The sequence below is a fragment of the Mycobacterium sp. MMS18-G62 genome (assembly GCF_053877835.1).
On record NZ_CM132662.1, the window covers coordinates 4,990,981 to 5,047,416 of the forward strand.

The window sequence follows — 56,436 nt, forward strand, 5'->3', positions numbered from 1 at the left end:
GCGGACCCGGGAGTGCGCGCGACGATCCTGTCCGAGTCCGATCTGCCGCCGGACCCGGCGGTGCTGTTCGACGCGATGTACGGCCTGATCCAGCACAGCGCCGACAAGATCTACGCGATCGGCGATCCGCCCGACTACGAACCGACCAGCGAGCGCACCGTCGCCGCCATCGCCGAGGGCCGCGGCGAGGACCCGCTGGCCACCATGTACGACCTGATGCTCGAATCCGACGCCTCAGCGCTGTTGATGCTGCCGTTCTACAACTACGCGGCGGGCAACCACGATGCCATCCGCGAGATGTTGACACACCCCGCCGCCGTGTCGGGGCTGTCCGACGGCGGTGCCCACTGCGGGCTGATCTGCGATGCCTCCTACCCGACGTTCCTGCTGACCCACTGGGCCCGCGACCGGCATCGAGGCCCGAAGCTCTCGCTGGAGTATGTCGTGCGCAAGCAGACCCTGGACACCGCAACGCTTTTCGGCCTTTCCGATCGCGGGGTCATCCAGGTCGGCAAGAAGGCCGATCTCAACGTCATCGATATGGACTCCCTCACCCTCGAGTTGCCGAAGATGGTCTATGACTTACCCGCCGGCGGCCGCAGGCTGATCCAGGGCGCCAGGGGCTACGACGCCACCGTGGTCAGCGGAGCGGTGACCCGCCGCCACGGGGTGGACACCGGCGCCAGGCCGGGGCGGCTGGTGCGCGGGGTGCGCTAGTCAGCCCAGCCGGTAGACGCGGCGTGCGTTCTCGTTGGCGATGAGGTCGACCACTCGGACCGCATCGCGCTCGCTCCACTCACCGGCACCGACGAAATCCTCGAGGGTCTCGCGAATACCGTTACGCCACAACCGTGCTCCGAGATAGTGCAGTTCCGGCGGTCCGAACGCGTCAGACGAATACACGATCTTGCGGAACGGCGCCATCTCCAGCAGGCGGCCGATGAAGTCCGCCGAGCGGGCACCGAGGTAGTTGACCGCCAGGCCGCCGTCGAGGTAGACGTTGTTGAACGCTTGGGCCAGATAACCGGCCTCGCGCTCATACGGATAGCAGTGCAGCAGCATGATCGGCGTCTGCCCGCTAGCGCGCAAGAAGTCCAGCAGAAACATCGGGTTGGTCGTGTGCAAGTCACAATCGCGATCGCCGAATCCAACGTGAAACTGCAGCGGCTTGCCCAGCCGCAGCGCCTGATACAGCCCGAACCGTACCAACACGCGGTCGGTCAATCTCGCGCCGCCGCCGTCGCGCCACCTGCTCGCCGCGTCGGCGACTTCCGCAGGCGTCGGCTCGGAGAGATCGCCTGCGAAACCGCCCCGGTACGCCAGGATCGATTTGGTCGCGACGGCCGACTTGGTGCGCTCGTTCAGGATCGCTTCGAATGCCGCCGCGTAATCCCCTGGTGCTCTTGCCGCTTCCTCGGCCACCGACTCGAGACGGACGATCTCATGGACCCGGCCGACCGTGAGACCGGCCAAACCGTCGAGATCAGTTACCCCACTGTCGAATCCGGTGTCGACCAGCCAGTCCGACACGTTCGCCGGCGACAGAAACAGCTTGGCGAGTTCCTCTCCGGCGAACTCGCTGCGCCGGGCCCAGTACGTATCCGGGTCGGCGTGACGGGGCAGCCCGAGAAGCGGCGCACAATGCGCGCGCACCGCGAACCCGAGTTGTGTATCCCATGCCGAATCGAAGTCTGCGAGCGGCTCGACATTGGCCTCGTTGAGGCCGTTCTCGAACCGCGTGCGGTCAACCGGTCGCACCCAGCAGCCGTGCACATGATGGTCGATCAGGTTCACTGCCTCGACGTGCTCGCCCAACGCGGACAAGCTCATACGCTCCAGGCCAGGCGGAACTTGTCAGCCAGCTCGTCGGGGCTCAGCACGCCGTAGTTCTCCTGCTCGTATCGGCGCACCCCGACCACTGCGTCGACCGCCTCATCACCGAGAATTCCTCGCAGCAACGAAGATTGGTCCAGCGCGTCGATGGCTGCGGTCTGCTGTGTGGGCAACAAGACGATTCCCGCTTCGTCGCGCTGACTGTCTGTCAGAGTGTCGGGATCGACAGTAGTCTCAGAAGCCAGTGGCAGTTTTCGCTCGATACCGTCGAGCGCCAGCCCGAGAATGGCCGCGGTCGCGAAATATGGATTCGCAGACGGGTCGACGATCTTCACCTCGACATTCCCGCCGTGCGGATTGCTCGGGCCGCCGGTCAGGAATCGCACTGCGGCCTCTCGGTTTTCGGTGCCCCAACACACATACGCGCCAGACCAGTGACCCGGCTGCGTGCGCAGACCAGACAGCACGGAGCCGGACAGCACACCTTGCGCCTGGGACAGACCCGCCAGAAGCCCCGCCACCGCTGACTCGCCCTCCGGCGTCATGCCGCCTGCGCCGGTTCCGTTGGCGAACAACGGACTCTTGGCACGCGTCAACGAGAAGTGTTGATGCGCACCGGACCCGACGCTTCCCGCGAACGGCACGGGAGACATGCTCACGCGCAGACCATGCCGGCGGGCCGCCCTGCCGACGATGATTCGCATCAGCACCAATTGGTCGGCCGCAGCGACGGGCGGCTGCGGCGAAAGGGAGATCTCGAACTGATTCTGGCCGTACTCCGGGTGGAACTGTTCGATCGCGACGCCCGAACTGCTTGCCGCGTTGACGACATCGCGCACAAAGCCTTCGAACTCCAGCACACCGGCCAGGCCGTACTGGGCCCACAGGTGTGACGGCAATCGGGATCCGTCGGGGCCAACAAGGATGAACTCCATCTCGTGACCCACCATCGCGGCCAGGCCGGCCTCTGACAGACGCTCTGCCACTCGACGCAGCACGCCGCGACTGCAGTATGGGTCCGGTGAGCCGTCCTGGTTGAAGAATGCCCCTGGCGCCCAGGCTAATCCGTCACCAAGTATGCGAAGTGCGCTCAGGTCGATGCGGATCCGCTGATCCCCCACCGGCCCAATCGCCCCGCCTGTGACGATGCCCGTCTGATCGATCGTGAAACCATGCCAGACCGGGCTTGCGCCGAGGCCCGGATCGGCGAACGCGCCCATCCGTCGCAACGGCACGGTCTTGGCGTGTATGAGTCCGGCAGGGTTGACGACGGTGCCGATCAGCGTGGCGACCCCGTCGGCCTCCAGTTGGGCGATCGCCGCTGCGGCTAGAGGTTTGGCTGCCCGCGATGTCACAGCAGCCATTGTCCAACGTTAGAGCGTGATCTTGCAGGTTTGGCCGATGTCGAGCGTGCGCAATACGCGACCCATGCCAACCCACAGCGCACACGAGAGCGCGAGGTCGGTGATCAGTTCGTCGCTGAAGTACTCGCCGGCGCGTTGCCAGAAGTCGTCGTCGTCGCGTAGCGCGGTGTGGTCGGTGGCGAACCGGTATGCGAACTCCATCGCGATGCGCTCAGCGTCGCTGTAGCCCTGCCACGTGCGCCACTCGGGCGCGTGGTCGTAGAACTCCTCGTCGATGCCCGCCGCGGCGCCGTCGGAGTCGCGGGTGTTCTGGCACACCACACACTCGTTGGCGTGGGCGATCACGATCCGGGCGGCCTCGCGGACCCGCAGTGGCAACCGGCCCTTGGTGTAGACGGCATGGCTGAAGTTCGCGAGCGCGGTGCCGAGGTCGGGCGATTTGACCGCGAACGCGGTGACATCGTCATCGGCAAAAGCTCCAATTCGGCTCATGGCCGAATCGTACGCCGCAGCCGGTAAAAGTGGAACACGTTCTAAAAAGGCCACCGAATCAGCTGGCTGCGGCCAGTTGCGCCCGCTCTTCGTCCCAGTCCCGCTGCACCAGCACGCGATGGGCGATCCGCTCCAAAGCCGCCTCCACCTGGACGCGATCCGGTCGTCCTTCGAAGGATGGCGACGAGGCCAGCTTCTCGACGATCCGGTTGATCAACGCCGACGAAACGGCGTCGACCTCTCGGGCGCCCGCCTGCGTGAGCCACAGCTGATCGCCGGTGCGCAGGGCGTAGCCGGTCTCGACCGCCCGGTCGAAGGTGGGCTCGAGCACTTCGCACGGCACCCGCAGGCGATCGGCGATCTCGGTGAGCCGCGCTGTACCGAATACTTGCTTGTTTCGATAGATCTGAATCAATGCCCACAGCCGCGCAACGTCGAGGTTGCAGCCCGGCCTTTCGCAGATGTTGCGCAGGCGGATCTCCGGCGACTGCCGCATCATCCGGCCGATCGCGATCTCCAGCACCTTCTGGGCAGAGTCGCTACTCGGCATGCCGAATCCCTCGCCGAGATCGACGGCATTGACGGCGTCCATCTCACGCAGCGGTACCTCTTTGAGCGTCAACGCCACGAGGAAACCGACGAACGCCACGGGGGCCGCACACAGGAAAACGAGGCCGAGAGAATCGGCGTAGGCGTTGACGATCGGCGCGGCGACCTCATGCGGCAACCGGTGCAACACCTGCGGGGACTGCGCGGCGGCGGGCGGTGCGCCGCCGGCAGCCAGTGCCGGGCCGATCCTGTCAGCGAGGAAGTTCGTGAACAGCGACCCGAAAATCGCTGCGCCGAAAGAACTTCCGATCGTCCGGAAGAATGTGACGCCTGACGTCGCGACGCCGAGGTCTTCGAAGCTCGACGTGTTCTGCACGATCAGGATCAGAACCTGCATGCACATGCCGATGCCCGTGCCCAGGACGAACAGGTACAGCGACTGCACGAGCATCGGTGTCGACGCGTCCATCCGGGACAGGAGCACGAAGCCGAGGACCATCACCGCGGTGCCGACGACCGGGAAGATCTTGTACCTGCCGGTGCGGCTCACGAGAACGCCGCTGCCCATGGATGTCAGCAGCAGGCCGGCCACCATCGGCAGGGTCCGCAGACCCGACACGGTGGCCGAAACCCCGTCGACGAACTGCATGAACGTGGGCAGGAACGTCAGGGCGCCCAGCATCGCGAAGCCGACGATGAACGACAGCACGCAGCACACCGTGAACACGGGGCTGCGGAATAACCGAATGGGCAGAATTGGTTCTGCCGCACGGCTTTCCACCCACACGAAGACGGCTAGCGCCAACGCGGAGCCGACGAACAGACCGATGATCACCGGCGAGGTCCATGCGTATTCGCCACCGCCCCAGCTGGTGGCCAGTGTGAGGCCCGACGCGCCGAGGCCGACCAATACGATGCCGGCGTAGTCGATGGCGGGACGGCGGGTCTTGCCGAGGGCCGGGATGGCCGCGGCGGCCACGAAAAGCACCACCACGGCCACGGGCACATTGATCCAGAAGGCCCAGCGCCAGCTCAGATGGTCGGTGAAGAATCCGCCGAGCAGCGGGCCGATCACCGTGGTGACGCCGAAGACGGCGCCGAGCGCGCCCTGGTAGCGCCCGCGGTCTCTCAGCGGGATGACCTCGCCGATCAGCGCGGTGGCCGTCACCATGATGGCGCCGCCGCCGATGCCCTGCAGCGCCCGCGACGCGACCAACATCGTCATCGACCCTGCGAGCCCGCACAGCACCGAGCCGACAAGGAAGAACAGCACAGCGACGCCGAACACAACCTTGCGGCCGAACAGGTCGCCCAGCTTGCCCACGACCGCGGTGACGATGGTGGAGGCCAGCAGATAGCTTGTCACGACCCAGGATTGGTGCCCTGCGCCGCCGAGGTCGGCAACCACCGTCGGTAGCGCGGTGGCGACGATCGTCTGGTCGAGCGCGGCCAAGAGCATGCCGAGCAGCACCGCAACGAAGACGAAGTTGCGGCGCTGTGGGCTGATCAGCGCACTGCCGGATTCGGGATCCGTGGCAGTGGCCACTGCCGGACTTGTCATACCTGCCTTCCCTGGGCGAGCGACTCTAAAGCCATATCGTTAGACAGGCTAGAAAAGTTACCGCCGACGAAAGGGTTGCCGATCCGGCGCGGGTAGAAACGGTGCGTTGGCTTACAGCGACGTGGGTGGACGCGACACGCACTGGGCGAGATAGAGCTGCTCGCCGAGCTTGTCCATCAGCTGCAGCTGGGTCTCGAGATAGTCGATGTGGTCCTCTTCGTCGGCGAGGATCTTCTCGAACAGGTTCGCGGTGGTGGCGTCTTCCTTTTCGCGGCACATGACGATTCCCGGCTTCAGCCGCGCCATCACCTCGTATTCGATGGCCAGGTCGGCCTCGAACTGTTCACGCAACGTCTGACCGACACGCAGTGAAAAAAGGCGCTGATAATTAGGCAGCCCGTCCAAAATGAGGATGCGGTTGGTGATTTCCTCCGCGTGCTGCATTTCCTCGAACGATTCTTTACGCGTATGTTCGGCGATCTCGGTGAAGCCCCAGTTCGCCTGCATCTTGGAATGCAGGAAATACTGGTTGATAGCGGTTAGTTCGCTCGTCAATTGCTCATTGAGCAATTTCAGAACGTCCGGATCACCTTGCATCGTCGCTCCTAAGCACCCTTGAGGGCTGGTCAAGTGTCGCTGTCTGCCGTGCGAGTCCAATCTAGTGCAGGACACCCACCCGAGCGTGCCTTTGCGGTTGAGGCACGCGTGTTTTCGACCGCTACCCGGCGGCCATGGTCCTGGAAGCGCGCAGATGAACCAACCGGCCTGGACTGCCTACGCAAAGTAAGGTTAGACTGCACTAACACCAGCAACCGGTGCGGACAGACAGGGAAAGTGATGGGTGGGAACGAGCTGCACTCGCTCATTCTCGCCTGTGATTTTCGTGTCGACGATGTCGATCGCATGTGGAAATGGCTGAAAAAGCACCGCGACGGCCTGGCATCGATCGGTGCGCATCACGTTGTGTTGTACACGTCGATCTGGGAGCCGCGGCGAGTATTGGTGACAATCGGTATTCGACAGGCCGGCCCTGTTCGCGAAGTATTGCGTTCGCCCGCGATATTCGAATGGTTCAATATTTCCGGCGTCGACGATATTCCGCCCGTATTCGGCGGGGAGGTGGTCGAGAAAATCGACCTCTATGCGCCTTCGCCAGACAACCACGTCGGCCGGGTCATCGTCGGCGTGATGTCCTCCGTCGACGATGTGCCCTCCCTGATGGACAAGGTCCACGACGGGCTGGAGCGATTCAAACGTGGTGGCGTCCGAAAGATCTGGGTGTATCGGGCGCTCGACGACGGACGGGAAGTGATGATCCTGCAGGAGGTCGCCGACGAGGTCGCCGCGAGGCAGTGGATCGATCATCCGGACGCTGCAGCGGAGTGGATGTCCACCGCCGGGTTCGGCGCCTACCCCACCCAGTTCGTCGGAACGTTCGCCCATCTGATGACCATCGACGGACAGGGCTGAAGATGTTCGTCTGCCTGTGCACCGGGACCACCAGCCACGTCGTCAACGATGTCGTGGCCAACGGCGCCAAGACCTCGAAACAGATCGCCGAGGCCTGCGGCGCCGGTAGCGATTGCGGTCGATGTCGGCGCACCCTGCGCGCGATCATCGAGGCCCACTATCAAGTCAATGGCTGTGCGACGGAGGCCGTGAGCCGTTAGTCGATCAGCTGGCGGATTCGTTCGACGCAGAACCCGATCAAGTCCATGTCGTCGGTGAGTAGGCCATCGGTGCGCAGCCGAGTCTCCAGCCGCAATATCGGGATGCCCAGCTCGACCGCCGCGAGCACTTCGTTGTAGCGGAGATTGCGGACCTGGCGGCCGGACATGTCCTCGTAGCGTTCGATCGTTTCCTCTCGGCTCGGCGTCCCGTCGAGCCGCTGCACACCTTGGTATTCCGAACACGCCCAATCCAAGAACAGCAACCAGGCCAGGTCGGCCTCGTGGTCGCCGATGTAGGCGAGCTCCCAGTCGAGCACCGCGACGACCTCGAACTGCGCGCCGTACAGGATGTTCGACAAGCGGCTGTCGCCCCAGCACAGCACGAGGTGCTCGGGTTCATAGATGTTGTCCCGCAGCCACTTCGTGGCGGCGACAAGCTCGTCGCGGGGGTTACCGTCCGATGCCCACCCGAGCAGTTCCGAGCAGAAGTTCACGACCTGCTCGAGCGGGCGGGCGCCAAGCCTCGGCATGAGCAGGTGGTCCAGCCGCAGCCGAGTCCAGTCCAACGCGTGAATGTCGGCGATGGCCTGAACGCAGCCCCACCACATGGTGGCCCGCTCGTCGGGTGCGGCGTCGAAGTAGAGGCCGTCGGTGTGATACGAAGGCCAGTCGCCCGGGCTGCCGATGGTCGGCAGCTGTTCCATTACGAAATACGGCGTGCCGAGCTGGCGGTCATCGCGGTCGAGCCAGTGCACATTCGGCACGGTGATCGGCGTGTCCTGCAGGCGATTCATCACCAGGACCTGACGCAGCAGATCGTAGGTCGGATACAGGCTGACCGCAGGTGGACGACGAAAGACCAGCTGCTGCAACGTAATTAGGCCATCGGGCCCGTCGGTTTGCAGGTCGAAGAGAAACGTCTCCGTGGACAGCCCGCGTTCTGCTGTTCTCCAATTGGCGATGCGGGCGTCGTTCGCGCCTGGGATTCTCTCTCGCACGATCGGCTCGAGCAGCGCAGCGATCTCGTCCGGCGCTGGGCGACGGGTTGGCGTTGCCGACGCGGACGACGTACCCATGTCAGTTAGGCGTTCGCTTTTCGGCGAATGCCGCAAGCGCTTCGGCGTTGGCCGCGGCACCCATTAGTTCGGCGAAGTGCTGGACCTCGCGGGCGGTGGCCGCTTTGATCTCGGCGCGGGTCGGATCCACGATCGTCTGCTTCACCGCCATCAGGCTCGGAATCGGCCGAGACGCAAGGATTTCGGCATGGCGACGGGCTTCGGGCAATAGGTGCTCTGGTTCACACACCTTCCACGCCAGGCCCATGCGGTGCGCCTCGTCGGCATCGACCCACTCCGAGGACATCAGCAGCCAAGCCGCGTTCTGCCTGCCGATCAGTCGCGGCAACAGATACGAGGACGCCGCCTCGGGCGCCACGCCGAGGCTGGTGAACGGCGTCTTCAACCGGGCGGCCGTCGACATGAACACCAGATCCGCGTAACCGAGAATCGTTGTGCCGATGCCCACTCCGACTCCATTGACCGCACAGATCAGCGGCTTGGGCAGGTCGGTAAGCGCGTCGATCAACGTCGTGAAGTGGCTGCCCTGCTCGTTGAACGTGGGATCGGTGATGCGCCTCTGCATCTCGTTGAGGTCGTTTCCCGCGCTGAAAGCCCGCCCCGCGCCGGTGAGCAGGACCACCGCCACCTCCGGGTCGGTCGCCGCATCGAGCAGCGCGACCGCGGTCGCGTGGTACAGCTCCTCGTTGAACGCGTTGAGTACATCGGGGCGGTTCAGCGTGAGCGTGCGAACCCGGTTGTCATCGGTGATCTGGAGAGTCACGGCAGCAGCGTAAGCGTTAAGCGTTGCTATCCACCCGGGTGGGTGCGAATGGCGTCCGAAAGACATAGCGACTCGTCGGCACCGTGTCGATGTCGCGGTTGGCGCCGAACGCGGTGGTACTGGCCACCATGCGCTCCATCCGGTCGCGTAGATCGTCATCGTCGGCGGCACCGAAGAATGCGTGCAGATCGGATGTCGCCTCGATCGGGAAGAGTTCCTCGACGATCGCGTCGACGACCGGTGCCCCTGGTGTCAGCGCACGCACGACCGCATTCTGCGTGTACCCGAACGTCGACTGGGTTTCGATGGCCACCGGGGTGTGGTCGATATGCCAGCGTGTCAGCCACGTCGCTTCATCGAGGTCGTCCGGCCGGCGCAGCAGCGCGATATTCGCCAGCCCCTCGGTGCGCTCGCCCGGGGCGGTGTCGGGCGGCGGCAGTGGCACCGATTCGGTGACGAGGTACGCCGCGACGTCGTCGCATTCCTTTTCCAGCCGGGCGATTGCCGCGCGCACTTGATCGCCATAGGACTGGTGTGTCCATAGCGTCACGAACCCGACGACCGGCGGATCCAGCGTCGTCAGGGTCATCAGCGACTCACGCACGGGGTCGTCACGGACATTGACCGCGAGCCCGGCAACACCAGTGTCGAGAATCTCAGCCGCGACGTCGTCACGCAGGCGGCGGCACCATGTTTCGTCGACGTTGGCACCCCGCAGGGTGATGATGACCTTTTCCACGACGTTGAATCTAGGCTTCGAGCCTTTCGCGGATGTGCCTTAGCCGTTGTTTGAGTTCGGCCTCGTCGATGATTCCGCGAGACAGGAGGGAATGTGCCAGTGAAACAAGCTGGTTCTCCGGGTAGGGCAAGCTCGCGTAAACGGTTGCCGACAGGGCATCTTCTTCGTCGCGTCGCTCTTTGAAGTCGGGGAGGTTCTCGTCGCATGCGGCGTGGTCGAGGGCGTCGCACAGCCCGTCGAGGCTGGTCTTCCACGGCGGCACGGGGTTCTCGACGCCGTACTTGGCGGCCATCACCGGCCAGACTTGATTACGCTCGACGATCTCCTCGAGGGCTTCGATTCGCTCGCTCATCCGGCGGTCCCCGGGTGGACAGCCGGACGCGTATCGGTAATCACATTGGTCGAGACGCCGGGCTTCGGCAACGCGACACCGATCAGACAGTCGCGCGTGATGATCTCCATCAGCTGGTCCTCACTCCAGCCGTCGGTGCCCTCCGGACGCATGGGCATCACCATGAACCGGTGTTTCTGATTGGAATCCTGTACATGGATGGAGATTTCGTCGGGCAGGTACAGCCCGAATTCGGCAAGCACCTGGCGTGGCCATCGGACCATGCGCCTGCGGTAATTGGGCGTGCGATACCACTCGGGTGAATTGCCGAGGATCGGCCGTGGGTAGCAGGAGCACAACGCGCAGACGATCACGTTGTGCACCGTTGGCGTGTCCTCGAGTATTTGGAACGCGGTGAAGTCGCTTGGCGTGCCAAACCCGGTGGGTTCCATCCAGTCCACGCCGACCTCTTTACTCGCCGTCATCGGCTCGGTGAGGGCAAGCGTCTTGAACTCCGGATCCAGCCACGCCTTGGCCACCAACCGTGCCGCGGGGGTGGGGCCGATCTGCTCGGCGAACTCAGTGAAGAGGCGGTGCTCCTCCGCGGTGAAGATGCCTTTCTCGATGCACAACTCGCGCAGCGCGATCTCCAGGACTTCGAAGTCGGTGATTTCGTCGACCATCGGGGCGACAGTGCGCTCATGGTCATGGTCATGATCGTGACCGTGATCAGTCATGCAAAACCTTTCTCGTGCAGCTTATTTGACGGCTTCCAGCCAGTGCTCGGGGATCTCGGTTTGGACGACGTCATCGGCGGTTCCGGTGTAGCCGTACCAAAGCTCAGACATGTCGAACCGGACCACGTAGAACCATTCGGGTGTCGCCGGTCGGTCCCAGGTCTCGTCCTCAGCGGCCGGGCTTTCATAGGCCACCGCCGCGATCTCCCCTCTCGCGCCGCGCACATACTCCGGCGTGCGGGTGTAGAAGATCACCGGAAGCTCGCGCACGACCACCGCGTCGCCGACCTTGAACTTCGGCTGGCCGGCCTGTCCGGCGTACACCTGGGGATCGCCCTTGCCCACTGCGCGCTTGTGGTGCTCGTTGCGCTTGACTTGCGACCCGTCGCCTTCAGACTTCGGCTTGGCTTCGAGCGTCTTGCCGGCCAGACCGCCCTCGTAGCGCGCCTTGACCTCGGCCATCCGTTCGCTCAGCTCGGTCAGGCCGATGTGGTGTTTCTCGACGAGGACACGGGCGACCGCAAGCAGCCACCGGCCGTAGTACGGCAGCCCCAGATACTCGGCCCTGCCGACGTCGACGTTCCCGATCCGACGACGTTCCTCGGACAACCAGATCCCACGCCACGCGAGGACCTCGCAGATGACATAGGTCATGTGCTCCCAGAGTTCGTACTGCTTGTTCTCGTACTTCATCGGGGCATCCGGCTCACCACCGACGTCGTGCACCGGCTTCAGATACGCGGTGATGCGCGCGTGGTCCAGCATGTCGGGAGTAGGCGCGTCGGGAAGCTCCGGAAAGGCCGACTTGAGTCGGGCGACGAGATCCAGTTGGGTTGAACGCTCTGCGGCCGTACTCATGAGAGCTCCCTTCGTTTGCCGGATGGGCTGCGCAGACCTTCGCAAAATGCAGAGAGGGACCCACGACGTGAGGTCCAAGGAATCTGGAACATCCGGTAGAAGCCAGCAACGCCGTCGGCGGCGACGGCGTCGTCGGGCATCGGCACCTCCGGCTGCTCTTCGGATCGGTTAGCTGACGGTACCTGGAACACCCCGGCTCATGTGGTCGAATCGATTACGGAATGCCAACGGGTATGCAATGTGCCGCAAAGCATTTGACGGGGGTGTTCTTTTCTAACAATGTGCTATCGAGACGGGATTTGCCGCGTGTGCTCCAGCATGCGGCGACCTTAGTGGAGTCAAAATAGGCAGGTGACCACGCCAAGGGGGGCGATCGACGCCCTTCGGCTGACCACGCCGGACATTGGCGCGGTGTCACGCAGCGTGCTCGGTGTACTGGCGATCGCAGCGGTGGCGTTGGCGTGGGGTTCAGGCAGCGCGGCGGTGTGGGCAGCCGCCGCGGCCGCGATCGCCGGGGGCATCGCCTTGCAGGACAGCCCGGGTGGGCGCGTCCCGCTCGTGATCGTGATCTCGATACAGATGGGCGCAGCCGTATTTCTCGGCGCCTTGACCGCGTCGTACAACGTGGTGTTCATCGTCGTGGTCAGCCTGTGGTGTCTTGCGGCCGGCATGCAGTGGGCACTCGGCTCCAACCCCGGTCTGGTTGGAGCCGCCACCGCTTCCCTACTCGTCATCGCGCCGCCAACCGCGCCGTCGGTCAAATGGGTGGTTGCGTCGACGCTGTTGACCGTCGCCGCCGGTTGTGTGCAGGCGGCGTTGATTGCCGTGTGGCCGCCGCAGCGCTGGCGCGAGCAGCGCGATGCGTTGGCGCGGACCTACCGATCGCTGGCCGCCGACGCGCGCACGGTCGCGGCGCACTCCGACGCGGAGGTGGGCGCGGCTCCGCTGACGTCGCTGCGGGAAGTGTTCGCCGACAGTCAGGCTGCGCGACGACCAGAGGCCTACCAGGGCGGGTACCGGCTGCCGGAGAGAATCACCGCGACGCTGGACTCACTGCGCGGGGGCGGTGAGGACGTTTCGGAAGTGCTGAGGGCCGCCGCGGTGTTCCTCGACGCTATTGCGGACCACAGCCATGCTGCGCGACGGGAGGCCGAATATGCGCTGGCCCGCGTGGACGCAGCGGTTGCCGCAGTCACTGGTCCTGAATCGGCTATGGCACAACGCTTTTCACAACTGCTGCACGAGGCGTCCGCTTCAAGGTTTGGCGAACTGCGACGCCCCGATCTGATCGCGTCACTGGGCGCTGCGGCGACCCAGGTGCGCGCCCAATTGACGCGGACCTCGCCCGTACTTCGGCATGCCGTGCGGTTGTCGGCGGCCACGGCGCTCGGCGTCGCGGCAGATCGTTTTGGCGCGATCAGCCACGGTTACTGGATCGCACTGACCGTCCTTGTCGTGCTGCGGCCCGAAACGGCGCATACCTACACGCGCTGCGTCGGACGTGCCGCAGGTATCGCAGCGGGAATCGCTGTCGCGTCGGCGATCACGATGATGTGGCAGCCGACGGGTGCCTCAGCCGCCGTCGCGGCGGTGGTTTTTCTGTTCGTCACGCATGAAGTGACACGATTCGGGTACCTCGCGTCGAGCGCGGCATTGGCGGCGACGATCGTGTTCCTTCTCGACATCGACGCTTCGGCGGCCGGCGCCACGATCGAAGAACTGTTGTTCGCGGTGGTTATCGGCGGCGGCCTGGCGGTGCTGGCCCACGTCATGCTGCCCGATCACGCCCTGATTCGCCTTCATCAGCGTGCGGGGGAACTACTGAAGACCGAGATCGATTATGCCGCAACGGTGGTCAAGGCGTTCGTGCACGAACTCGACCACCCGTCCGAGGCGGTGTCCGCGGCGTGGCAGCGCGCATACCGCGCCCGCGCTGCGTTCGAAGCCGCGTCCGGCGCAACCCGGGCCGACGCGGCCGAGCTTCGCCGATGGCTGCGGACCTACCGCACCGCGCTGAACGCCGTCACGAGCGCGTGCACGTCTTTGGAGAGCAGCCTGCCCGCCCAACCGTCGACGGTGTTGAGCCGCGAATTCGTCGCGGCCGTCGACGATTACGTGGAGGCGCTGCGCGGTGCTCCGCCGAGCCCCGCTCGGCCCTGGACTGTAGACATCGCCGAACTGACGGCAGCCGATCAGAAGGTCCGCGAGGAAGCGTTGCGGCTGGCGCCAGGCAGCGGGGCGCCGCGAGTGCTGGTGGCCGAGCTCGCCACGATCACCCGCAGCCTCGCGGGCATCGCTGCTACGCGCGATCCGAGGTCGTCCTGATTGGCTCCGGCGGCTAGCACGGAGCACTGGCATCTTGTTGGGTTCGGTGGCGGGTTAGTCCCGCGCCCACCGGGGCTGGATGAACACGCCTTCGGCTTCCACGGTGACGCCTTCTTCGTCGGCGAGATGACCGACGGCATAGGTCTTCACGCCTTCCGTTCGAGCGATTCTGGCTTCCACATGCAGGTTGCCTAGGCGGGTGGTGCGCACGTAGCGCAGCGTGATCGTTCCCGTGAAGCGCGGCTTCTCCGGAGTGGCCGCCGCAGCACCGAGCACGTGGTCAAGAATCATCGCCGCGACTCCCCCGTGCACATGGCCCGGTGGGCCCTCAAAGGCCGCGCCCAGGTAGAAGTCGGCGGACACGCTGCCGTCCGGACTGGTCTTCACGTCCAGCGGCGGTGCGACCGGATTGCGCAGCCCGATCACGACGTTGCCCCACGGCATCTGATCGCCGCCGGACGTGAACCGGATGCCGTACGCCCCGTCGAGCTGCTTGCGCCGCAGTCGCGCCGTTGCCGAGTCGATCTCGGCCTTGGCGGCAGCAACCGCGTCGGCATCGACTTCCGTGCGGATGGTCGCGTCGATCAACTCCCGCACCGACTGGGTGAGCGGCTCATAGATGGCACGCAGCCGCTCGACCTCGTCGGCCGTCAGGTTCTCGAGTGTCCAATCCAGCACAGTTGCACTAGAACATGTTCTAGCTTCGGTGTCGAGCAGCCTTCACTCGACCAGGCTGTTGAGCGCCGCGCGGGCCGCCGGGCTTTCGTGGCCGAGTTCGAGTTCGATCAGGGCACATTCGGCGGTCGCCGCGATCCACAGCCGGGCCACTTCGCGCGGATGCGGCGAGCCGAGGGCCTCGAAATCGGCCACCAGCACGTCAACGTTCATCCGGTTGCGACGCGTGACCTCCTCAGCGATCGGCAGATGCCCGCGGGCCTCGAGCAGTAGCGCCTTGACGCCGCGGTCACGCAAACAGCCGTCGAGATACGCGGTCGCGGCGGCAGCGAGGCGGTCCTTTCCCGGCGCCGTCTCGCTGATGACCGACATCACCTCGTCGAACAGCACGTCGTGGAAGCGGCGGTGCAGCGCGACCAGATAGGACACCCGGTCCGGGAAGTGGTGAAAAAACGTGCCCTTCGACACGCCTGCGGCTGCGACGACCGCGTTGACGCTCAGGCCTTCGAGGCCGAGATTCTCTGCCAGCACCAACCCGGTCTCGATCAGGTTCGCACGGGTCTGCTGGGCGGCAGCCAGTCTCTTGTTCACCACTTCCATGTGCGTTAGTGTAATTGACCGACCGACCGGTCAATGAAAGGCACGCTGATGGTGACGATGCAAACTTCCGTCGCAACCGTTTCCTACACCGACGAGGGCAGCGGACCGCCGGTGCTGTTGCTTCACGCCGCTTTGCACGACCGCACCGACTTCGCACCCGTCGCGGCTGCGCTGGCCAACGGCAGACGCGTCATCGCCGTCGACTGGCCCGGTCATGGCACCTCTCCCCTACCAGCCAGGCCGCTTCGCGCCGTCGAATTCGGGGACCTGATCATCGAATTCGCCGACCGCCTCGATCTGCGCAACCTCGTGGTCGTCGGCAACTCCGTCGGCGGCTATGCCGCGTGCCGACTGGCATTGGAGCGGCCGGAAAGAGTCGCAGGAGTCGTGCTGATCAACACCGGCGGCTTCACCCCGCACAGCGTGTTCACCCGTATCGCGTGTGCGGTCATGGGGAGGCCCCGCGTGGTGAAGGCGGTGTTCCCCGCGTTCGTGCGCGCCTACATGCATGCCGCAAATGAAACCGACAAGGCCATCGTCGGGCGCGTGGTCGCACGCGCCAAGACCGATGACGGCGCGCGAACCGCCGCCGCACTGTGGAAGAGCTTCACCGAACCGGGGCACGACCTGCGAACCCGTGCGGCGAAGATAACCGCGCCGGTGCTCATCACTTGGGGCGCAAAGGATCCCAGCGCTCCTATCCGCTGGGGCAGGGCCGTGCAGACCGCTATACCAGGCTCAAAGTTCGAGGCCCTGCCGACGGGTCACGTGGTGTTCTCGTCGGAGCCGGTGGCCTGGCTGGAAACGGTACTGCCGTTCGTCGAAGCGGCGCACGGCGTCTGCAACGGCCTACGCGCCTAATGCAGTTCGCCCGGTCACTGACTCTCGTCGCGCGTTATCAATTCACGCGGGCCGGTCGGTAACTGCCAGTGAAACGCCAGCGCCGCAAGCCGTAACAGCGTCGCCACCGCGCTGCCGACCGCAATGCCTACCCACTGCGGCCCGAAGTAGTCGATCGCGACGTATGTCGCGGCGCCGAGCAACGCCGGAATCGCGTACAGATCGTCCGGGCCCATGACGTACGGAATTTCGCGGGCGATGACATCACGCAGCATCCCGCCGGCGATGGCCGTGACCATGCCGATGATGCCCGCGGCGAACCAGCTCGCGCCTGCGTCGACCGCGATCGCCGCGCCGGAGGTGGCGAAGAACCCCATCCCGATCGCGTCAAGAACGAGGACCGCAGTGTTCATCCGAATCACAAGATGAGCGAGCGGAGTAGCGACGGCGACGGCGATGAGCGCGACGGTGATATTGGGCCAGTGCTGGATTGAGTAGGGAGCCCTGTCGAGCAGCAGATCGCGTAGCACCCCTCCGCCAACGCCGGTAAGTACTCCCAGCGTCGCGATGCCGAACAAGTCGAAGCCTTTACGGACCCCGACCGTCGCTGCCGACGAGGCGAACACCGCGATGCCGGCGTAGTTGAGAATTATTTGCAGCACGCCTGAACGCTAATTCCCGACACCCTCTCGGCGGGATGCTTCTACCCTGCTCCTTGATGGACACCGCCACCGTAATCGTCACGCTGCTACTCGCAGCGCTGTTCACATTCGCCGCGAGCATCAAACTGCTCGGGGTTCAGCGGTCCCTGGCAATCCGCGACCACTTGGGCGTCAAGCCGATGCAGTGGCGCGCCATCGGAGCGCTTGAGCTTGCCGGCGTCGCCGGGGTGCTCGTCGGCCTGCTGTGGGCACCGATCGGCATCGCCGCGGCGATCGGCCTGGCGCTGTTGTCGATTGGTGCGGTCGCCTTCCATCTACGGGCATCCGACGGCGCCGCCGACATGGCGCCCGCCGTGATCGGGCTCGCACTCGCGGCCGCCACTGCCGTGCTGCACACGCTCTGACGTAGCGGCCGTCACACCTGCGCCACAACTTGTCTTAGATTACCTAAATTTTCGTAGTCATCTGTCTACGAAGTGCCTTACGCTGCCTGTATGGCAGCACGAGCCCATAGCGTCGATCCCCGCGCCGAGCGCGTCCGCGCCCGGTTGCGGGAGGCGGCATTCGCCCTGGCCCACGAGCGCCCGGTCGATCAAATGACGGTCGGCGACATCGTCACCCGGGCCCAGGTCAGCCGTCAGGCGTTCTATCAACACTTCCGCGACCGCGACGACGCCGTCGCGACCGCCTTTTCTGTGGCGTTCGCCGCCGCCACCACTGAGCCCGGCGGCGGCCAGCCACGCGCACGCATCCTGCGACTGTTCGACTTCGCCGCCGAACACCGCTCGATGTACCGCAACGTCGTGCCGAGCGCGGTGACGCAGCGAGTGGTCAATGCGTTTCGCGCCGAACTCGCGCCGGCCTGCCAGGAGATCGCCACCCAGGCGATGCCGGTGGTCTCCCCGATCGCCGGCCTCACACCGGAATCGGTGTCCCGCTTCCTCGTCGGCGGGTTCATGGAGGTGCTGCGGTCGTGGATGGAAGATCCCGACACCACCGACCTCAACGGCCGCGTGCGCGCCGCACTCGACACCGTCAACGCACTACTCGGCCTCACTACAGTCTCGAAAGGTTCTCACGATGGCTAAACACCAAGCCGCCGAGCGGCATCCCGCGCGCGACCGCGCCGCGATCCGCACCGTGGCGTTGGCGATGATCGGTCTGACGCTGTTCGTGGTCGCCATGATCGCGAGCTATTCCGGCGCATTCGCCAAACCGACGCTGCACCACATGGCCGTCGCCGTGGCCGGCCCGGAGCAGCTTGTCGACGGCATCCGAAGCCAGGATGCGTTGGCGGTCACGGAAGTTGGCGACGCCGAGGCGGCTCGCGCGCAAGTGTACGAACGCAAGACGGACGCCGCCTTCGCCGTCGCGCCGGACGGCCAGTTCAAGATCTACATGGCCGGCGGTGGCGGACGCAGCGTCGCGAACGCCGCCGAGACTGTGGGCCGTACGATCGCCGCTAACGCCGGCCTGACACCCACCGTGGAGGACGTCGCACCGCCGTCGGCGGGCGACCCGTCCGGCACCGTCGAGTTCTACGCGATCATCTTCATCTCAATCGGCGCCTCCGTCGGCGCGGCGGTGCTCGGCCGCGTGATGGGAACCGTGCGCAGGCCGGTGACGCTCGCCGTGCGCACGCTGACGCTAGTGAGCTATTCGGCGCTGCTGGCCGGCGGCGTGACCTTTTACGTCGACGTGATTCTTGGTGCGCTGACGGGTCATACGTGGGCACTGTTCGGCGCGCTGTGGCTCTATGCGATGGCCGTCGGCGGGGCGGTCACCGGCGTGGCCGCCGCGTTCGGCTCGGTCGCGTCGATGGTGTTGACGGCGTTCTTGGTCGTGGTCGGCAACGCCGCCGCAGCAGGACCGGTGGGCAGGCCGCTGCTGTCGAGTTTCTATTCGACGTTCACCGCGATCGTGCCGCAGGGCTCCGGGGTGTCGCTGCTGCGCAGCGTCGAGTACTTCGGCGGCAACGGATCATGGGCGCCGATTGCCACCCTGGCGATCTGGGGTGCGGCCGGTTGTGTGCTGGCAATCGTCGCCACGGCCTCACGGGTGAATTATCGTGCCGTCTATGAGCGTTTCGCGCGGCGGGAACGAGCCGTATTACGACCTCGGGTCCTATCACCGGCCGATTGAGACGCCGTCGCCGCAGGCGCAGGTGTGGTTCGACCGCGGGATGGTTTGGGCCTATGCGTTCAACCACGAAGAGGCGATCCGGTGTTTCGACCGCGCCTTGGAGCTCGATCCCGACCTCGCGATCGCCCGCTGGGGTGTCGCCTACTCGGTTGGGCCAAACTACAACAAGGCGTGGGACGCATTCGATCCCGTCGACATGGCCGCATCGTTGGCGCGGGCACGGATGGAACTCGGTCTGGCCGCCAACGGGCGGGCGTCGGCGATCGAACACGGCCTGATCGCTGCGCTGCAGGCCCGTTTCCCTACCGACGATCCGCAGGACGCTGACGCGCTGAACGCCGGACACACTGCCTATGCCGACGCGATGTCAACGCTGGCCGGGACGTACCCAGACGATGTCGACGTGCAGGCGCTGGCCGCCGACGCTCTTGTCAACGTCACCGCATGGGCGTTGTGGGACACCAGAACCGGCGAGCCCGCACCCGGCTCGCGAGTGGTAGAGGCCAAGCAGATCCTCGACAACGCGCTGGCCACCGCGGCCGGCCGCGAACATCCCGGTGTGCTGCATCTGTATCTGCACACGATGGAGATGTCGGGTTCACCTCAGGATGCCCTGCCCGCCGCTGACCTGCTGCGCGGGCTGGTGCCCGACGCCGGGCACCTGGAACACATGCCCAGCCACATCGATGTGCTCTGCGGGAACTACCGCGACTCGGTGGTGTCGAATCGGTCTGCCGTGCAAGCCGATGGGCGTTTCGTCGAGCGCGAAGGCCCGCTCAACTTCTACTCCCTGTACCGGGCGCACAACTTGCACTTCATCGTCTATTCCGCGATGTTCGAAGGCAATTCGCGTGCTGCTCTCGAGGCCGCTGACGAGCTCGCGGAACAGCTCACCCCCGAACTGCTCGCCATCGAGTCACCGCCGATGGCGGATTGGCTTGAGGCGTTCGTGCCGTTGCGCATCCACGTATTGGTGAGGTTCGGACGGTGGGACGAGTTGATCGCGCAGCCGCTGCCCGAGGATGTCGAGCTGTATTGCAGCACGGCGACCACCATCCACTACGGCCGCGGTGTTGCGCACGCCGCGAAAGGTCAACTGCCACAGGCGCGTTCAGAACGCGACGCGTTCAGCCAGGCTTATGCCCGCATCCCGGATACCCGCTACCTGTTCAACAACACCGCCCGCGACATCCTGGCTATCGCGGGCGCGATGCTCGACGGCGAAATCGATTACCGCGAAGGGCGTTTCGACGACGCGTTCGCTCACCTGCGACACGCGATCGAACTCGACGATTCACTCCCCTACGACGAACCCTGGGGCTGGATGCAACCGACACGCCATGCCTACGGCGCGCTGTTACTGGAACAGGGACACGTCGAGGAAGCCGCGCAGGTGTATGCCGCCGATCTCGGGCTGGATCCCACGCTGGCGCGGCCCTGTCAGCATCCAGCCAACGTGTGGAGCCTGCACGGGTACCACGAATGCCTTCAGCGATTGGGCCGCACCGACGAAGCGGCGATCATCGGTCAACAGCTCGACCTGCTCAAGGCACGGGCCGACGTCCCGGTCCTGGCGTCGTGCGCATGCCGGCTCGACGTCGCCGAACCGTGCCACTGACCGTCAGGCCGGGGCTTCGTGCAGTTCGATCGAATTGCCGTCGGGATCGGTGATCTGGACCTGCTTGCCGCCGGGGCCCACCTTGATGTCGTTCAGGAACGTCACGCCGGAGCCGCGCAGGCGGTCGACCTCCGCCGCAATGTCGTCGACGTAGAGCACGATCCGGTTCCAGCCGCCGGGCTGCTGGGCTTGCCCGCCGGCCAGCGGCTGTGCGCCTGAGCTCTGCGGCGCGCTGAGCAGCAGGTTCAGCGCACCGCGCGAAACGACTGCAATCGGCCCCGCGCGTTGCGCGAGCGTGAACCCGAGCTGGCTTGTGTAGAACTCGATTCCGCGATCGAGGTCCACCACTTGGTAGCGCACGACGGCATCATCTGTGCTCGCCGGCTTCCAGATGTTGCTCATAGGAGACAACTTACGGGCGAGCGTGGTGCCCGTCTTGGAGAATTTTGACCTCACCCGGCAGCGCCAGGTGCAGCTCCTTGACCTCTTCGCCGGCCGGAGCCAGCTGCGTCGGTGATGTGCCGGTGAACTCGCTGACGTCGTTGATGAGATGCGACTGGTCGTAGTAGCCGCATGTTCGTGCGAGCCTCCCCCAGTCCGGCGCGTCGATGCGGCGAGCGAGCTCGCAAACGGTCTGGAACCGGAACACCCGACTCAACCGCTTCGGAGTCATACCGACCTCGTTCGTGAACACTTCGATGAACCTGCGGCGGCTCAGATGGACCTCGGCTGCGACTTCGCCGACGGTGACGCCAGGCCGGGCCAGTTGCCCGAGCGCGAAAGGCACCGCGGGATGGCCAGGACGTCGGCCGGCCAGGCGCGAACACAATTCTCGCTCTAGGAGCGTGAACCGCTCCGCTGTCGTCGGCGCCGCGCACAACCGCTCGCGCAACTCGAGTGCCGGACGGCCCCACAGCATCGCGAGATCGACGTGCCTATCGGCCAGTTCACCGGGCGCAACGCCGAGAAACGCCCATGCTCCGCCCGGCCTGAAGTGCACACCGACGATCGACGCGTGATCGCGCGTGTCGATCACGAAGAACCGGCGATAAGCACCGGAGACCACCACGCCCGAATACCGCCGCCAGCTGCGGGCCGTGGTGTCGTAGATCCGCAATGCGTCCTCGTGCAGGTTCACGACCAGCTCGAGCGTGCCGCTCGGGACGATCCGCTCAGTGGAATGCGCCGGCGCATCGCGCAGCGCCCACATGTACTCCACGAGACCCGCGAGCGGAGGCCCAGGTCGATACCTGCGGTATTGCACCAGTCCAGGATTCCCCGGTCAGCCGAAGCCGACACGCCCCAGCCAGAAGTCGATCAGCGCCGCGTCACCCCTGACATGCAGACCGTCGACTGGTCGGCGTCGGTAAATCGTCAGCAGCAGATCCGTCACGGGTGCGCGGATTTCCGCGGCCGCTGGCTCGTCGGCGCGGCGCCATGCAATCACGTCACCGGTCAGGTCGAGCAGCCAGTGTGCGTCGACGTCGGTGGCGTGCAGCGCGATGGTGCGTCCCGGCGCCAGCAGCTCGCGCATCCACGGGTGGACCTCGAAATGGCAAGGTAGACAACCCAGTTCCATCCATTCGTCCAGCGCGTCGGTGGCAATCTCGACGTCCAGCGCCTTCTGTGTGCTCACACCGCCACCTCCACACGGGTTGACCGTCGCGAAGCGACGGACTCATCGCACCTTTATCGTCATCACTCGTGACGACGGTGTGGCGTTATATCCGTAGTGCTCCACTGACGTATTCGTGGCTCGTCGTGCTGCTGGCCACCACGATCATTCAGCACTCGATGTCTGTTCGGCGAGTGCGCGCGCTGCTGCAGAAGGACTCGACGAACCTTCACCATCTGGCCTCCGATCCGATCCGGGTGCTGATCGAGAGCCTGCTGTGGATCGACGGCAAATACTGGTGGCCCTACCTGCTTGTCTTCACGGCGTTCCTTGCGCCCGCCGAGCGCTGGCTCGGGCAGCTGCGATGGCTGATCGCGGGGCTGGTGTGTCACGTCGGTGCGACCTATCTGAGCGAAGGTTATCTGTACTGGACGATCCAGGAGGCCATCGTCTCGCCGCGGCTCATCGACGCCCGCGACATCGGTGTGAGCTACTTCGTCGCCGGTATCGTCGCGGTACTCACCTACCGGGTCCCACTCCCATGGCGATGGGTGTACGTTGCTGCCACGGTGCTCGTGTTCGTGGTCGCTCTGGCAATGCGCACCAATTTCACCGGCGTCGGTCACCTCTGCGCGGTCGGCCTCGGACTGGCCTGTTATCCACTGACCCGATCGCGTCGCGTGGCGGTAGCGGCTGCGTAAACTCCGGCCTGTGGCGATCAGCGACGACGACCTCGAACGCCTTGGCCGCTGCGTGGAACTCGCGCGTGAGGCTCTGACGGCCGGCGACGAACCTTTCGGCTCGATATTGGTCGACGGTGACGGCACGACCCGCTACGAGGACCGCAACCGCGTCAAGGACGGCGATGAAACCCGCCACCCCGAATTCGCGATCGCGCGCTGGGCCGTCGACAACATGACGCCGGACGAACGGGCCCGCGCGACGGTCTACACGTCGGGTGAGCACTGCCCGATGTGCGCCGCCGCCCACGCCTGGGTGGGTCTGGGCCGCATCGTGTACGCGGCTTCTTCCGAGCAATTGACCCAGTGGCGCGCCGAGTGGCATTCACCGCCATCGCCGGTGGCCGCGTTGCCCATCACCACCGTCGCCCCGCGTATTGAAGTCGACGGGCCGGCTGCGGAGTTCGCCGACACCATGAAATCGTTGTACGAGCAGAAGTTTCGGGCATGACCGAACCGGCGTGGGTCGAGCATGCGATCTGGTGGCAGGTCTACCCGCTGGGCTTCGTCGGTGCCTACCCCGCGGACCCGCCACCGACCGCCGACCAACATCGGTTGCGCCGCATCGTCGAATGGTTCGACCACGCCGTCGAACTCGGCGCATCGGGCATCGCTCTCGGACCGGTGTTCGCGTCGCGCACCCACGGCTATGACACCACCGACCACTACCACATCGACCCGCGACTCGGTGATGACGACGATTTCGACCATCTGATCGCCGAGGCTCGCCGTCGTGGGCTAAGGGTGCTGCTGGACGGCGTGTTCAACCACGTCGGCACCGAGTTCGAACGTACGTCGTGGTTCCGCAAGCGCGGCAACGACTTTGACACATTCGAGGGACACGGCGACCTGATCGCGCTCGACCACGACAACCCGGAAGTCGTCGCCTACACCGCCGATGTGATGACGCACTGGCTGCGGCGAGGCGCCGACGGCTGGCGACTGGACGCCGCCTACGCGGTCCCCGACCGGTTCTGGGCTCGGGTCCTCCCGCAGGTCCGCCAGGAGTTCGGCGACGCGTGGTTCGTCGGGGAAGTCATCCACGGCGACTACACGGCACGCGTGCGGGACTCCGGATTCGATTCGGTGACGCAGTACGAGCTGTGGAAGGCGATCTGGAGCAGCCTCAACGACGGCAACTTCCACGAACTCGACTGGGCGCTGGTGCGGCACAACGAGTTTCTCGATGACTTCGTGCCGATGACCTTCGTCGGAAATCACGACGTCACCCGCATCGCCAGCCAGCTGACCAACACCCGGCACCTCGAGCACGCGTTGGTCCTCCTGATGACGATCGGTGGCACACCGAGCGTCTATTCCGGCGACGAAGCCGCGTACCGCGGTATCAAAGAGGAGCGGTTCGGCGGTGACGACGCCGTGCGGCCCGAATTCACCACTCCCCTAATGGGAGTCGACGAGCAGGGTCACGACGTGTTCCGGCTGCACCAGTACCTGATCGGGCTGCGACGCCGCCACCCGTGGCTGCACTCCGCCAGGACGTCGCCGCTGCGACTGACGAACACCCAGTACGTTTACGCGACCCGCAACGGTACCGACGTGCTGCTGGTTGTCCTCAACATCGACGCGGCGCCGTTGCCGCTGTCGCTGTCGGAGTTCGGCTACGGCGAAGGTCAGATCGTCGCGGGTTCCGGCGCGCCGCCGCCAGACGTTGTCGGCCGGGTCGAGGTGGAATCGCACGGCTGGATGATCATCGCGCCGTGTTGAGCTGCTCGACGGTGGCCGGGTCCTCCTGACCGCCGTAGAACTTGTCGAGCACAGCGCGGAAGTCGGCGTTGTCGTCGGTGGCGCGTGCGAACAGCGTCATCGACGAGCGCACCTTGAGGTTGTCGGGCCAGCCGAAAACGTCCTCAGCCGAGTGGCCCTCGATCTGGGCGGTCAGCCGCGCGCATTCACGCAGCCGCGGCCCCAGGACGTCATGCTGCACGTACGCCCGCGCCTCGTCCAACGACGAGATGCCGAACCGCTGCGCGGTGGGACTGCGGCCCAACCCGCGGAGCTGCGGGAACACAAACCAGATCCAATGGCTGCGTTTGCGACCACCGCGAAGCTCACCGAGAACCTCGTCGTAAACCGGTTCCTGGGCGTCGACAAAACGCCGCAGGTCGAACTGATCTGGCCCATTCACAGCTGTCCTCCCATTGGATCAGGTGTTTTCAAGCTAATCTGCTGCGTGATCGACGCGCTGCAGAGAGTGCAGAGAGAAGGAAGCTGATGCTGCGATCGTCTGAGGACGGCACTGCGGTGACGGACTCGTCGACGGCGGACCACGTCGAGGCCGAGGCGTCTGACAAGGAAGCTATCGGCATACGAAGGTTTCGGCGTCTTCCGCGACGCACACTGCTGTCCCGGTTCTCGATTCAGTCGAAACTCGTCTTGATGTTGGTGCTGTGCACGATCATCGGCGCGGCGGTGGTCGGTTCGATTGCTTTCCAGGCCGGCCGCAGCTCGCTGCGCAATCAGGTTTTCAGCCGGCTCACCGAGGTGCGTCAATCGCAATCACGGGCCTTGACGGCCGAGTTCAAAGATCTGAAGAACTCGCTGGTCATCTACTCTCACGGCGCGGTGACCGTGCCCGCGCTTGGAGCGTTCATCGCCGGATTCGACCAGCTCGCCAACGCGACCACCGATCCAGCGCAACAACAGGCCATAGACGACTACTACAAGAACACGTTCATGAAGGAGATCGAGCACTACAGCAACGTCGAGCCGGACCTGAGGGCGGTGTTGCCCGCCACCAACGCTCAAAAATACTTACAGGCCAATTACACCGCTAAGCGCCAATCCGACGATGTCGCCGTGACGGTTGACGACGCCCACGACGGCAGCGCATGGTCGGCGGCGAACGCAAGATATCAAGACTTCTTTCGCCAAATCGTCCAGCGGTTCGAATTCCAGGACGTGCTACTTCTGGATACGCGGGGAAACGTGGTCTACACCGCCTACAAAGACGTCGATCTCGGCACCAACATCCTGAGCGGTCCGTACAACACCTCACTGCTGCGCGGGGCCTATGAAAAGGCGCTGGCGACCAACTCCGACGACTACGTGGGGATCACCGACTTCGAGATCTACCAGCCGGCAGAGGGACAGCCCACCGCCTGGATGGTGTCGCCGGTGAGCGACAACGGCCGCACCGAAGGCGTGATGGCACTGCAATTCCCGATCACGAAGATCAACAGGTTGATGACCTTCGATCAGCAGTGGGCGGCGGATGGCATGGGTGAAACCGGCGAGACTTTTCTGGCCGGTCCAGACGATCTCATGCGCTCCGATTCGCGGATGCTGCTGCAAAACCCCGATCAGTACAAGAACGAAGTGGTGCAGGCGGGCACACCACCCGACGTCGCCGATACTGCGATTCGGCTGGGCATGACGTGCCTGATACAGCCAATCGCAAGCGAGGCGACGCGTGCGGCCCAGCGCGGCGAGTCCGGCACCATGGTCACCCACGACTACCTCGGGCAGGAAACTCTGCAGGCCTATGCGCCCGTGGTGATACCTGACAGCGGTCTGCACTGGTCGATCGTGGCCAAGCTCGATACCGCCGAGGCCTTCGCACGCGAGTCCAGATTCACCAGGACGATGGTGATCTCCGTCGCCGCAACCATTTTCGTGATCTGCCTGGCGGCGATGGTCGCGTCTCACATCTTCGTGCGACCCCTCCGAAGGTTGGAAGCCGGGGCGCAGAAGATCAGCGGTGGCGACTACGACATTGCCATACCTGTGGAATCGAAGGACGAGATCGGCGATCTGACACAGGCTTTCAACGAGATGACCCGCAACCTTGCCATCAAGGAAGACCTACTCAACGAGCAGCGCCGGGAGAACGACCGATTGCTGTCGTTGCTGATGCCCGAGCGGGTTGTCGAGCGGTATCGGCAGGGTGAGGAGGTCATCGCCCAGGATCACCATGATGTCACCGTGATCTTCGCCGACATTGTCGGCATGGATCGGCTCCAAGCCGAACTGACCTCGCAGGAGTCGCTGTCGCTCGTCAACGAGTTGGCACGCCAAATGGATGCCGCCGCAGACGAACTGGGCGTAGAACCGGTGCGAACCGTCCACAACGGTTACCTCGCCAGCTGTGGCCTGAACGTACCCCGGCTGGACAACGTCCGCCGCACAGTTGATTTCGCGATCGAGGTTCAGCGCATCATCGACCGGTTCAATGCCGAGACCGGCCACCAATTAGGGCTGCGGGCCGGCATCGACACGGGCCAGGTCAGCAGCGGGCTGGTGGGCCGATCCTCGATCATTTACGACATGTGGGGGTCGGCGGTCAACCTGGCCTACCGAGTGCAAAGCGGCTCGCCACAAGACGGCATCTACGTGACGCAGCAGGTGTACGAAACAATCGGCGATACAAGAGCTTTCGCACCCGCGGGCTCGATCACGATGGACGGCGTCGAGCAGCCGATCTGGCGGCTATCGGAGCGTTCCTGATGAGCGACGTCTTCACGTCTTCGTGGTTCTACTGGGCAGTCGGAGTCGCCGTCGGACTGCCGGTAACGCTCATTGTTCTCACCGAATGGCAGCACGCGCTGGAGCGCAGGAAGAGTTTCCTGGCCAGGCCGGTCAGCCTGCTGCGCAACTACCTGCTGCCGCTCGGGGCGCTACTCCTGCTGCTCGTCAAGGCGACGCAAATCCCGGCCCAGGACACACCGGTCAAGATCGTCGCCACACTGTTCGGCTTCGTGGTCATGGTGCTTCTGCTCTCGGGGATCAACGCGACGCTCTTCCAGGCGGCGCCCGAAGGAACATGGCGCCAACGGATCCCCGCGATCTTCGTCGATGTCGCGCGCTTCCTGCTGATCGCGGTCGGCCTGGCAATCATCTTTTCCTACATCTGGGGTGCCCACGTCAGTGGGCTGTTCACGGCCTTGGGTGTGACCTCGATCGTCATCGGTCTGACGCTGCAGCACTCCGTGGGCCAGATCATCTCCGGCCTGCTGATGCTGTTCGAACAGCCCTTTAGGCTTGGCGACTGGATCGAGACGTCGTCGGTGCGCGGACGCGTGGTCGAAGTCAATTGGCGTGCAGTACATATCGATACGGGCTCCGGATTGCAGATCACCCCGAACTCGATACTGGCCGTCGCGTCGTTCACGAACCTGAGCCGTCCCCCCGGCGCACACAAGATCAAGATTTCCACCGTCTTCTCGACCGATGATTCCCCGGACCGGGTCTGCGCCACGCTCACACGTGTGGCCGGCGAGCTTCCCCAACTGCGACCTGACCGTGCGCCGAAGACGGTGCCGCTCGGGGGCGTCAACTACCGCACCACCATTCCGCTGCGGTCTCCGGCCGACGACGGCGACGCCAAGGCGACGTTCCTGCGGTGGGTTTGGTATGCCGCGCGCCGGGAAGGGCTTCACCTCGACGAAGTCGAGGACGACTTCAGCAGCCAGGAAGCCGTCGAGGATGCGCTGCACAGGGTGGTGAGACCGGCACTGCGGCTCACTCCTGCCGAGCAGCAACAAGTCGCCCCCCACGCGAAGCTGGTGCGATATGGCGCCGACGAGATCGTGCAGCACCTCGGCGAGGTGCCGACGCGAATGACCTTCATTGTGTCGGGACGTGTTCGGGTGATCGCGCCGACCGAGGACGGGTCGCTTGTGCCGGTGACGACGCTGACCGATGAATCCTTCCTTGGACAGACAGCGCTCACGCGGGAACCGGTGCTGGCCGAAGCGCGGGCACTTGTCGAAATCACGGCGCTGCAGATCGGTCGCGAGCACATCGAAGCGGTGCTGCAGCAAAAACCGGCGCTTCTCCAGGAGTTGGGCCGCCTCATCGAGGAACGGCGCGGCCATGTCAAGCGAGCGCTCGCGGCGGCCGCCGAGTAACGCGCCGAGTGTTTCGGTGAAGCGACGATTCCCGAGACCCGGTGAGATGCGAGCGCTCATCGGTTTCAAGCGACCGCAATTCAGTGCGACAGCGCGACGGCTCCACGCCGCCCTGACGATTGACGACCTGCGCCGAATCGCCAGGCGCCGCACGCCGAAAGCGGCATTCGACTACACCGACGGGGCGGCCGAGGAGGAGCTATCCCTGGCGCGTGCCCGGCAGGCGTTCCGCGACATCGAGTTTCACCCGACCATCCTGCGCAACGTCGAGAAGGTCTCCACCGGGTGGGCCGTGCTCGGCGACGACGTGGCGCTGCCGTTCGGAATAGCGCCGACGGGCTTCACCCGCCTGATGCACACCGAGGGAGAGACCGCCGGAGCGCACGCCGCGGCACGGGCGGGCATCCCGTTCGCGCTTTCGACGCTGGGCACGCGCTCGATCGAAGATGTGAAGACCGCAAACCCTCACGGGCGCAACTGGTTTCAGCTGTACATGTGGAAGGACCGCGATCGCTCGATGGCGTTGGTCGAGCGGGCCGCGGCGGCAGGATTCGACACCATGCTGGTGACCGTCGACGTTCCGGTCGCCGGGGCGCGGCTGCGCGACACCCGAAATGGGATGTCGATACCGCCGACGCTGACACTGCGGACCGTGCTGGACGCCATTCCGCATCCGCGGTGGTGGTTCGATCTGCTGACGACCGAACCGTTGTCGTTCGCGTCGCTTGACCGCTGGCCGGGCACGGTCGCCGAATACCTCGACACGATGTTCGATCCCACCGTCACGTTCGAGGACTTGGCGTGGATCAAGACTCAATGGCCGAACAAGTTGGTAGTCAAGGGAATTCAGACGCTCGACGACGCGCGGGCGGTGGTCGACCTCGGCGTCGACGGCATCGTGCTGTCCAACCACGGCGGGCGTCAGCTCGACCGCGCACCGGTGCCGTTTCACCTGCTGCCGACTGTCGCACGCGAGCTGGGCGGCTCGACCGAGATTTTGCTGGACACCGGGATCATGGCCGGCGCGGACATCGTCGCCGCGATAGCTCTCGGGGCACGGTTCACGTTGGTCGGCCGTGCCTATCTGTACGGCCTGATGGCCGGCGGCGAGGCGGGCGTCGACAGGGCCATTGAGATCCTGTCCGGCCAGGTCACTCGGACAATGCGGCTGCTGGGTGTGACGTCGTTGGAGGAACTTGAGCCACGACACGTGACACAGCTGCACCGCTTTGGGCGCGGCGTGTCGGATATCGACCGCTAGTCACATCCGTAACTCTAGTTTTCACAGGTCACAGCCCATAGAGCTGGTTCCTGAGTCCGCGCCGAGTCGGAATCGTTAGCCAACCGCGACGTCGCAACACAGTGTTGAGTCGCGGCACTCGCGGGTTGCGCGTGTTTCATTACGGACGAAAGCAACGGCAATTGCTTTGTGTCATGTGATGAAAGGTGGGTTGGTTGCCGTTATGAAGTTCATGGAGAAGTTTCGAGGTAAGTGGTTCCGCCGGCTGGCGGTGAGCGCCGTTGCAGCGGCGACACTGCCCGGGCTGATCGGCTTCGTCGGGGGTTCGGCGACTGCTGGTGCGTTCTCCCGGCCGGGTCTGCCCGTCGAGTATCTGGATGTGTTCTCGGCTGCGATGAATCGCAACATCCGGATTCAGTTCCAGGGCGGCGGTCCGCACGCGGTCTATCTGCTCGACGGCCTGCGCGCCCAGGACGATTACAACGGCTGGGACATCAACACGCCGGCATTCGAGTGGTATTACCAGTCGGGCCTGTCGGTCGTGATGCCCGTCGGCGGCCAGTCAAGCTTCTACACCGACTGGTATCAGCCCTCGCGCGGCAACGGCCAGGACTACACCTATAAGTGGGAGACGTTCCTGACTCAGGAACTTCCCGCTTGGCTGGAGGCCAACAAGGGCGTATCGCAGACCGGCAACGCGGTCGTCGGCCTCTCGATGGCCGGCAGCACCTCGCTGACGTACTCGATCTACTACCCGCAGAAGTTCATCTACGCCGCGTCCCTGTCGGGCTTCCTGAACCCCTCTGAGGGCTGGTGGCCGATGCTGATCGGGCTGGCGATGAACGACGCGGGCAAGTACAACGCCGAGAGCATGTGGGGCCCGTCATCGGATCCGGCGTGGAAGCGCAACGACCCGATGGTGAACATGGCCCAGCTGGTCGCCAACAACACCAGGATCTGGATCTACTGCGGCACCGGCACCCCGTCGGAGCTCGACTCCGGCACCTCGGGCGGCAACCTGATGGCGGCGCAGTTCCTGGAAGGGTTCACGCTGCGGACCAACATCACGTTCCGCGACAACTACATCGCGGCGGGTGGCACGAACGGCGTGTTCAACTTCCCGCCGAACGGCACGCATCAATGGGGCTACTGGGGACAGCAGCTGCAGCAGATGAAGCCGGACATCCAGCGGGTGCTGGGCGCGCAAGACACCGCGTAACAAACCACCCACACCAGGGAGCCTGCCGTACACCCCCGAACGGCAGGCTCCCTGCCATTTCCTGGCCCTTTCGCCGTCAGCGGAGCGGGAACAAACCACCTACCTCCAGGGTTGAGTCGAGTTGACTGAACTTTGGAGGATTGATGGCTGAAGCCAAATCAGTGCCGGTCTTGTTCTTGAGCGATTCGATCGTGCTGCCCGGAATGGTGGTGCCCATCGAGCTGGACGACGCCGCACGTGCTGCTGTTGACGCCGCCCGGGCCAGCGAGTCCGGCGAGCTGCTGATCGCACCGCGTCTCGATGACCGGTACCCGTCGTACGGCGTGCTGGCCTCGATCGTGCAGGTCGGCCGTGTCGCCGGTGGCAGCGGCACCGCGGCGGTAGTGCGCGGCAACGGCCGCGCCCAGATCGGCGCCGGCGCCAGCGGTCCCGGCGCTGCGCTGTGGGTCGAGGTGACCGAGGTGACCGAGCCCGGGGCCACCGACGAGACCCGCGCGCTGGCCGCCGAGTACAAGAAGTTGCTGCTGGCATACCTGCAGCGGCGGGAGGCCTGGCAGATCGTCGACTTCGTCAACCAGCTGACCGATCCGTCGGCGGTGGCCGACACAGCCGGATACGCGTCCTACCTGACGCAGGTGCAGAAGCGGCAACTGCTGGAGACCCCTGATGTCGCCGAGCGGCTGCGCGCGTTGATCGACTGGACGGGCGATCACCTGGCCGAAGTGGAGGTCAACGACAAGATCGCCGACGACGTCCGCGAGGGCATGGAGAAGACGCAGAAGGAATTCCTGCTGCGCCAGCAGCTCGCGGCTATCCGCAAGGAGCTCGGCGAGGGTGAGCCTGACGGGTCCGACGACTACCGGACCCGCATCGAGGCGGCCGATCTTCCCGAGAAGGTTCGCGAGGCGGCACTGCGCGAGGTCGGCAAGCTGGAACGCGCCAGCGAGCAGAGCCCGGAAGGCGGTTGGATCCGCACCTGGCTGGACACCGTGCTGGACCTGCCGTGGAACGTGCGCACCGAGGACTCGACCGATCTGAAGTCGGCGCGGGAGATTCTCGACGCGGACCACCACGGGCTGGAGGACGTCAAGGATCGCATCGTCGAATACCTGGCCGTTCGGGCGCGTCGCGCTCAGCGCGGTCTGCAGGTCGTGGGTGGACGCGGTTCAGGCGCCGTGATGGTGCTGGCTGGTCCGCCCGGTGTCGGCAAGACGTCCCTGGGCGAGAGCGTGGCACGGGCCTTGGGCCGCAAGTTCGTTCGCGTCGCCCTCGGCGGCGTGCGCGACGAGGCCGAGATCCGTGGCCACCGACGGACCTACGTCGGTGCGCTGCCCGGCCGGATCGTGCGCGCCATCGGCGAGGCGGGTTCGATGAACCCGGTCGTGCTGCTCGACGAGATCGACAAGGTGGGCTCCGACTACCGCGGCGACCCGTCAGCGGCCTTGTTGGAGGTCCTGGACCCGGCGCAGAACCACACGTTCCGCGACCACTACCTGGATCTGGATCTAGACCTGTCGGATGTCGTGTTCCTGGCCACCGCCAACGTGGTCGAGAACATCCCGTCGGCGCTGCTGGACCGGATGGAGCTGGTGCAGATCGACGGCTACACCGCCGACGACAAGGTCGCCATCGCCCGCGACTTCCTGCTGCCGCGGCAGCGGGACAGGGCGGCGCTGACGGCCGACGAAGTCACGGTGACCGAGAACGCGCTACGCAAGATCGCAGCGGACTACACCCGCGAGCCGGGGGTGCGGCAGTTCGAGCGGCTGCTGGCCAAGGCGTTGCGCAAGGCGACGACTCGGCTGGCCGAGAACCCTGAGCCGCTGACCATCGACGAGCCGGATCTCGTTGACTACCTTGGCCGTCCGCGGTTCATGCCGGAGTCGGCGGAACGCACGGCGGTCCCGGGTGTCGCAACGGGCCTGGCGGTCACGGGGCTCGGCGGAGATGTGCTCTACATCGAGGCCGGCGCCACCGATGGTGAGCCGGGTCTGCAGCTGACCGGCCAGCTCGGCGACGTGATGAAGGAGTCCGCGCAGATCGCACTGTCGTATGTGCGTTCGCACGCTTCTGAGTTGGGTGTCGACCCGAAGGCATTGGACAGGCGCATCCACGTCCACGTGCCTGCGGGCGCGGTGCCCAAGGACGGCCCGTCGGCGGGCGTGACGATGGTGACCGCGCTGGTGTCGATGGCCACCGGCCGCCAGGTGCGCGCCGACGTCGGCATGACCGGTGAGGTGACGCTGAACGGCCGCGTGCTGCCGATCGGTGGGGTCAAGCAGAAGCTGCTGGCCGCGCAACGGGCAGGGCTGTCAACAGTTTTCATCCCGCAGCGCAACGAGCCCGACCTGGACGACGTCCCGGCCGAAGTGCTCGAGTCACTGGAGGTCAAACCGATGACCGACGTGGCGGAGATCGTCGCGCAAGCGTTGGTGCCCGCGACGGAGGCCGTGACAACCACGGCAGCCTGAGAAGGCCGGCCTCGAAATTGCGCTCAGGGTCGTGATCGATTCATCGGTCACGACCCTGAGCGCAGACGAATGTCGGTGGCGGGCGCTACCGTCCTGACATGGCCTACGACGAAGACCTGGCCGACCGGATCCGCGAACTGGTCGCCGTCGAACGCGGCGTCGAGGAGAAGCGGATGTTCGGCGGGCTGGCATTCCTGATCAACGGCAACATGTCGGTAGCCGCGAGCGGCCGCGGCGGCTTGATGGTGCGGGTGCCGCCAGCCGAAACCGAGAAACTGCTGAGCCGCGACCACGTCGAACCCATGGTCATGGCCGGCCGCGAAACGCGTGGCTGGCTGCGGGTCTCGCTTGACGGCGTCAAAACCAAACGGCAGCTGCAGGCGTGGGTGAGCCGCGGCGTCGACTACGCGAAGAGTTTGCCGCCGAAATAGCGCGGGTACGCCAGCCGAGGTGGGACGCGCTTCAGACGATCTGGTGCGGGTGTCGCTCGATGATGAACTGCGCGACAAGGTGGCGCAGTGACGATTCGCATCGGCACGTCGGGGTGGTCGTACGACCACTGGGCCGATGTGCTGTACCGGCCCGGGCTGCCGGTGGCCAAGCGTCTCGCCCGCTACGCCGAGGAATTCGACACCGTCGAACTCAACGCCAGCTTCTACCGCTGGCCCAAGGACGCCACCTTCGCCGGATGGCGGGAGCGGTTGCCCGAAGGTTTCACCATGTCGGTGAAGGCCCATCGCGGGCTTACGCATTACCGGCGACTGCGGAACCCGGAGCCGTGGGTGGAGCGCTTCGAGCGGTGTTGGAAAGCACTCGGCGAGCGTCGCGAAGCGCTTCTGGTGCAGCTGCATCCGGCGATCGAACGTGACGACGCGCTGCTCGACCATTTCCTGACCGTCATGCCGGACTGGATTCCGGTGGCGATGGAGCTGCGCCATGTGTCGTGGGACGACCCCGTTGTGTACGGCCTCCTGGAACGGCACGGCGCCGCGTATGTGGTGATGAGCGGTGCAGGTTTGCGTTGTGTGCCGCGGGCGACCAGCGACCTTGTCTATATCCGCATGCACGGACCGCCGCAGGAGTCGATATACGCGGGTTCCTACCCCGACGACGAATTGCAGACGTGGGCGGACCGGGTCTCCGAATGGCACAGCGACGGCCGGCGCGTGCTGGTCTACTTCAACAACGACCTTGGCGGCCACGCCATCCGAAATGCGTGCAAACTCAAGGAGCTGTTGGCAGCCCGAGTCGGCTGACGCGGACACGGCCAACCCCATCGCGAGTACGCTGAGACAACATGACAACGTCGTCCACATTCGCCATCGTCGGCGGCGGTCTCGCCGGCGCCAAGGCCGCAGAAGCATTGCGCGACAAAGATTTTGACGGGCACATCGTCTTGTTTGCCGCCGAGGAACGCCTGCCCTACGAGCGTCCACCGCTGTCCAAGGAATACCTGGCCGGCAAGAAGTCGCTCGACGAGTTCACCGTCAACCCGTCCTCCTGGTACCGCGACCACCACGTCGAGCTGCAGCTCGGCACCGAGGTATCGGCGGTCGACCCGGCCGCCCACACCGTCGCGCTCCCCGACGGCAGCACGGTGCGGTACGACAAGCTGCTGCTCGCGACCGGCTCGCAGCCACGCCGGCCGCCGATTCCCGGCGCCGACGCCGACGGCGTGCATTACCTGCGCACCATCGACGACGCCGAGGCGCTCAATTCCATTCTGGTCGAAGGCGCTTCACTGGCGATCGTCGGCGCCGGCTGGATCGGGCTGGAAATCGCGGCGGGCGCCCGGGACCGCGGCGTCAACGTGACGGTCGTCGAAACGGCCGAGCTGCCGCTGATGGCCGCCCTCGGCCGGGAAGTCGGCGAGGTGTTCGCCACGCTGCACCGCGAACACGGCGTGGACCTGCGCCTGAACGCGACCGTGCAGGAAATCACGACGGCAGACGGCAAGGCCACCGGTCTCAAGCTGGGCGACGGTTCCACCGTCGACGCTGACGCCGTCCTGGTCGCTGTCGGCGCGGCACCCAACACCGCGCTCGCCGAACAGGCCGGGCTGGCGATGGGCGACGGCGGCGTGCTTGTCGATTCGTCGCTGCGCACCAGCGATGCCGACATCTTCGCCGTCGGCGACATCGCCGCGGCCGAGCATCCGCTGTTCGAAACCCGGATCCGCACCGAGCACTGGGCCAACGCCCTCAAGCAGCCCGCGGTCGCGGTGGCCGGCATGCTCGGCAAGCCGGCCGAATACGCCGAACTCCCCTACTTCTTCACCGATCAGTACGACCTCGGCATGGAGTATGTGGGGCACGCGCCCCAGTACGACAAGGTGGTGTTCCGCGGCGACGTCGACGCACGCGAGTTCACTGCTTTTTGGCTCGACGCCGACGACCATGTGCTCGCCGGAATGAACGTCAACATCTGGGAGGGACTCGACGACATCAAGGCGATGATCCAGTCCCGCACACCCTTGGATGCCGCTTGAGCCGAATCGCGGCGGTGGTAGCGCTCGCCCTGTTGGCGGCGGGCTGCTCTGACGAACCGATCATCAACACCGGTGAGCCCGCGCCAACGGCGAGCGCAACCGCCGCGCCGCCGTCCTCCACTCCGGCCAGCAATGCCCATCTCGTCGACGCATTCGACTACGTCGGGCACATGACGGACATCACCGGCTACTACTTCACGACACCAAGCGGCAAGTGGCGGTGCGCGATTCTCACGCGGAGCAAGGCCGGCTGTCAGGCGGCGAGCAATTGGCAATCGGGGCTGGGCGTGCGCGGTGAACCGGACTCTGCGAACGCACTCGCCGTCGCAAGCCAGGGTGATCCGCAGTTCGTCACGCTGGAGCAGCCGGAGTTCTCAATGCTGCCGGGGCCTGCAAATGTCTTGCCGTTCAACCGGATCCTCGCGGCGGCCGGTTTCCGATGCAATGTGCAGGAGTCCGGGGTGTCCTGTCTGAGCGAGGCGAGCGGCAAGGGCTTCACCTTCTCAGCTGAGGGATTCACACCGCAGTACACCGACGTGCCGGCCAACGCCCCTTAGGCACGGCGTTACGGTTACGCGATGAAGATCGAAGCGGGCCGGGTCGCCGTGGTGACCGGTGGGACAAGCGGCATCGGCTTCGCGCTCGCGGACCTGCTGGTCCGTCGCGGGGTGAACGTGATGCTCGCCGACATTCGCGAGAACGCGATCCCCGTCGCTGTCGACGCGCTGTCCGGTCAGCGCGGCACAGCCGCCGGAGTGCAGGCGGATGTCAGCGTCGACGCCGACCTCGACGCCGTGGCGGATGCCACGCTGGAACGGTTCGGCCGGGTCGACCTGGTCTGCAATAACGCCGGGGTGGTGTGCGAACAGTCGCCGACATGGCAACAGCGGCCCGAGACCTGGCGGTGGCTGATCGACGTGAAGCTGATGGGTGTCGTGAACGGTGTACGCACCTTCGCGCCCCTGTTCATCGCCCAGGGTTCGGGGCACTTCCTGAACACCGCTTCGGCCGGTGGTCTCATGCCACTGCCCTCGCTTGCGCCGTACAACGCCACGATGCATGCGGTCGTGGGCCTCACGGAGACGCTCAACATCGAATTGCGCTCGGTCTCGGCGCAACTGGGCGCGACGGTGCTGTGCCCGGGCCTGGTGGATACACCGCTGGGGGCCAACTCGGCGAAACTGGTTCGTCCCGGTGCGGCCGCGACGCCCGACGGCGCCGGTGGGATGCCAGCCGGCGCGATTCCGCCGGCGGTCGTCGCGGAAGCCGCGCTCGACGCCGTCGAGGCCGATCGCGTGCATGCGATCGTCGGGCCCGGCACGGAGGTTGTGGTGCGACAGCGTGTCGACGGCCTGCTGGCCGATCTGGTCTAGAGCAAGGTCGCCGTGCCGTCGGCGTTGACCGCGACCTTGGCTCCCGCGATGTCGTCGCGGACCGTGGCTTCGGCTTCCGACGGCTCAGGGATCACCGCGAGCACGCGGGCGTCCTCGGGCGTTCGCACGGCGAGGAACGCCTTCTCCGCCGTTCCGCCGCGGTTGAACGGCGTCGTCCACGATTCGACGGTGCCGACCCCCGTCCATTCGACGACCGCGGCGCGTGTCGGTTCAAGGTCGACTGCGGATTGGACGTCTTCCCAACGGAATTCGTGCCCGGGCGGCTCGGTGCCGTAGATGCCGAAACTGTGTTTGGTCAGATATCCGCCGTTGGCGGTGACGAGCCCGCGCCGGCCGGGGTTGGCCACCAAACGCTCGGCCATCGTGGCGATCGAGTGAGTGACGTAGTTGTTCCACGGCCCGCCGGCGAACGTCAGGCCGCCGGTGACGGTCAGTGGCCGGCGCGGATCGCCGACCGGCAACCCCAGCTCGTTGGCGGCCACCTGCACCGCCGAGGGGAAGCACGAATAGACGTCGATCAGCTCGATATCGTCGATACTCGCTTCGGCCAGTTGCAGCGCCCGCTCCCCCGCGATCCGGATGGCAGGCGACCGGTAGAACTCGGCCCGTTCCCCGATTGCGTATGTGTCGTGGGCGTCGGTGCCCGCATACGGGAAAACCCAACGGTCCGAGGGGATCTGGAGATAGGTCGCCTTGTCGGCCGACATCAGGACCAATGCCGCACCCTGGTCGACCATGTTGTTCGAGTTCATCAGCTTGGTATAGGGCCAGCTGATCATCCGGTTGGCCGGCGTCGGCTGCCAGATCTGGTGTGGTGCCAACGGGTTTCGGTTCCACGCGTGCGGATTGTTGACGGCCACGGCACTGAACTGTGACCACAACTCGCCGATCCGGCGCCGGTGCTGATCGGCAGACTCGCCTGCGGCGATCCGCAGCGCCTGTTCGAACATCGGGTACACGTAGGCAGGCCTGTCCAGCTTGATGCGGATCTCGGCCGGACCGGCCATCGGCACGCCCTCGTCGGCTCCAGGGGCCATCGGCACCGATTCGTCCTGGCTCGTCCAATCGGGTTTGGTTCCGCTGGCGCGCAATCTCGTTCGGGTCCGCCAGGTTTCGGCTCCGGCGATCAGCACCACGTCGGAGCGGCCGGCCTGGATGTCCAGGCACGCCTGGTTGACCAGCGTCTGCGGCACGTTGCCGCCGACGCCGCTGTAGCGGGTGGCGGCGTCGCTGGCACGGATGCGTTGCGCCAGCAGCAGGCCCGGGTCGCGGTAGCGCCAGGACAGCAGGTTGACCACCCGGACCGAGTCGACGGCTTCGAGCACCCGCGGGTCCGCCGCGGCCCTGGCGGCCGCGACCATCAGGTCAACCGGCTCCACCCCGGGATGGTCGTCGTGCTGGTTCACCTGGCCGTAGCCGACGAGCACCGGTGTCCTGGGGTCGATAGGCATGGTTCTAGTTTGACGGGCCGACGCGGTAGATGGACTTGAGGGTCTGATACGCCGCCAGCCCCTCCGGCCCGACTTCGCGACCGATGCCGCTGGCCTTCACTCCACCGAACGGCGCCGCGATGTCCATCTGGTAGTCGTTTACGCCGATGGTGCCGGTACGCACCGACCGGGCGATGTCGGTGGCGCGTTCGATGTCGGCAGACCACACGGATCCACCAAGGCCGAACTCGCTGTCGTTGGCAATGTCGATCGCGTCACGATCGGTGTCGTACGGAATGACGGTCAGCACGGGTCCGAAGACTTCCTCCTGCGCGATGCGGGCGGAGTTGTCGACGTTGGCGAAAACCGTGGGTGCGACGAACCAGCCGCGCGGTTGGTCTGCCGGAACTGACCCACCCGCAACGAGTTTGGCACCTTCGGCCTTGCCGATGTCGATGTAGTTCAGCACCCGCTCCCGCTGTCGGGAACTCACCAGCGGACCGATATCAGTGGATTTCTCCAGCGGATCGCCGATGGTCAGGCCATCGGCCAGTGCGGCGACCGCGTCGACGACCTCGTCGTAGCGCGAGCGTGGCGCCAGGATGCGCGAATTGAGGTAGCACGTCTGGCCGTTGTTGACGAACGAGGCCGACTTCAGCCCCCGTACAGTGGACTCCAGATCCGCGTCGTCGAGCACGATCGCCGCCGACTTGCCGCCAAGCTCCAGCGTGACAGGCCGCATCAGCCTGCCGCACATCTCGCCTATCAGCCGGCCAGCTGCAGTCGAACCCGTGAACGCCACCTTGTCGACACCCGGATGCTGGACGAGGTGCGCGCCTGCCGTCGGTCCGCCCGCCACGATGTTGAGCACCCCGTGCGGCAGTCCCGCCTCGGCAGCGGCCTCACCGAAAACCAATGCGTCCAAAGCTGTTTCGGGGGCCCTTGAGCACCATCGTGCACCCCGCGGCGAGCGCGGGAGCGATCTTCATCGCCGCGAGCGCCTGTGGGTAGTTCCACGGCGTGATGGCGCCGACCACGCCGACGGGTTCTCGTCGCACGATGGTGTGCCCGATCATGCTGGGCCTGATCTCCTCGTCTTCGGCCCTGGTGATCATGTCGGCGTAGTAGCGCAGCAGGGTTGCGGGAAAGACGCCGTTCGCGCCCCGGGACAGCCTGATCGGCATTCCGTTCTCACGCGTGCAGAGCTCGTTGGTCTGCGCGGCACGCGACTGGAGCGCGTCGGCGAACCGGTTCAGTACGTCGGCCCGCTCACTCGCCGGAGCCGAGCGCCAGCCGTCCAGTGCCGCGACCGCAGCGGCCACGGCGTCATCGATTTCGGACTCCGTCGCGGCCGAACCGTCACCGAGCGGCTCGCCGGTGGCGGCCTCGATCACCGGCTCGACCTTGTCGGCCGTGCGGAACTGTCCGCCGATGAACAGTCGTGCCATCATGACCTCCCTTGCTGGGTGAACAGGACGCCGTCGGCGACCAGCCGGTCGATTTCCTCAGCGTCCATTGCGAGGACCTTCTGGCAGATCTCCCGGGTGTGCTCGCCCGGCATCGGTGCCGGCCGAAGCTCGGCGGGCGGGATGTTCGTATACGGCGCGGGCGACCGCTCGCTCGGCATCGGCACGTCGAACATCGGATGCACCATGTCGCTGAACAGCTTTCGATGGCTGATCTGCGGGTCGGCCAGCACGTCGACGGCACGGTTCATCGGCGCGGCCGGCACCCCCGCCCGCTGCAGCAGCCGTGCGACTTCCGCGTTGTCGCGTGCGCTTGTCCACTCGGACACGTCTATGCCACCGGTGACCGCCGCCAGAGCCTTGCGGTCGGCGTCGGATCGCACCGAGATGACACACCATTCGTCGTCTCCGGCGCACGGATAGACGGTGTGCATGGCCGTATCGTCGGCTACCGCAAGGCCTGCATCGCGGGCGGCTTCGGCGACATATGCCGTGGCGAGTTGGTTGACCGCCGCTTCGGCCTGCGAGATGTGCACGTGCGCACCGGATTCGGCGTGGTCACGTCCGATGATCGCGGCCAGCGCGGCGATCGCGGTGATGCGTGCCACCACGTGGTCTGGGAAAATCGTCGTCGCGTCATAGAAGGTGCCCGGCTCGGCGTCGGCCGAGGTCCATAGCCGGGTGACACCGGTGGTCGCACGAACGAGCGGGCCGTAACCCATCCGCGCGCTCCACGGACCGGTCGATCCGAACGCGCTGCTCTCCGCGAGCACGATGCGGGGATTCAATTCACGCAACCGCTCGTATGTAAAGCCAAGCGAGGCAAGCGTTCCCGGTTTGAAGTTGGCGAACACAGCATCCGCGCCGGCGACCAACCGCGAAAAGACATCGGCGCCTGACGGGTGCCTGAGGTCAAGGCCGAGGCTGTACTCGTTGCGGTGCGTCAGCGCCCACGACCGGCTCATCGCCTGTCCGGGCGGCGTCTGGCGCAGCCCGTCGGGATAAGCGGCGCTCTCGATCTTGATGACTTCGGCGCCCATGTCGGCGAATAGCCGGCCCAGTTCCCCGCCTGCCACAATGACGCCGAGATCCAGGATCCGCATACCGTCAAACGGCCGGCTCCCCACCGATGCCCCCTCCGCACCGGCCTTGGCCGATGACGGTGTGGCCCAGGTCGATTCGCCGGCGCCGACCGCCGGGGCAGCGTCGGTATACCCGATATGGCGTCCGCCCACCACAAACGGGCCGACGGGTATCGGCACGCGAACCCCCGGTGCGATCTCGCTGTCGGTGAGCGCGCCGACGGCGCGAAAATGGTCGCTGGCCAACGCCTCTGCCGGGGTGAGGACGGCCGCGATCGGCACCCCGCGGCGTTGCCCCTCAGCCACCAAGTCGCCCATCGTCTGCGGCGCGAACATGTCAGCGATTGCGGCGTTGAGCTCCCGCGATGCGGCGTAGCGCGCCGCGATCGTCTCGAATTTCGGGTCGGCGAACTGCTCGGGCTCACCGAGCCACGCCCGCATCCCGTGCCACTGGCGCACGGACAGCAGGCAGATCCGGACATAGCCGTCCTGGCACGGAAATATCGGGTAGATCTGCTGGTTTCTCGGCCTGCCGCGCCATAGTTCGCCGGACCGCTTCAAACCGACGGCCGCCTGCCCCTCAGAGCCGAAAGGCGGATCGAGCGACTGGACGACCGCCTCGAATCGGGAGAAGTCGATGTAATCGCCTCTGCCATAACGTAACCGGTGATAGTAGGCGGCCAACGCCGCCCATGCGGCCTGCACCGCTGCCGTCGCCGACGCCACGCCATCGGGCGGCAGCACCGGGGTGCCTGCCGTCGGACCGGTGCGCGACAGGGCCGTCGACAACGCGTACAGCACCGGGTCCGTGGCTCGCCACGACGCGTATGGGCCCGAGGTGCCGAAGTCGGTGACCGACAGCGCGACAAGATGACCAAATCGCTCGGAAAGCTCCCTGCACGACGTTGCGAACATGGGCAGGTTGCCGCTGTCCACCACGATGTCTGCGGTGCCCGCCAGCTCGATCAGCCGGTCGCGGTCCGCGGCACTCCAGGGGTTGAGAACCGTCCCTCGCTTGTTGGCGTTGTGCAGCGCGAACGGAATGCTGACGCCGGCGACGCTCGGAAGGCCCCCACGTGCGGAGCTGCCGCCGGGCGGCTCAACCTTGAGCACGTCGGCGCCGAGATCGGCGAACAGCCGGCTCACCCCGTCGGATTCGGCGCCGCCAACATCGAGCACCCGCAGCGGCCTAAGCAGTCCTCCGGTCATCGGGCCAGCAGCCGTTCCACCCACTCGAGGCAGCCGTCGAGCCCTGTCGCCACATACATCAGATCGACGAAAGCGTCGGGATACCCGTTGTCAGACAACACCGATAGCGTCTCTGCGACTTGCTCGAGGGGGGTCCGTTCCCCGACGTTGATCCGGACGTAGGTATGGATGGCTGCGGGGTCCCGCCCGGCGGCGCGGGCCGCGTCGTCGATCGCCTGACGCTGCGCGTCGAGAAGTTTGACGTGCAACTTGCCGGACACCTGGATACCGGCCATCCAACCGTCGGCGCGTTCGCCAACCCGTTTGAGCCCAGGCGGTGTGAAGGCACCGAGATAGATCGGCGGGCGTGGTCGCTGTATGGGCTTGAGGTCGACCCACGACTCCGGGATCGACCATCGCGCACCGTCGTGAGCCACGGGGTTCGTTGTCCACAGCGCGTCTAGCGCGTCCAGCAGCTCATCGAGCTGCGCGCCGCGGGCCTGGAACGGCGCCCCCGCGGCCTGAAACTCCTCCGGCGACCAACCGATACCGAATCCCGTCAATAGCCGGCCGCGGCTGATTACGTCAATGCTGGTCAGCTGCCTAGCCAGCTGGACGGGCGGATACCAGGGCGCGACGAGCACGCTGGTGCCCAGCTGGACCCTAGACGTCGCCGCCGCCGCGACGGTCAGCGCGACGAACGGATCCAGGCACGTGCGGAACTGCTCGGGAATGGTGTCCTTCCCGCCGTAGCCGACCGTCGGATTGACCGCGGCCAGTAACCGGTCGCCGACCCAAAAACTGTCAGCACCGAGTTGTTCGGCCGTTGACGCGAAGCTCGCCAGATCGCCATGGGCGGATCTTCCGAACTGCGGCAGCGCGAATCCCAGCACGACCGTCAGGCTAGTGCTTAGGCCTTGACGATTCGGGTACAAGGCCCTCACGCGTTGTTCACCCGGCGAGACGATGATGGTGCAGATGACCAGTCCGGTAAACGAAGCGGCACTTTCCCCGACGCTGTCCGATCAAGAACTGTCGCTGCTCGACGCGTACTGGCGCGCGGCGAACTATCTCTCGGTCGGACAGATCTACCTGCTGGACAACCCCCTACTGCGTGAGCCGCTGGCGCCCGAGCACATCAAACCGCGACTGCTCGGCCACTGGGGCACCACACCGGGCCTCAACCTGTTGTACGCCCACCTCAACCGCATCATTTGCGACCGCGACGTCAACGTCATCTACATCACCGGCCCCGGCCACGGCGGACCGGGCCTGGTAGCCAACGCCTACCTCGAGGGCACCTACACCGAGGTGTATTCGGGCATCGACGAGGATGCAGAGGGCTTGCGAAAGTTGTTCCGGCAGTTCTCTTTTCCCGGTGGCGTGCCCAGCCATGTCGCCGCCGAGACGCCGGGCTCGATCCATGAGGGCGGCGAACTCGGCTACGCGCTGGTACACGCATACGGTGCGGCCTTCGACAACCCTGATCTAGTCGTCGCCTGCGTGGTTGGCGACGGCGAGGCCGAGACCGGCCCGCTCGCGGCGAGCTGGCACTCCAACAAATTCCTCGACCCGGTCACCGACGGCGCCGTGTTGCCGATCCTGCATCTGAACGGCTACAAGATCGCCAATCCGACGGTGTTGGCCCGCATTCCGCAAGAAGAACTCGAATCGCTGTTCTACGGCTACGGCTACCGTCCGATCACCGTCGCCGGTGACGACCCGGCCAACGTGCACCAGCAATTGGCGACCGCGCTCGACGAGGCCTTCGACCAGATCGCCGCGATCCAGCGTGCGGCGCGCCTCGACGGCGAGAATGGCCGTCCGCTGTGGCCGATGATCATCATGCGCACCCCGAAAGGCTGGACCGGGCCCAAGGTGGTGGACGGCAAGAAGGTCGAGGGCACGTGGCGCTCGCATCAGGTTCCGCTGTCCGAGACCCACACCAACCGCGAGCACATGGCGCTGCTGGAGACGTGGTTGCGCAGCTACCGGCCCGAGGAGCTGTTCGACCAGGACGGCGCGCTCAGGCCGGAGCTTCGCGCGCTGGCCCCCAGCGGGCAGCGCAGGATGAGCGCGAACCCGCACGCCAACGGCGGCCTTCTGCTGCGCGATCTGGACCTGCCCGACTTCACCGAGTACGCGGTGCCGGTGGATCAGCCAGCCACCGAAACCGCCGAAGCCACCAAGGTGCTCGGGACGTTCCTGCGTGACGTCATCATCGACAACCCCGACCGGTTCCGCCTGATGGGTCCCGACGAGACCGCGTCCAACCGGCTCTCCGCGGTGTTCGAGTCGACGGACAAGGCGTGGCTCGCCGAGATCGAGCCCGACGACGAGAACCTCGCGCCCGAGGGTCGTGTGATGGAGGTGTTGAGCGAGCACCTGTGCCAGGGCTGGCTCGAGGGCTACCTGCTCACCGGCAGGCACGGCTTGTTCAACTGCTACGAGGCGTTCGTGCACATCGTCGACTCGATGCTCAACCAGCACGCCAAGTGGCTGACCCGCAACCGCGAGCTGCCGTGGCGACGCCCGATTGCATCGCTGAATTATCTTCTGACATCCCATGTTTGGCGTCAGGACCACAACGGCGCGTCACATCAGGACCCGGGTTTCATCGACCACGTCGCCAACAAGCGACCCGAGGTCGTGCGGGTCTACCTACCGCCGGACGCGAACACGCTGCTGTCGGTCGCCGATCACTGCCTGCGCAGCCGCGACTACGTCAACGTCATCGTCGCGGGCAAGCAACCCGCGCTGACCTATCTGGACATGGATGACGCGATCGCCCACTGCACACGCGGGCTGGGAATCTGGGAATGGGCCAGCAGTGCCGGCGGCGAACCCGACGTCGTGCTGGCCTGCGCGGGAGACATCCCGACGCTGGAAACGCTGGCGGCCGCCGACATCCTGCGCAGGGAGCTGCCCGATCTGGCGGTGCGGGTGATAAACGTCGTCGACATCATGCGGTTGCAGCCCGACGCCGAACATCCGCACGGGTTGTCCGACCACGAGTTCGACGCCCTGTTCACCACGGGCAAGCCGGTGATATTCGCGTATCACGGCTACCCCTGGCTGATTCACCGGCTGACCTACCGCCGGACCAACCACGCCCAGTTGCACGTGCGCGGATTCAAGGAACGCGGCACCACGACCACACCGTTCGACATGGTGATGCTCAACGACCTCGACCGCTTTCACCTCGTCGTCGACGTCATCGACCGCGTCGAAGGTCTGGCCAACAAAGCCGCACTGCTGCGGCAGCGAATGCTGGACGCCCGGCTGGCCGCGCGCCGCTACACCCGTGAGCACGGCGAAGACGACCCCGCGGTTTCGGGCTGGACATGGGATGCCGACTTCCGCGCGGATCCGAAACCTTAAGGACACGCTCAGTGACGGCGGTTGAATCGCCGGTAAACTGGCCTGCAATGTCTGAACAAGCGGTCGCGCCGCACCCCGTGGTGGGCCAGCTCGCTGCCCTGCATCACTTCCGCACATACGTCGACATCGCCGTGGTTGTGGTGGTGCTCGCGATCACCAACCTGATCGCGCATTTCACGACCCCGTGGGCCAGCGTTGCGACCGTGCCGGCGGCAGCGGTCTTGCTGCTCATCCTGGTGCGCTCACGCGGACTGGGCTGGGCCGAGCTGGGTTTGAGCCGCGAGCATTGGAAGTCCGGCGCCGGTTACGCCCTGGCCGCCGTCGGTGTGGTGGTGTCGGTGATCGCGATCGGCGCGCTGCTGCCCTGGACCCGGCCGATGTTCATGAACAACAACTATGCGACGGTCTCGGGTGCGCTGATCGCGTCGATGATCATCATCCCGCTGCAGACGGTGATTCCGGAGGAACTCGCGTTCCGCGGCGTGCTGCACGGTGCGCTGAATCGTGCGTGGGGTTTTCGTGGCGTGGCAGCCGGGGGTTCGCTGCTGTTCGGGCTCTGGCACATCGCCACGTCGTTGGGTCTGACCAGCAGCAACGTCGGCTTCACCCGGCTGTTCGGCGGCGGAGTGCTCGGCACCGTGGCCGGCGTGGTGCTCGCCGTGGCGGCGACAGGGGTTGCGGGCTTCGTCTTCACCTGGCTGCGTCGCCGTAGCGGCAGCCTGATCGCACCGATCGCGCTGCACTGGTCGCTGAACGGGCTTGGCGCACTGGCTGCCGCCCTGGTCTGGCACTTGTCGACCTAACCCGGGGACGCCGCCTTGCGTCGTGCGCGAAACTCCCGGTTTTTCAGCTTGTTTCCGCACGCGGCCATCTCGCACCACGTACCGCCGTGGTTGCGGGAACGGTCGTAGAAGGCCCACTGGCATTCGTCGTTCGCGCACGCCTTGAGGCGGGCCCAGCTGCCGTCGCGCTGGGAGTCGCGAACGATCAGCAGCAGTTCGACCAGTCGATCGCGCACCGAATCGCCGTCGGCTGCGATGCGCACCTCGCCGTGATCGTCAACGCCTGCACGGGCGGTGCCGCTCTGCGCGACCGTTCTCAAGGCGGCCAGCGCCGCTTTATTCGGTGGCGGGCCGCCCGCGTTGTGTACCAACATCGCACGTAGCGCCTCGCGTACAGCCCGGACGAATTCGAGGTCGCCATCCGTCAACGGGGCCCGCGGCGCCAGCAGGTTGTTGTCGACCAGCCACGGCCGAGCGTCAGAGGGATCGGCGAGCCGGTCGGCTCCGTCGGGTCGTTCGACGGTGTTGACCAGTGCCTGGACCACTATCAACGGTTCAGGCGCTGGCTTGGGCTCGTCGTCGCCGGGCCAGCGAGTCATGCCCCGAGCGTACGCCGTGGTGACTGGTAAATCAATTTGACTGGTCATGCATGACCGGTATAACGTGTTAGATAGTCACGAAATTGAAGCGGCGATCCAGCGGTAAGAGGTAGATGACGATGACCGACAACGACATTTCGCGCGACGTCCTTTCCGCCACACACGACGCAGTGCGCAGAGACGCCACGGTCCGCGCCTCGCTGGCCGCGCGTCTCGTCGCATGGTTGCGCGCCGCCGAACTCGACCATCAGCTTGCCCTCGGCGTTCCGGCCCCGGCCGGCAGCGCGCTGGCCGTTCATCAGGCGCGGCTGACGTCGACGGCAGAGCGTGAAGCCGTCGCGCGGACGCTGCGTCGGGCCGTGCAGGACGCCGACGCGGGCGCTGTCCCGCTTTCACCGCGGATTCCGGTGCACGCCAACAACATTGCGGGCGCCGCGGGGCTGATCGAAAAGATCACGCTGCGGCTGCACTCCCCTCGACCCGTGAGCGCGCGGGGAATGGCTCGGCTGCGCCGACTGCTGTCCGACGGCAGCGGACCCCTATATCGGTACGGCCGCGGCGATTTGGCCGGACGGCTGGGCGCCGCGCTCGCCGAACTCTAGACCAAGAGTACGGCCGCACCGGCGATCCGGCCGGCGCCGAGATCAGTCAGCGCCTCGTCGGCTCGGTCGAGCGGATACTCCGGGGTGGTCACCTCAAGGTGATGCTGGCCTGCAAAGGCCAGAAACTCGCGGGCATCGTTGCGGGTGTTCGATGTCACCGAGCGCACCTGACGTTCCTGGAACAGATGGCGTTGGTAGTTCAACGCCGGTATGTCGCTCAGATGGATGCCCGCAATCGCCAGTGTGCCGCCACGGTCGAGCGCCTCCAGCGCGGGCAATACGAGATCGCCAACGGGTGCGAACAGGATCGCAGCGTCGAGCGCGACGGGTGGACGGTCCGCCGCGCCTTGCGCGGAGGCCGCGCCCAACGCCAGGGCCAGCTCTCGCGCCTGCTCACCACGAGTCATCACGTGCACCTCCGCTCCCAGCGCCAGTGCCACCTGAGCGGTCAGATGTGCACTGCCGCCGAAGCCGTAGATGCCCAGCCGTCCTCCCGCGGGCAGCTCGGCTCGCAGCAGCGACCGGTACCCGATGATGCCCGCACACAACAACGGAGCAAGCTCACTGTCCGAGTAACCAGACGGCAGATGATGCGCGAAAGCTGCTGGCACCGTGGCAAACTCGGCGTATCCACCGTCGGCGTCCCATCCGGTGTACAGCGATTGCGGGCAGAGATTCTCCTGCCCGCGCACGCAATACGTGCACTGGCCGCAGGTATGGCGAAGCCACGCGATACCGACGCGATCACCGACAGCGAAGTCCCCGTCGGCGTCCGGCCCCGTCGCGACCACCTCAGCGACGACCTCGTGGCCGGGGACGACATCGGGCCGGTGCACGGGCAGGTCACCTTCGGCGACATGGAGATCCGTCCGGCATACACCGCATGCGCGTACGGCGACCAGAAGTTCACCGGGTCCTGGCTGCGGCACATCGACGCGGACGCGGTCCAGCGGCTTGGTGCGCATCGGGCCCGGCCGGCGGACCCGCCATGCGGTCATTGTTCGGGCGGCCATCTCCCTATCGTGGCAGCCCGCCCAGAATTACGCGGCCGCTATGACTTTCGCTGCACCAACCCGACGACCCACAGCAGGATCACCGACCCGAGGATCGCGGTGAAAAGCGTGAACCACCATCCGCCTTCCGCCGTGTCGAACCAGAAGCTCAGCAGGAACCCACCGATCAACGCGCCGATGATTCCGATGACGATGTTCATCAAGATGCCCGACCCGCCGCCCTTGACAATCTTTCCGGCGATCCACCCCGCGATGGCGCCGATGATGATGTAGCCGATCCACCCGACGCTCGTCAGTGTGGTGGAGCGAGCGAGGAATTCGGTCGCCGCAATCACGTCCATCAAGGTTCTCCTGCCTCTAGCTGGCCGAGCCCAGCGGCCGCTGGACCGCCCCTTGGTATACCGGACGAGAGTAACGGCCGGATTGCCAGAATGATCATGAACGTCAATATTTCTGCAGGTCAGCGTGGCGGCGCCGCCCGCGCGCCCGTAACCCGCCCGCCCGCACGATGTTTGGGCATGTTCTGCGTTAGGGAAAACCCGGATTCCTAACCGATCACGAGGGCATAACCTGTAAGTAACGCGGCCCCGCCGCCGGGGGTGACGCGCCGCGACGGGCTACGTACCGGTGATCAGAAACCGGTACCGCGACGAAGAAGGTGAAGGGATGAAAGCACTTGTCGCCCTGGCAGTTGCAGGCCTGGCAGCCAGTGGGATCGCATTCGCGTCACCGGCACACGCCGGATGTCAGTCTGGCTGGACGCCATGGGGCGGCGGCCAGATCTGCGACGGACCCATTGCGCCCGACGGGAGCTTCCAGCGCTGCCAAACCGTCGGCGTCCTGGGGTTCGGCGGAAGCCTTCCCTGCTTCATAGTCAACGCCAACGATCTGAATGGCCAGCCCCCGTGGGTGGGCCCGTAGGCCCGACCCGCGGTTAGCCCTTAGCCCGGCGGCATCATCCCTGGCGGAACGCTGTTCGGGTCGACCGGAACAGGCACGCCGACGTTGGGGTTCTGACCGGGCACGTTCGTGCCTCCCGCGGGGGGTGGCGGTGCGTTCGGGTCCGGTGGCGGAGGCGGTGGTGCCGTCCACGGGCGGATGGACTGCGTCAAGGTGACGGCCTCCGGCTTGGGCACCGGGTTGTTCGCCGTACCGAGCCAGACGACGAACCAGCGCTCGGGGGCTCGCTGGCCGCGCGGTGTGCCCGGCTGAGTCGGTGTGCCGATCACGCCGGCCCAGATTTGACCGGTGGGCTTATTGGTGTCGGTGAACTTCACCTCGTAATAGGAGGCGACACCCGTCATGTCGCCCGCACTCAGCGGCACGGTCTCCTGGTTGACCCGCGTGCCGGGGAACGGCATGAAGAATTCACCCATATCGGAGGCCAGTCGCTGAGCCGCCTTGGTGTTGTCAGTCTCCGCGCCCGCGAACAGCTTTAGGTCCAGCCGGCCCAGCAGCACGCTGGTGTCGTTCGGCGGCTGCGCGCCCTCCGGCGGGATCTTCGTCAACAAAGCCTGGCCGTAGGACAGCGAAGTGGCGTCGGCCACCTTCCAGCCCGCCGGTACCACGTAGCTGAAACCGCCCGCGGCATTGTTGACGCGACCTGGCTCCGGCGGTGGCGGCGGAGCCGGCGCATTCGGGTCTGCCACAGGCGCGTTCGGGTCGGCAGGTGGCGGTGGCGGCGCGTTCGGATCCACCGGCGGGCCCTCTAAGAACGTGTTACCCGGGGGTGGAGGCGGCGGCGTCGGCTCTGGGTCGGCGTTCGCCACCGTCGGCAGCGACAGCGCCACAACGGTGGCACTGGTCAGCGCCGCGATCGCGAGCGTCTTCGAGAGGCCCTTGCGGTGTTCAGATATCGCGTCCGGCTGATCCATGTGGAAGAAACTACCGTGTTACGCCCGTGACGCAAGTGCGAGTTGCTCAAAAAGTGCTCAACTGAGAAGTTGCTGTGTGCAGCGTAGGTAATGGAAGACCCCATTGCTCACGATTGCTGGCATGAAAAGACCCCCGCGCGTCGCGCGAGGTCGTCGGAGCGCTTCTCCCCCAGGTGGTTCTCAGTCGATCTAGACCTATGATCGCCGATGCGATGACGGCCGTTACGGGCTCGGATGGACGGCGACCTCCTGCGCCTTCACCGAGAAGAAAACATGGTCGCCGGGCGCCAACCGCATCTCCGCCGCCGACTCGGCGGTGATATCCGCGGCAAGGCCCGGCGCGCCGTCGGGCTGCTCCTCGGCGCGCACGCGGATCGCCGGCCCACGGCTGTCGAGTTCGGCTACCACCACCTCGACGGTGTTACGGGGGCTGCCGTGCGGTTTGTCCCGGTAGACGGCGACGGCCGCCGGGCTGAACACCGCCACTGCCGACGCGCCGACCGACACATCGGGGCCCGGGTTGCCGTGCCACACAGAGCCCCATCGCGTGGCGAGCACGCCGTCGGCGTCCGCGGTGCCGCTGACCAGATTGACGCCGGCGATCCGAGCGCCGAACGGGCTGCGCGGTGCGGCCAAAATGCTTGCAGTGGAACCGCTTTCGGCTATACAGCCCGACTCCAGCACCAGCACCCGGTCCGCCAAGGTCAGCACATCGAGCAGGTCGTGGGTGATGAGCACCGCGCAGCGACCGTCACGAACCAGCACCTGCCGTAACACGGTGCGCATCGCGGTGGCGGCACCAACGTCGAGGCCGGCTAGCGGCTCGTCGAGAAGCAACACGTCGGGTTCGGCGGCCAGCGCGCGGGCCAGCGCGACCCGTTGGGCCTGCCCTCCTGAGAGCTGACGCGGCATCCGATCGGCGAGGTCGGCAGCGTCCACCTCGGCCAGCCATTGCGCCGCTGCCGCGCGCGAACTACGCGGGGAGAACGCCACATTGGCGACGACGCTCAGATGCGGAAACAGCAGCGGCTCCTGCATCAGCAGGCCCACGCGGCGGGCGTGGGTGCCGACATGGACGTTGGCCGAAGTGTCGGTCAGCACCCGCTCACCGACGCGCACGGTGCCGCTGTCCGGCCGCACCAGACCCGCGATGATGTGCAGCACCGTCGACTTGCCTGCACCGTTCGGTCCGAGCACGGCGAGCACTTCGCCTGGGCCGACGTCGAATTCGACATCCACCCCTCGGCTTTCGACGACCGCACGCAGCGCTACGCCCGTCATCGCGAGCTACCAGGCATCGGCACCTCGCATCCGGCGCATACCGATGCCCACCACGACCACCGCCGCGACCGCGACGAGCAGCAGCGACAACGCGACCGCGGCGTCCGCGTCGCTTTCGCGCTGCAAGTAGATCTCCAGCGGCAGGGTGCGGGTGACGCCTGCACGGGATCCTGCGAAGGTCAACGTCGCCCCGAACTCCCCCAGCGACCGGGCGAACGCCAACACCGCACCCGAGATGAGTCCAGGAGCCAAGAGCGGCAACGTCACTCGCCACCACACCGCCGTCGGCCGCGCACCGAGCGTCGCCGCCACCACTTCGTAATCGGCTCCCGCCGTACGTGCCGCGCCCTCGAGCGCAATCACCAGAAACGGCAGCGACACGAAAGTCTGAGCCAGCACCACCGCCGTTGTGGTGAACGCGATTTGGATACCGGCGGCGTTGAGGTACTGGCCGATCAGTCCCAGCCGGCCGAACGCGTACAGCAACGCGATTCCACCCACGACGGGAGGCAGCACCAGCGGCAGAAGGATCAACGGCCTGGCCATCCGGACCACTCGGGCGTTACTGCGGGCCAGCACCAGCGCCATCGGCACCCCGAACAGCAGGCACAGCGCGGTGCTGGCGGCCGCGGTCTTGAGGCTCAGCACGAGCGCCGTGGTGGACGACTGGCTGCTGATCAGGGACCAGAAGTGCGGCCAGTCAACCTTGGCAGCCACGGCGATCAAGGGCACCACCACGAACATCGCCCCCAACGCGGCGGGGACGTAAATCCAGCGAGGCAGCCCCACAGATCAAGACCCTATGGCAGGTTGGCCGAACTGTTGCCGAGTCGTACGCGCGCCGAGTTTCGCCCCCTAGCTACTGTCCAGTAACATGACGCGTACTCGCTGGTTCAGCGTCGAACAAGGCAGGAGGTCATGGCGATGGAGGTGCTTGTCACCGGCGGCGACACCGATCTGGGACGCACGATCGCGGAGGGCTTCCGTGATGCCGGCCACCACGTCGTGATCGCGGGCGCTCGCCGCGACGACCTCGAGGTCGCCGCCAAGGAACTCGACGTCGACGCCATCGTGTTCGACAACACCGACCCGGCCAGTCTCGAGCAAACCCGCGGCCAGTTCCCGCATCACCTGGACACGATCGTCAATGTGCCTGCCCCCCGCTGGGATGCCGGCGACCCGCGCACCTACTCGCTTACGGACCTGGCCACGGCGTGGCGCAACGCTCTGGATGCGACGGCCGTGTCGGCGGTGCTGACCGTCCAGATCCTCGGTGACCATCTCCGTTCCGGCGGCTCAATCGTCACCGTGATTCCCGAGCACCCGCGCGACGGCAGCGCCGAGGCCGCCGTCAAGGCCGCCGTTTCGGACTGGACCGCAGCGCAGTCCGACTACTTCGGCACCCGTGGAATCACCGTGAACGCGGTGGCCGCGGGCCGCACCTCCGAGCCCGGATACGAGGGTCTGTCGACCACTCCACCGCCCGTGGCCGCGGAGATCACGCGACTGACGCTGTTCCTCACCACGCCGGCCGCCCGCCACATCACCGGCCAGACGCTGCACGTCAGCCAAGGGGCGCCTGCGCACTTCGGCTGAATATTCCACCGTTCACCCGAAGCGAAAACGGGGTGACCGCCCCGCTTAGTTGTGGTTACGTGGTCCACGTGACCATCAAACTTGGACTCCAGATCCCCAACTTCTCCTATGGCACCGGCGTCGCCGAGATCTTCCCCACTGTTATCGCCCAGGCTCAGGAAGCCGAGGCTGCCGGCTACGACTCCGTCTTCGTGATGGACCACTTGTATCAACTGCCCGGCCTCGGGACGCCCGACCAGCCGATGCTGGAGGCCTACACCGCGCTCGGCGGTTTGGCCACCGCCACCGAGAAGGTCCAGCTGGGCACGCTCGTCACCGGCAACACCTACCGGAACCCGGCGCTGCTGGCCAAGGCCATCACCACGCTGGACGTGGTCAGCCAGGGGCGCGCAATCCTTGGCATCGGCACGGGCTGGTATGAGCTCGAACACGACAGCCTCGGCTTCGAATTCGGCACATTCACCGACCGCTTCAACAAGCTCGACGAGGCGCTGCAGATCATCCTGCCGATGATCAAGGGTGAGCGGCCGACATTCTCCGGAAAGTACTACCGCACACAGGAAGCGATGGCCGAGCCCCGCATGCGTGAGCACATTCCGCTGATGATCGGCGGCAGCGGCGAGAAGAAGACGATTCCGTTGGCCGCCAAGTACTTCGACCATCTGAACATCATCGCCGGATTCGACGAATTGCCCCGCAAGGTGGCCGTGGTCAAGCAGCGCTGCGAGGAGATCGGCCGTGACCCCTCGACGCTGGAGACCAGTATGCTGGTCATCGCGGTGATCGACGAGAACGTCACGCCGGATCTCATCCCCGACGACTTCAAGCAGCAGGCGGTCGTCGGCGGGCCGGATCAGGTCGCCGACCAGATCAAGACCAAGGTTCTCGACGCAGGCGTGGACGGCGTCATCCTGAGCCCGGTCACGAGCCTCAACGGCTATCAACCGGGTGGCGTCACCGCAGTTGCCGAAAAGCTGAGGCCGCTGTTGGGCGTTTAAATCCGCGGTGACGTGGCAAATCTCACGGCGCTGCGGGGATGCGTGGCGGCTACCGTAGTGTCTGTATAAGTGCACGTGTAGTCCGTCGAGGAGCCCCAAAAATGAGCCATCCCGGAGCCACTGCCACCGATCGACACAGGGTCGTGATCATCGGTTCGGGATTCGGCGGCCTCAATGCCGCCAAGGCCCTCAAGCACGCCGACGTCGACATCAAGTTGATCGCCAGGACCACGCATCACCTGTTCCAGCCGCTGCTGTACCAGGTGGCCACGGGCATCATCTCGTCGGGTGAGATCGCCCCGCCCACCCGGATCATTCTGCGCAGGCAGAAGAACGTACAGGTGCTGTTGGGCAACGTGACGCACATCGATCTGGCCGGTCAGACAGTCAAGTCGGAGCTGCTCGGCCATGGCTATGTGACGCCGTACGACACCCTGATCATCGCGGCAGGAGCGGGCCAGTCCTACTTCGGCAACGACCACTTCGCCGAGTTTGCGCCGGGCATGAAGACCGTCGACGACGCGCTCGAGCTGCGCGGCCGGATCCTCGGCGCATTCGAACAGGCCGAGCGCTCCAGCGATCCCGCGCGCCGCGAGAAGCTGCTGACGTTCACCGTCGTCGGCGCCGGCCCCACCGGTGTCGAGATGGCCGGGCAGATAGCCGAACTCGCTGACCACACACTCAAAGGCGCGTTCCGCCATATCGATTCGACACAGGCGCGGGTGATCTTGCTCGACGCGGCTCCCGCGGTGCTTCCGCCGATGGGCGAAAAGCTCGGCAAGAAGGCGCAGGCGCGGCTGGAGAAGATGGGCGTCGAGATCCAACTGGGCGCGATGGTGACCGATGTGGACCGCAACGGCATCACCGTCAAGGATTCCGACGGCACCATCCGACGCATCGAGTCCGCGACCAAGGTGTGGTCGGCCGGCGTGTCGGCCAGCCCGCTCGGCCGTGACCTCGCCGAGCAGTCCGATGTGGAGCTCGACCGCGCGGGTCGGGTCAAGGTGTTGCCGGACTTGACGATCCCCGGCTACCCGAACGTGTTCGTCGTCGGCGACATGGCCGCGGTCGACGGGGTGCCGGGCATGGCGCAGGGCGCGATCCAGGGCGCCAAGTACGCAGCCAAGGCGATCAAGGCGGAGCTCAAGGGCGCCGACCGCACGCAGCGCGAGCCGTTCCAGTATTTCGACAAGGGTTCGATGGCGACGGTGTCGCGGTTCTCGGCGGTCGCGAAGGTCGGGCGGCTGGAGTTCGGCGGCTTCATCGCCTGGCTCG

General features: G+C 65.8%; 55 protein-coding genes and 2 pseudogenes (2 of these 57 cut by a window edge). 29 read left to right on the forward strand and 28 right to left on the reverse strand.

The features are described from left to right. Positions 1-717 carry the end of an N-acyl-D-amino-acid deacylase family protein gene (locus tag ACWW36_RS24865; RefSeq protein ID WP_456138606.1) on the forward strand. It extends 1,047 nt beyond the left edge of the window, so the window shows 717 of its 1,764 coding nt (coding positions 1,048-1,764); its start codon lies off the left edge, out of view; its stop codon occupies positions 715-717. Here the strand turns inward: ACWW36_RS24865 and ACWW36_RS24870 are convergent, their stop codons facing one another. The 5 genes from ACWW36_RS24870 to bfr all read right to left on the reverse strand — a co-directional run bounded on the left by ACWW36_RS24870 (position 718) and on the right by bfr (position 6,396). Next, positions 718-1,830 carry an amidohydrolase family protein gene (locus tag ACWW36_RS24870; RefSeq protein ID WP_456138607.1) on the reverse strand — a complete coding sequence of 371 codons (1,113 nt, stop codon included), beginning with the start codon at positions 1,828-1,830 and terminating at the stop codon, positions 718-720. Further along, the gene (locus tag ACWW36_RS24875; RefSeq protein ID WP_456138608.1) at positions 1,827-3,197 is read right to left on the reverse strand and encodes a glutamine synthetase family protein; all 1,371 of its coding nucleotides are present in this window, start codon (positions 3,195-3,197) and stop codon (positions 1,827-1,829) included. Before ACWW36_RS24875 ends, ACWW36_RS24870 begins: the two co-directional genes overlap by 4 nt. Positions 3,198-3,206: 9 nt before the next feature. Continuing rightward, a complete protein-coding gene (locus ACWW36_RS24880; protein WP_456138609.1) occupies positions 3,207-3,689 on the reverse strand; it encodes a carboxymuconolactone decarboxylase family protein in 483 nt (160 codons plus the stop codon). A 58-nt stretch (positions 3,690-3,747) separates the two neighbouring features. After that, on the reverse strand, positions 3,748-5,799 hold the full coding sequence (locus ACWW36_RS24885; RefSeq protein WP_456138610.1) for an MDR family MFS transporter: 2,052 nt from the start codon (positions 5,797-5,799) through the stop codon (positions 3,748-3,750). Between the two features lie 111 nt (positions 5,800-5,910). Beyond that, complete coding sequence (gene bfr / locus ACWW36_RS24890; protein ID WP_456138611.1) at positions 5,911-6,396, reverse strand: bacterioferritin; 486 nt, start codon at positions 6,394-6,396, stop codon at positions 5,911-5,913. A 240-nt stretch (positions 6,397-6,636) separates the two neighbouring features. Between bfr and ACWW36_RS24895 the strand changes: the two genes are divergently transcribed. Continuing rightward, complete coding sequence (locus tag ACWW36_RS24895; RefSeq protein ID WP_456138612.1) at positions 6,637-7,269, forward strand: fatty-acid--CoA ligase; 633 nt, start codon at positions 6,637-6,639, stop codon at positions 7,267-7,269. Positions 7,270-7,271: 2 nt separating this feature from the next. Then, entirely contained in the window at positions 7,272-7,469 is a 198-nt protein-coding gene (locus tag ACWW36_RS24900) for a (2Fe-2S)-binding protein (protein ID WP_456138613.1), read from the forward strand. On the opposite strand, the gene ACWW36_RS24905 is transcribed toward ACWW36_RS24900, so the two are convergent. Genes ACWW36_RS24905 through ACWW36_RS24930 form a run of 6 tightly spaced genes read right to left on the reverse strand, consistent with a single transcriptional unit; the run spans position 7,466 to position 11,973 of the window. Beyond that, a complete protein-coding gene (locus ACWW36_RS24905; protein WP_456138614.1) occupies positions 7,466-8,545 on the reverse strand; it encodes a phosphotransferase family protein in 1,080 nt (359 codons plus the stop codon). The two genes, ACWW36_RS24900 and ACWW36_RS24905, sit on opposite strands and share 4 nt — an antisense overlap. A 1-nt stretch (position 8,546) precedes the next feature. Next, positions 8,547-9,308: an enoyl-CoA hydratase/isomerase family protein gene (locus tag ACWW36_RS24910; RefSeq protein WP_456138615.1), complete on the reverse strand. Its 762-nt coding sequence runs from the start codon at positions 9,306-9,308 to the stop codon at positions 8,547-8,549. Positions 9,309-9,324: 16 nt separating this feature from the next. Further along, positions 9,325-10,047, reverse strand: coding sequence for an EthD domain-containing protein (locus tag ACWW36_RS24915; RefSeq protein ID WP_456138616.1), 723 nt, complete (start codon positions 10,045-10,047; stop codon positions 9,325-9,327). 10 nt (positions 10,048-10,057) lie between these two features. Beyond that, positions 10,058-10,399 carry a thiocyanate hydrolase gene (locus ACWW36_RS24920; RefSeq protein WP_456138617.1) on the reverse strand — a complete coding sequence of 114 codons (342 nt, stop codon included), beginning with the start codon at positions 10,397-10,399 and terminating at the stop codon, positions 10,058-10,060. Continuing rightward, entirely contained in the window at positions 10,396-11,115 is a 720-nt protein-coding gene (gene scnC / locus ACWW36_RS24925; RefSeq protein ID WP_456138618.1) for a thiocyanate hydrolase subunit gamma, read from the reverse strand. The genes ACWW36_RS24920 and scnC overlap by 4 nt, the downstream gene beginning before the upstream one ends. A 21-nt stretch (positions 11,116-11,136) precedes the next feature. Further along, entirely contained in the window at positions 11,137-11,973 is an 837-nt protein-coding gene (locus ACWW36_RS24930) for an SH3-like domain-containing protein (protein WP_456138619.1), read from the reverse strand. A gap of 351 nt (positions 11,974-12,324) precedes the next feature. Between ACWW36_RS24930 and ACWW36_RS24935 the strand changes: the two genes are divergently transcribed. Further along, a complete protein-coding gene (locus ACWW36_RS24935) occupies positions 12,325-14,298 on the forward strand; it encodes an FUSC family protein (protein WP_456138620.1) in 1,974 nt (657 codons plus the stop codon). A 54-nt stretch (positions 14,299-14,352) separates the two neighbouring features. Here ACWW36_RS24935 and ACWW36_RS24940 read toward each other — a convergent pair whose 3' ends face one another. Next, positions 14,353-14,976 carry a PaaI family thioesterase gene (locus ACWW36_RS24940; protein WP_456138621.1) on the reverse strand — a complete coding sequence of 208 codons (624 nt, stop codon included), beginning with the start codon at positions 14,974-14,976 and terminating at the stop codon, positions 14,353-14,355. A gap of 42 nt (positions 14,977-15,018) precedes the next feature. Then, on the reverse strand, positions 15,019-15,573 hold the full coding sequence (locus ACWW36_RS24945) for a TetR/AcrR family transcriptional regulator (RefSeq protein ID WP_456138622.1): 555 nt from the start codon (positions 15,571-15,573) through the stop codon (positions 15,019-15,021). A 57-nt stretch (positions 15,574-15,630) separates the two neighbouring features. Here ACWW36_RS24945 and ACWW36_RS24950 point away from each other — a divergent pair, with 57 nt between their 5' ends. Next, positions 15,631-16,434 carry an alpha/beta fold hydrolase gene (locus tag ACWW36_RS24950; protein ID WP_456138623.1) on the forward strand — a complete coding sequence of 268 codons (804 nt, stop codon included), beginning with the start codon at positions 15,631-15,633 and terminating at the stop codon, positions 16,432-16,434. 14 nt (positions 16,435-16,448) lie between these two features. On the opposite strand, the gene ACWW36_RS24955 is transcribed toward ACWW36_RS24950, so the two are convergent. Beyond that, positions 16,449-17,075 carry a trimeric intracellular cation channel family protein gene (locus ACWW36_RS24955; protein ID WP_456138624.1) on the reverse strand — a complete coding sequence of 209 codons (627 nt, stop codon included), beginning with the start codon at positions 17,073-17,075 and terminating at the stop codon, positions 16,449-16,451. A 56-nt stretch (positions 17,076-17,131) separates the two neighbouring features. On the opposite strand from ACWW36_RS24955, the gene ACWW36_RS24960 reads away from it, so the two are divergent. The 4 genes from ACWW36_RS24960 to ACWW36_RS24975 all read left to right on the forward strand — a co-directional run bounded on the left by ACWW36_RS24960 (position 17,132) and on the right by ACWW36_RS24975 (position 20,835). Continuing rightward, positions 17,132-17,479: a DoxX family protein gene (locus tag ACWW36_RS24960; protein ID WP_456138625.1), complete on the forward strand. Its 348-nt coding sequence runs from the start codon at positions 17,132-17,134 to the stop codon at positions 17,477-17,479. A gap of 90 nt (positions 17,480-17,569) precedes the next feature. Then, positions 17,570-18,163, forward strand: coding sequence for a TetR/AcrR family transcriptional regulator (locus ACWW36_RS24965; RefSeq protein WP_456138626.1), 594 nt, complete (start codon positions 17,570-17,572; stop codon positions 18,161-18,163). Next, positions 18,156-19,217, forward strand: a complete 1,062-nt coding sequence (locus ACWW36_RS24970) for a hypothetical protein (RefSeq protein WP_456138627.1) — start codon at positions 18,156-18,158, stop codon at positions 19,215-19,217. The genes ACWW36_RS24965 and ACWW36_RS24970 overlap by 8 nt, the downstream gene beginning before the upstream one ends. Continuing rightward, positions 19,153-20,835, forward strand: a complete 1,683-nt coding sequence (locus ACWW36_RS24975; RefSeq protein ID WP_456138628.1) for a tetratricopeptide repeat protein — start codon at positions 19,153-19,155, stop codon at positions 20,833-20,835. The genes ACWW36_RS24970 and ACWW36_RS24975 overlap by 65 nt, the downstream gene beginning before the upstream one ends. A 3-nt stretch (positions 20,836-20,838) precedes the next feature. Here ACWW36_RS24975 and ACWW36_RS24980 read toward each other — a convergent pair whose 3' ends face one another. From ACWW36_RS24980 to ACWW36_RS24990, 3 genes are read right to left on the reverse strand one after another with little or no spacing between them, the layout of a single operon-like run. Then, positions 20,839-21,237, reverse strand: a complete 399-nt coding sequence (locus ACWW36_RS24980; RefSeq protein ID WP_456138629.1) for a VOC family protein — start codon at positions 21,235-21,237, stop codon at positions 20,839-20,841. 10 nt (positions 21,238-21,247) lie between these two features. Next, positions 21,248-22,099 (reverse strand): DUF6597 domain-containing transcriptional factor, encoded by an 852-nt coding sequence (locus ACWW36_RS24985; RefSeq protein WP_456138630.1) that lies wholly within the window; start codon positions 22,097-22,099, stop codon positions 21,248-21,250. An 18-nt stretch (positions 22,100-22,117) separates the two neighbouring features. After that, a complete protein-coding gene (locus ACWW36_RS24990; RefSeq protein ID WP_456138631.1) occupies positions 22,118-22,471 on the reverse strand; it encodes a hypothetical protein in 354 nt (117 codons plus the stop codon). A gap of 68 nt (positions 22,472-22,539) precedes the next feature. Between ACWW36_RS24990 and ACWW36_RS24995 the strand changes: the two genes are divergently transcribed. Genes ACWW36_RS24995 through ACWW36_RS25005 form a run of 3 tightly spaced genes read left to right on the forward strand, consistent with a single transcriptional unit; the run spans position 22,540 to position 24,915 of the window. Next, positions 22,540-23,151 carry a rhomboid-like protein gene (locus tag ACWW36_RS24995; protein WP_456138632.1) on the forward strand — a complete coding sequence of 204 codons (612 nt, stop codon included), beginning with the start codon at positions 22,540-22,542 and terminating at the stop codon, positions 23,149-23,151. A gap of 10 nt (positions 23,152-23,161) precedes the next feature. After that, positions 23,162-23,641 (forward strand): nucleoside deaminase, encoded by a 480-nt coding sequence (locus tag ACWW36_RS25000; RefSeq protein ID WP_456138633.1) that lies wholly within the window; start codon positions 23,162-23,164, stop codon positions 23,639-23,641. Further along, positions 23,638-24,915: an alpha-amylase family protein gene (locus ACWW36_RS25005; protein WP_456138634.1), complete on the forward strand. Its 1,278-nt coding sequence runs from the start codon at positions 23,638-23,640 to the stop codon at positions 24,913-24,915. Before ACWW36_RS25000 ends, ACWW36_RS25005 begins: the two co-directional genes overlap by 4 nt. Here ACWW36_RS25005 and ACWW36_RS25010 read toward each other — a convergent pair. Continuing rightward, on the reverse strand, positions 24,899-25,336 hold the full coding sequence (locus ACWW36_RS25010; RefSeq protein ID WP_456138635.1) for a DUF1810 domain-containing protein: 438 nt from the start codon (positions 25,334-25,336) through the stop codon (positions 24,899-24,901). The two genes, ACWW36_RS25005 and ACWW36_RS25010, sit on opposite strands and share 17 nt — an antisense overlap. Before the next feature lie 86 nt (positions 25,337-25,422). On the opposite strand from ACWW36_RS25010, the gene ACWW36_RS25015 reads away from it, so the two are divergent. The 10 genes and pseudogenes from ACWW36_RS25015 to ACWW36_RS25060 all read left to right on the forward strand — a co-directional run bounded on the left by ACWW36_RS25015 (position 25,423) and on the right by ACWW36_RS25060 (position 37,848). Beyond that, positions 25,423-27,654, forward strand: a complete 2,232-nt coding sequence (locus ACWW36_RS25015; protein ID WP_456138636.1) for an adenylate/guanylate cyclase domain-containing protein — start codon at positions 25,423-25,425, stop codon at positions 27,652-27,654. Continuing rightward, entirely contained in the window at positions 27,654-29,057 is a 1,404-nt protein-coding gene (locus ACWW36_RS25020; RefSeq protein WP_456138637.1) for a mechanosensitive ion channel family protein, read from the forward strand. Before ACWW36_RS25015 ends, ACWW36_RS25020 begins: the two co-directional genes overlap by 1 nt. Continuing rightward, entirely contained in the window at positions 29,023-30,318 is a 1,296-nt protein-coding gene (locus tag ACWW36_RS25025; protein ID WP_456138638.1) for an alpha-hydroxy acid oxidase, read from the forward strand. The genes ACWW36_RS25020 and ACWW36_RS25025 overlap by 35 nt, the downstream gene beginning before the upstream one ends. A gap of 202 nt (positions 30,319-30,520) precedes the next feature. Further along, a pseudogene (locus ACWW36_RS25030) lies at positions 30,521-31,538 on the forward strand (esterase family protein); the annotation flags it as partial. A 121-nt stretch (positions 31,539-31,659) separates the two neighbouring features. Beyond that, positions 31,660-33,987, forward strand: a complete 2,328-nt coding sequence (gene lon / locus ACWW36_RS25035; protein ID WP_456138639.1) for an endopeptidase La — start codon at positions 31,660-31,662, stop codon at positions 33,985-33,987. Between the two features lie 98 nt (positions 33,988-34,085). Then, positions 34,086-34,418 (forward strand): TfoX/Sxy family protein, encoded by a 333-nt coding sequence (locus ACWW36_RS25040; protein ID WP_456138640.1) that lies wholly within the window; start codon positions 34,086-34,088, stop codon positions 34,416-34,418. Positions 34,419-34,505: 87 nt separating this feature from the next. After that, positions 34,506-35,243 carry a DUF72 domain-containing protein gene (locus tag ACWW36_RS25045; RefSeq protein ID WP_456138641.1) on the forward strand — a complete coding sequence of 246 codons (738 nt, stop codon included), beginning with the start codon at positions 34,506-34,508 and terminating at the stop codon, positions 35,241-35,243. 41 nt (positions 35,244-35,284) lie between these two features. Continuing rightward, positions 35,285-36,475 carry an NAD(P)/FAD-dependent oxidoreductase gene (locus tag ACWW36_RS25050; protein ID WP_456138642.1) on the forward strand — a complete coding sequence of 397 codons (1,191 nt, stop codon included), beginning with the start codon at positions 35,285-35,287 and terminating at the stop codon, positions 36,473-36,475. Next, positions 36,472-37,032: a hypothetical protein gene (locus ACWW36_RS25055; protein WP_456138643.1), complete on the forward strand. Its 561-nt coding sequence runs from the start codon at positions 36,472-36,474 to the stop codon at positions 37,030-37,032. Before ACWW36_RS25050 ends, ACWW36_RS25055 begins: the two co-directional genes overlap by 4 nt. Before the next feature lie 21 nt (positions 37,033-37,053). Beyond that, the gene (locus ACWW36_RS25060) at positions 37,054-37,848 is read left to right on the forward strand and encodes an SDR family NAD(P)-dependent oxidoreductase (RefSeq protein WP_456138644.1); all 795 of its coding nucleotides are present in this window, start codon (positions 37,054-37,056) and stop codon (positions 37,846-37,848) included. Here ACWW36_RS25060 and ACWW36_RS25065 read toward each other — a convergent pair. The 4 genes and pseudogenes from ACWW36_RS25065 to ACWW36_RS25080 form a co-directional block, all read right to left on the reverse strand. Further along, on the reverse strand, positions 37,845-39,320 hold the full coding sequence (locus ACWW36_RS25065; protein ID WP_456138645.1) for an acetyl-CoA acetyltransferase: 1,476 nt from the start codon (positions 39,318-39,320) through the stop codon (positions 37,845-37,847). The genes ACWW36_RS25060 and ACWW36_RS25065 overlap by 4 nt on opposite strands. A 4-nt stretch (positions 39,321-39,324) precedes the next feature. Continuing rightward, positions 39,325-40,750 (reverse strand): annotated as a pseudogene (locus ACWW36_RS25070) (aldehyde dehydrogenase). After that, the gene (locus ACWW36_RS25075) at positions 40,747-43,056 is read right to left on the reverse strand and encodes a CoA transferase (RefSeq protein WP_456138646.1); all 2,310 of its coding nucleotides are present in this window, start codon (positions 43,054-43,056) and stop codon (positions 40,747-40,749) included. The pseudogene ACWW36_RS25070 and the gene ACWW36_RS25075 overlap by 4 nt, the downstream one beginning before the upstream one ends. After that, positions 43,053-43,928, reverse strand: a complete 876-nt coding sequence (locus ACWW36_RS25080; RefSeq protein WP_456138647.1) for a TIGR03619 family F420-dependent LLM class oxidoreductase — start codon at positions 43,926-43,928, stop codon at positions 43,053-43,055. The genes ACWW36_RS25075 and ACWW36_RS25080 overlap by 4 nt, the downstream gene beginning before the upstream one ends. An 85-nt stretch (positions 43,929-44,013) precedes the next feature. Here ACWW36_RS25080 and ACWW36_RS25085 point away from each other — a divergent pair, with 85 nt between their 5' ends. Together ACWW36_RS25085 and ACWW36_RS25090 are read left to right on the forward strand one after the other, a co-directional pair. Then, complete coding sequence (locus ACWW36_RS25085; RefSeq protein ID WP_456138648.1) at positions 44,014-46,416, forward strand: phosphoketolase family protein; 2,403 nt, start codon at positions 44,014-44,016, stop codon at positions 46,414-46,416. 47 nt (positions 46,417-46,463) lie between these two features. After that, a complete protein-coding gene (locus ACWW36_RS25090) occupies positions 46,464-47,219 on the forward strand; it encodes a CPBP family intramembrane glutamic endopeptidase (RefSeq protein WP_456138649.1) in 756 nt (251 codons plus the stop codon). Here ACWW36_RS25090 and ACWW36_RS25095 read toward each other — a convergent pair. After that, positions 47,216-47,797, reverse strand: coding sequence for a CGNR zinc finger domain-containing protein (locus ACWW36_RS25095; RefSeq protein WP_456138650.1), 582 nt, complete (start codon positions 47,795-47,797; stop codon positions 47,216-47,218). The genes ACWW36_RS25090 and ACWW36_RS25095 overlap by 4 nt on opposite strands. Positions 47,798-47,916: 119 nt before the next feature. Here ACWW36_RS25095 and ACWW36_RS25100 point away from each other — a divergent pair, with 119 nt between their 5' ends. Beyond that, positions 47,917-48,399 (forward strand): hypothetical protein, encoded by a 483-nt coding sequence (locus ACWW36_RS25100; RefSeq protein ID WP_456138651.1) that lies wholly within the window; start codon positions 47,917-47,919, stop codon positions 48,397-48,399. On the opposite strand, the gene ACWW36_RS25105 is transcribed toward ACWW36_RS25100, so the two are convergent. Together ACWW36_RS25105 and ACWW36_RS25110 are read right to left on the reverse strand one after the other, a co-directional pair. Continuing rightward, positions 48,396-49,412: a zinc-binding alcohol dehydrogenase family protein gene (locus ACWW36_RS25105; protein ID WP_456138652.1), complete on the reverse strand. Its 1,017-nt coding sequence runs from the start codon at positions 49,410-49,412 to the stop codon at positions 48,396-48,398. The two genes, ACWW36_RS25100 and ACWW36_RS25105, sit on opposite strands and share 4 nt — an antisense overlap. 38 nt (positions 49,413-49,450) lie before the next feature. Continuing rightward, a complete protein-coding gene (locus ACWW36_RS25110; protein WP_456138653.1) occupies positions 49,451-49,753 on the reverse strand; it encodes a GlsB/YeaQ/YmgE family stress response membrane protein in 303 nt (100 codons plus the stop codon). A 325-nt stretch (positions 49,754-50,078) separates the two neighbouring features. Here ACWW36_RS25110 and ACWW36_RS25115 point away from each other — a divergent pair, with 325 nt between their 5' ends. Continuing rightward, positions 50,079-50,333, forward strand: a complete 255-nt coding sequence (locus tag ACWW36_RS25115) for a CDGP domain-containing protein (RefSeq protein WP_456138654.1) — start codon at positions 50,079-50,081, stop codon at positions 50,331-50,333. A 20-nt stretch (positions 50,334-50,353) separates the two neighbouring features. Here ACWW36_RS25115 and ACWW36_RS25120 read toward each other — a convergent pair whose 3' ends face one another. From ACWW36_RS25120 to ACWW36_RS25130, 3 genes are all read right to left on the reverse strand, one after another. Next, positions 50,354-51,286 carry an alanine and proline-rich secreted protein Apa gene (locus ACWW36_RS25120; RefSeq protein WP_456138655.1) on the reverse strand — a complete coding sequence of 311 codons (933 nt, stop codon included), beginning with the start codon at positions 51,284-51,286 and terminating at the stop codon, positions 50,354-50,356. Between the two features lie 222 nt (positions 51,287-51,508). After that, positions 51,509-52,567: a sulfate/molybdate ABC transporter ATP-binding protein gene (locus tag ACWW36_RS25125; RefSeq protein ID WP_456138656.1), complete on the reverse strand. Its 1,059-nt coding sequence runs from the start codon at positions 52,565-52,567 to the stop codon at positions 51,509-51,511. Positions 52,568-52,573: 6 nt separating this feature from the next. Continuing rightward, on the reverse strand, positions 52,574-53,311 hold the full coding sequence (locus ACWW36_RS25130) for an ABC transporter permease (protein ID WP_456142615.1): 738 nt from the start codon (positions 53,309-53,311) through the stop codon (positions 52,574-52,576). Positions 53,312-53,491: 180 nt separating this feature from the next. Between ACWW36_RS25130 and ACWW36_RS25135 the strand changes: the two genes are divergently transcribed. From ACWW36_RS25135 to ACWW36_RS25145, 3 genes are all read left to right on the forward strand, one after another. Beyond that, on the forward strand, positions 53,492-54,163 hold the full coding sequence (locus ACWW36_RS25135; RefSeq protein WP_456142616.1) for an SDR family oxidoreductase: 672 nt from the start codon (positions 53,492-53,494) through the stop codon (positions 54,161-54,163). A 68-nt stretch (positions 54,164-54,231) separates the two neighbouring features. Further along, positions 54,232-55,161: an LLM class F420-dependent oxidoreductase gene (locus tag ACWW36_RS25140; RefSeq protein WP_456138657.1), complete on the forward strand. Its 930-nt coding sequence runs from the start codon at positions 54,232-54,234 to the stop codon at positions 55,159-55,161. A gap of 101 nt (positions 55,162-55,262) precedes the next feature. Further along, positions 55,263-56,436: the 5' portion of an NAD(P)/FAD-dependent oxidoreductase gene (locus tag ACWW36_RS25145; RefSeq protein ID WP_456138658.1), read on the forward strand. The gene runs 200 nt beyond the window's last position; only the first 1,174 of its 1,374 coding nucleotides appear in the window; its start codon is at positions 55,263-55,265; its stop codon lies off the right edge, out of view.

Coding starts and splice junctions, on each gene's coding strand:
- ACWW36_RS24870 (WP_456138607.1), bottom strand. CDS start 1,830: ATGAGCTTGTCCGCGTTGGGCGAGCACGTCGAGGCAGTGAACCTGATC.
- ACWW36_RS24875 (WP_456138608.1), bottom strand. CDS start 3,197: ATGGCTGCTGTGACATCGCGGGCAGCCAAACCTCTAGCCGCAGCGGCG.
- ACWW36_RS24880 (WP_456138609.1), bottom strand. CDS start 3,689: ATGAGCCGAATTGGAGCTTTTGCCGATGACGATGTCACCGCGTTCGCG.
- ACWW36_RS24885 (WP_456138610.1), bottom strand. CDS start 5,799: ATGACAAGTCCGGCAGTGGCCACTGCCACGGATCCCGAATCCGGCAGT.
- bfr (WP_456138611.1), bottom strand. CDS start 6,396: ATGCAAGGTGATCCGGACGTTCTGAAATTGCTCAATGAGCAATTGACG.
- ACWW36_RS24895 (WP_456138612.1), top strand. CDS start 6,637: ATGGGTGGGAACGAGCTGCACTCGCTCATTCTCGCCTGTGATTTTCGT.
- ACWW36_RS24900 (WP_456138613.1), top strand. CDS start 7,272: ATGTTCGTCTGCCTGTGCACCGGGACCACCAGCCACGTCGTCAACGAT.
- ACWW36_RS24905 (WP_456138614.1), bottom strand. CDS start 8,545: ATGGGTACGTCGTCCGCGTCGGCAACGCCAACCCGTCGCCCAGCGCCG.
- ACWW36_RS24920 (WP_456138617.1), bottom strand. CDS start 10,399: ATGAGCGAGCGAATCGAAGCCCTCGAGGAGATCGTCGAGCGTAATCAA.
- scnC (WP_456138618.1), bottom strand. CDS start 11,115: ATGACTGATCACGGTCACGATCATGACCATGACCATGAGCGCACTGTC.
- ACWW36_RS24930 (WP_456138619.1), bottom strand. CDS start 11,973: ATGAGTACGGCCGCAGAGCGTTCAACCCAACTGGATCTCGTCGCCCGA.
- ACWW36_RS24945 (WP_456138622.1), bottom strand. CDS start 15,573: ATGGAAGTGGTGAACAAGAGACTGGCTGCCGCCCAGCAGACCCGTGCG.
- ACWW36_RS24950 (WP_456138623.1), top strand. CDS start 15,631: ATGCAAACTTCCGTCGCAACCGTTTCCTACACCGACGAGGGCAGCGGA.
- ACWW36_RS24960 (WP_456138625.1), top strand. CDS start 17,132: ATGGACACCGCCACCGTAATCGTCACGCTGCTACTCGCAGCGCTGTTC.
- ACWW36_RS24965 (WP_456138626.1), top strand. CDS start 17,570: ATGGCAGCACGAGCCCATAGCGTCGATCCCCGCGCCGAGCGCGTCCGC.
- ACWW36_RS24970 (WP_456138627.1), top strand. CDS start 18,156: ATGGCTAAACACCAAGCCGCCGAGCGGCATCCCGCGCGCGACCGCGCC.
- ACWW36_RS24975 (WP_456138628.1), top strand. CDS start 19,153: ATGAGCGTTTCGCGCGGCGGGAACGAGCCGTATTACGACCTCGGGTCC.
- ACWW36_RS24980 (WP_456138629.1), bottom strand. CDS start 21,237: ATGAGCAACATCTGGAAGCCGGCGAGCACAGATGATGCCGTCGTGCGC.
- ACWW36_RS25005 (WP_456138634.1), top strand. CDS start 23,638: ATGACCGAACCGGCGTGGGTCGAGCATGCGATCTGGTGGCAGGTCTAC.
- ACWW36_RS25015 (WP_456138636.1), top strand. CDS start 25,423: ATGCTGCGATCGTCTGAGGACGGCACTGCGGTGACGGACTCGTCGACG.
- ACWW36_RS25020 (WP_456138637.1), top strand. CDS start 27,654: ATGAGCGACGTCTTCACGTCTTCGTGGTTCTACTGGGCAGTCGGAGTC.
- ACWW36_RS25025 (WP_456138638.1), top strand. CDS start 29,023: ATGTCAAGCGAGCGCTCGCGGCGGCCGCCGAGTAACGCGCCGAGTGTT.
- lon (WP_456138639.1), top strand. CDS start 31,660: ATGGCTGAAGCCAAATCAGTGCCGGTCTTGTTCTTGAGCGATTCGATC.
- ACWW36_RS25040 (WP_456138640.1), top strand. CDS start 34,086: ATGGCCTACGACGAAGACCTGGCCGACCGGATCCGCGAACTGGTCGCC.
- ACWW36_RS25050 (WP_456138642.1), top strand. CDS start 35,285: ATGACAACGTCGTCCACATTCGCCATCGTCGGCGGCGGTCTCGCCGGC.
- ACWW36_RS25060 (WP_456138644.1), top strand. CDS start 37,054: ATGAAGATCGAAGCGGGCCGGGTCGCCGTGGTGACCGGTGGGACAAGC.
- ACWW36_RS25065 (WP_456138645.1), bottom strand. CDS start 39,320: ATGCCTATCGACCCCAGGACACCGGTGCTCGTCGGCTACGGCCAGGTG.
- ACWW36_RS25075 (WP_456138646.1), bottom strand. CDS start 43,056: ATGACCGGAGGACTGCTTAGGCCGCTGCGGGTGCTCGATGTTGGCGGC.
- ACWW36_RS25085 (WP_456138648.1), top strand. CDS start 44,014: ATGACCAGTCCGGTAAACGAAGCGGCACTTTCCCCGACGCTGTCCGAT.
- ACWW36_RS25090 (WP_456138649.1), top strand. CDS start 46,464: ATGTCTGAACAAGCGGTCGCGCCGCACCCCGTGGTGGGCCAGCTCGCT.
- ACWW36_RS25095 (WP_456138650.1), bottom strand. CDS start 47,797: ATGACTCGCTGGCCCGGCGACGACGAGCCCAAGCCAGCGCCTGAACCG.
- ACWW36_RS25100 (WP_456138651.1), top strand. CDS start 47,917: ATGACCGACAACGACATTTCGCGCGACGTCCTTTCCGCCACACACGAC.
- ACWW36_RS25105 (WP_456138652.1), bottom strand. CDS start 49,412: ATGGCCGCCCGAACAATGACCGCATGGCGGGTCCGCCGGCCGGGCCCG.
- ACWW36_RS25110 (WP_456138653.1), bottom strand. CDS start 49,753: ATGGACGTGATTGCGGCGACCGAATTCCTCGCTCGCTCCACCACACTG.
- ACWW36_RS25115 (WP_456138654.1), top strand. CDS start 50,079: ATGAAAGCACTTGTCGCCCTGGCAGTTGCAGGCCTGGCAGCCAGTGGG.
- ACWW36_RS25120 (WP_456138655.1), bottom strand. CDS start 51,286: ATGGATCAGCCGGACGCGATATCTGAACACCGCAAGGGCCTCTCGAAG.
- ACWW36_RS25125 (WP_456138656.1), bottom strand. CDS start 52,567: ATGACGGGCGTAGCGCTGCGTGCGGTCGTCGAAAGCCGAGGGGTGGAT.
- ACWW36_RS25130 (WP_456142615.1), bottom strand. CDS start 53,311: ATGTTCGTGGTGGTGCCCTTGATCGCCGTGGCTGCCAAGGTTGACTGG.
- ACWW36_RS25135 (WP_456142616.1), top strand. CDS start 53,492: ATGGAGGTGCTTGTCACCGGCGGCGACACCGATCTGGGACGCACGATC.